We start from the raw sequence: 57240 nt of genomic DNA on the forward strand, positions 1-57240 counted from the left end.
CTCGGTTTCGGCCTCACCGATGATCGCCGTCGTCGGCTTCACCGGCACCAGGTCGATTTGTGTGCTCATATCGCTGAACTCCTAAACCTTCGCTGGTTCCCGCACCCGGGCGTCGAGTAGTGCGTAACAGGCGTCGATGACGATGTTGAGGATGAAAATGCTTACCGCGGTGAGCAATACGGCCGCCTGCAGCACCGCGAAGTCGCGTTGCAGGATCGCGTCGATCATGAGTTTCCCGATGCCGGGCCAGCCGAAGATCGCCTCGACCACCACCGCACCGTTGATCAGGCCCACCGCCAGGTCACCGGCGACGGTGAGCGCGGGCGCGGCCGCGTTGCGCAGTGCATGGTGGCTGACCACCCGCAGATCGCCTGCGCCCTTGCTGCGGGCGAGCCGGATGTAGGGCGCCGAAAGCGCCGAGACCATCGCGCCGCGCACCACTTGGGTGAGCACGCCGAGCGGACGGATCAGCAGCGTCGCGATCGGCAGGATCCACGACAGCACGCCGCCGTCCACACCGGACGTGGGAAGCCAGCCGAGCAGCACCGCGAACAACCACACCCCGGTGATCGCGAACCAGAAGTCGGGAATGGAGGCCGCCGTCATCGACAGCAGGCTGGAGAACCGATCGGCCAGCGAGTTGGGCCGGTAGGCCGCCCAGCAGCCGATGATCACCGCGCCGATGATCGCCAGAAGCATTGTGGTGACGGCCAGTTGCAGGGTGGCGGGAAAGGCGCGCAACGCCATTTCCGATGCCGATTCGCCGGTCCGCAGTGAGGTGCCGAAGTCGAGATGGATGACGCCCTTGAAGTAATCCACCAGCTGCGTGAGCATCGGCTGGTCGAATCCGTTGGCGGTCCGGAAGGCCTCGCGCTGCTCGGGCGTGGCCGACTCGGGCAGGTACAGGTTGGTCGGATCACCGGTGAGCCGGGCCAGCAGGAATACCCCGAGCAGGACGATGATCAACGGGATGGCGCTGGTGTACATCCGGCGCCGGACGAATGGGAACATTACTGGGCCCCTCTCCTGGTCACTGCTTGTCGGTGCGGTCGGCGGCGAATGTCATCTGCGACAACCGCATCTCGTCACCGGTCGCAGAGTCGGGCTGGTAGTCGACGCGCGGAGACTTCGCGAGCACGCCGGTCATATGCGCGATGTAGGCGAACTGGCCGATCTCGTTCGGTTCGTCGGCGAAGATCTTGGCGTAGGCATCTTGGCGCTGCTGCCCGGTCAGCTCGCCGGCCGCCTCGATCTTCTTGTCGAAAGCCGATGTGCCGTAAGCGCTCTGCGCGCCGTCGCTGCGCATGTACTGATCCACGCTGAACGCGGCGTCACCGGCCTGGTTGCCGTGCATGATCAGCGCGATGAAGGGTCCGGCACCGGCGGGAAACGGCTGCAACTGGTACTGCAGCTGAGCCGCGGTGTCCATCATCTCGATCTTGACGTTGAGGCCGATCTTGCTCAGCTCGTTCTGGATCACCTCGACTGTTTCGGTGACACCGGGGAACTGGCTGTTGCGGCCGATCAACCGAATCTGGCGGTCCACCGGAACGCCGTCGGCCCGCGCCTCGTCGACCAGTTGCTTGGCCTTGTCCGGGTCATAGGGCCACAGGGGCAGGTCCTTGTTGTAGCCGACGACGCCCTCGGGGATCAGCTGCGATGCCGGCTCGCCCATCCCGCGGTAGATGGCCTTCACGATTCCGGCCCGGTTGACCGAGTAGTTGATCGCGTGGCGGATACGAATGTCGTCGAGCGGCGCCTCGGTCGCGGTGATGCGCAGCGCCGTCGTCTCGTTGTTGGGGAACGGGACGCCGAGATCGCCTGCGCCGTCCTCCGGGCCCACCGACGTTCCGATGTCGGCCTCGTCGTTGACGACCATGGCCGCGCGCACGCTGCCCTCGCTGCGCCACTTGTATTCGGCGCGCGCGAAATCCGGTTTCTTGCCCCAGTACTTGTCGTTGCGCGCCAGCACCAGGTTCTGCCCGTAGTCCCACCGTTCGATGGCGTAGGGCCCCGTTCCGATCGGCTCGCGCACCTTCTCGGTCATGCTCGTGGTCTTCGGCACGATTTCCACGAACGAAATTCGCAGCGGCAGAATCGGATCGGGCTTCGGTGTGCCGACAACCACCGTCTTGTCGTCCGGCGCGGAGACATCGAGTACGTCATCGCCGAACACGTAGCCGTCGACGTTGCACTGCAGATCGGAGTTGACGGCCCGGTCGATCGAGAACGCGGCGTCGGCGGCCGTGAAGGGCGTGCCGTCGGAGAACGTGACGCCCTGGCGGACATCGAAGGTCCATTGATTCGGCGCGGTTTGATGCCAACCGGTGGCCAGCAGCGGCAGCAGGTCACCGGTCTGCGGGTCACGTTCGATGAGCGGCTCGGTGATGTTGGACCGCACCACCACGCCCGTGGACGTGAGCGAGCTTTCGCACGGCTCGAGCGTCGGCGGCTCCTGGGGCAGCACGATGCGCAGCGTGTTCGGGTCGTAGCCGCCGCGTGCCGTGTTGGCGACGGTGCAACCCGCGGTCAACGAGCACGCAGCGAGCCCGACAGCCGCAGCGACAAGGACTCGCCTCATGGACCCTCCAGGTAGTGATGTCCACGTATGTGGATGCTGGTTGTGACCGCAGACACACGCTATGAATGGCCACCAGCGACCGTCAACCCGGTGAAATCGGCTCGAACGGCCGACTCATGCCGTTGCGTCGGCGCGGTTAGGGCACCTTAACTAGGGCCTTGAGCTGCCTTTTTATCCGTCAGAGCAACGAGCGATGCGGTCCGTGCACTGGTGGACGGACAAATTATGCAGCTTGCGTATCAACCCATGCTATTTCCGTGTTGGACGGGTATTTGCAGGCAGGCTTAGCGTGAGTGCATCCCGACCTAGGAGAACGTGTGCCCACACCCGATTCCACCCGCCGCGTCCTGCAGGTGGGCCCGCTCAAGCCCTCACTGACCGAGACGCTGCGGAGCACCTACGACGCCCTGGTGCTGCCTGACAGGTCTGAGCGTGCCGCATTCCTGGCCGAACACGGGGCGCAGGTCACCGCGGTGGTGACCTCCGGGCGCACCGGCGTGGACGCCGAGCTCATGTCGGCACTGCCGAACCTGGGCGCGGTGGTGAATTTCGGAGTCGGCTATGACACGACTGACGTCGACGCGGCCGCGGCCAGGAACGTGATGGTCAGCAACACCCCGGACGTATTGAGCGATTGCGTGGCCGATACCGCCGTCGGCCTGTTGATCGACGTGCTGCGCCAGCTCTCGGCCGCCGATCGGTACCTGCGCGCCGGACGTTGGCCCGTCGACGGGAATTATCCTCTGACGCACAAGGTTTCGGGTGCGAGCGTCGGCATCATCGGGCTCGGCCGCATCGGCAACGCAATCGCCACCCGCCTCGCCGCATTCGGCTGCTCGATCAGCTATCACAATCGCAACGAACGCACCGACAGCCCCTACGGGTACGTCGCATCGCCCGTCGAACTCGCCCGGCAGGTCGATGTCCTCGTCATCGCGGCGGCCGGCGGCAACGCGACGCGGCGTCTCGTCGATCGGGACGTGCTCGACGCACTCGGTTCGAACGGCTATCTGATCAACATCGCGCGCGGCAGCGTCGTCGACGAGGACGCGCTTGTCGAAGCGCTGGCCGACGGCCGGCTGGCCGGCGCCGGGCTCGACGTGTTCGTCGACGAACCGAACGTGCCCGAGGCGCTGCTGACGATGGACAACGTGGTGCTGCTTCCACACGTCGGCAGCGGCACGGTCGAGACCCGGGCCGCCATGGAAGCACTCACCCTGGCAAACCTCGACAAGTTCCTGCAGTCGGGCGAGCTCGTCACGCCGGTGCCGCTGCCCGCTGCGACCAGAAGCTAGCCGACGAAGTCCTCGACCAGATCGTCGGTGGTCCACTCGCGCTGCGGAAGCACATCGCGCAGCAAGCGCAACAGGGCCGGATTGGTGCTGTCACCACGCCACACCGCGTCGAGTTCCACCGGCCGCTCCCGGAACGCGCCGATCGAGCGGAACACCACGCCCTCGGGGTGCAGCGTCGCGGCCGAGGCGGGCACCAGCGCGATCCCGATGCCCGAGCGCACCAACACCAGCATGGTGTGCACCTGCGTGACGTACTGGACGTAGCGCGGCGTGGCGCCTGCGATCGTGAAGGTGCTGATCAGCAACTCGTTGAAGTAGCGGGCCTGAACGGGCGAATACATGACCATGTCCTGGCCGTCGAGGTCGTTGAGCGTGAGCTGACGGCTGACGTCCACGAGCGGGTGCGATGCCGGTAGGGCGGCGATGAGCTGCTCGTGCAGCAGCGGGCGGGAAACCAGGCCGGGGCGCTTCAACGGCGGCCGGGCCATTCCCAGGTCCAGCTCGCCGGTCATGAGGCCCTCGATCTGAACCGCGGTGACCATCTCCCGCAGATCGAGCTTCACGTCGGGAAGCTGCGCCCGCGCGGCTTCGAGCAGCGGGGGCAGGATCGCGTGCGCCGATGCCGCGGTGAAGCCGATCACCACCGTGCCGAGATCGCCTGCGGGAACTCGTTTTACGTTCAGGGCGGCACCTTCGGCCAGCTGCAGGATGCGGCGCGCGTCGGGCAGGAAGGCCACCCCGGCCGGGGTCAGGGTGACCGATCGGGTGGTCCGGTCGATCAGGTGCACACCCAGTTCGTTCTCCAGCTGCTGAATCTGCCGGCTGAGGGGCGGTTGCGTCATGTGTAACCGTTCCGCGGCGCGGCCGAAGTGCAGTTCTTCGGCGACGGCGATGAAACAGGACAGTCTCGACAGGGAGAACACCGCTGCAGCCTATCCACGACGGCGCCGATAAATGCGCTAACGGCATGAATGGAGGCGGACCGCCGTCGGGCCGGGCATCTGCGCGGGTCGCGACCGGAGAACGCGAGGTGTGAGTTTCCGCCATCGGGGGTAAGAAGGTGTACGGCGTCGAGGTCGATAGAATCGTCGGCGGTGCCATCAGGGCCACGAACACGTCGGAGGTGACGATGACTAGCCAGCCAGACCCGGCCGTTGGAGCCAGCAGCGCTGCAGCGGCGGCCAGCTGTGCAGTCGAAGAACGCCGTATCGGTGAGATCAGCGTGGTATCGGTGGCAGGAACGGTGGACATGCTCACCGCTCCGCAGCTCGAAGACGCCATCGGCTCGGCGGCGAAGAGCTCGCCGACTGCGGTGGTGGTCGATCTGAGTGCCGTGGACTTCCTGGCCTCGGCCGGCATGGGCGTGCTGGTCGCCGCGCATGGCGACCTGAGCCCGGAGGTGAAAGTCGCCGTCGTAGCCGACGGCCCTGCCACCAGCCGACCGCTCAAACTCGTCGGGATCGCAGAAGTCGTCGACTTGTTCGCCACACTCGACGAGGCACTATCTGCCCTGGCGACATAAACCAGGTCGCATTCGGGTAGCCACCAGGTCGTTATGACAGACGCAGGCGAGTCAGCGAACTTCAACAAGGTGGACATCACCGCTGCCCCCGAACGGGCCGCGCAAGTGCGGCACGAGTTTTCGGATTGGCTGCAACGAAACTTCAGCCTCGACCCGGTCAAAACCAGCGATGTGCTGTTGGCCGTCAACGAAGCACTCGCCAACGCGGCGGAGTTCGCGTACGTCGGCGCGCCCGAGCCCGGGGTCATGCATGTGCGAGCCGACTACAACCGCGACGCGGCCACCCTGACCGTCACCGTGACCGACGAGGGTGCCTGGCGGATCAGCGAGAAAACCGAGGATCCGGCCCGCGGCCGCGGCATACCGCTCATGCACGCGCTCACCGATCGAGCCGTCATCGACTCGACATCGGCGGGGACCCAGGTGTCGCTGCAGTGGGAAGGCATCTCGGCGTCACCGGCCGTCGCGGCCGAGGTGCCCGCTCAGAACTGGGGAAGCCGCACCACCTGAACGAAGAACTCGTCGATCTGGCGCACCGCACTCATGAACTGGTCCAGGTCAACCGGTTTGGTGACGTAGGCATTGGCGTGCAGTTTGTAGCTGCGCAGAATGTCTTCTTCCGCCGACGAAGTCGTGAGAACCACGATCGGGATGTGGCACAGATCGGCGTCTGACTTGATCTGCTCGAGCAACTGCCGTCCGTCGTACTTCGGCAGGTTGAGGTCGAGCAGGATCAAGTCTGGCCTCGGCGCATTCTCGAAGGCCCCGCGCCGATACAGGAAATCCAGTCCCTCCTCACCGTCGTGTGCGACGTGGAGGTTGTTCTTGATCTTGTTGTGCTCGAAGGCTTCCCGGGTGATGAGCTCATCCCCGGGATCGTCCTCCACCAGCAGGATGTCGATCGCTCGTGTGTCAGGCTCGGTCATTCCGGTGTTCCTTCCAGTTGAACCGCGGGAACTTCGTTCGGTTCGGTGGTGGGTGTTGCTGGCAGGGTGAAGAAGAATCGCGTGCCGTCCGCATACGACGTGTCGATCCAGATGCTTCCGCCGTGATACTCGACGATCTTCTTGCAGAGCGCGAGGCCGATGCCCGTGCCCCCGTACACGTCGCGGCCGTGCAGCCGTTGGAAGATGATGAACACCTTGTCGACGAATTCTTCGGCAATGCCGATTCCATTGTCAGACACCGAGAATACCCAGTTTTCGGAATTGCTATCGGTCCCCGGCCAATAATCGATGACGATACGGGGCGCGGTGTCTTCGCGTCTGAACTTCACGGCATTGCCGATGAGGTTCTGCCACACCATCGTCAGCAACGTCGGGTCCCCGTCGACGTGCGGGAGCGGCTCCGCCGGCCGTACGACCTCGGTACCCGACTCCTCGATTGCCGTCGACAGGTTGCTCAAGGCACGGTCGAGCACCACGTCGAGGTCGACTTCGGTGTTGGTCGCGTTGAGCCGCCCGACGCGAGAGAACGTGAGCAGATCGTTGATCAGCACCTGCATGCGTTTGGCGCCGTCGACCGCAAATCCGATGTACTCGACACCGCGCTCGTCGAGTTTGTCCCCGTACCGCTTTTCGAGGAGTTGACAGAACGAGGCGACCTTGCGCAACGGCTCCTGCAGATCGTGGGAGGCCACGTAGGCGAACTGTTCGAGTTCGGCGTTGGACCGCCGTAGTTCGGCGGCCTGCTCGTCCAGCGCCTCACTGGCCGATCGCGACGCGTCGAGCTCCTCGACGATCCGCTGCCGCATGTCCTCGACGTCTGCCGCGATGGCGCGAATGTCTTTGGGGCCCTGCGGAACAATGCGCTCACCGAAGTTTCCCTCGGTGATCCTGCGGCACGACGCCGCGAGGGCGCCCAGCGGCCGCGTCACGGCGCCGCGCACGGACACCGCGATCAGCAGCGCCATCGTGAAGAAGCCAGCGACCATCGCGATCAGCACACCGTCCCGCCACCCTCGGATCCGGGTGAGATCGTCGATGCTCGCATTTCTGGCCTCGACGAGGTGGTTGTTCTGGACGTCGAACAACGCACGCAGCCGGTCGAATTCGACTCTCCCGCCCTCGGCCATGTTGTTGTCGATCACGGCGGGCCGACCGGGGGTCACACTCGCGATGAGTGGCTCGGCATACGTCGTTCGCCAGGTCGTGGCGGCCCGCTCGATCGCATCGAGGTCGGCGACCAGGTCGCTGCGACCGGACAGTTGCCTCCGGATTTCCTCTGCCGCAGCCGCTTCCGCTTGCCGTCCCTCGCCATAAGGTCCGAGGAACTGACGGTCGGCGGCGATCGCGTAACCGCGGACTGCGGTTTCCTGATCACGCAGCGCCGCCTGTAATTGATAGGCAGCCACCCGGGCCGGTTGGATGTCGTCGATAAGCTCACTGGTCATCGCGTCGGTGCGGTTCATCAGGAGGCCGCCGGCCACCGCGCCGGACAGGACGACAGCCCCCATGACCGTCAACGCCAGGTTCAGCCAACCTTGGACCGTGAGTTTCATGTCGATGATCGCTCCACGCGGATGACCGCGATGTCGTCGGTGAGCCCGCCATGCGGCTGCGCGCGGGATTCGGCCTGGCGGATCAAATTGTCGACGAATTCCTGGCCGGGCAGGTGCGCCAGGGAACGTGCCATCGCGAGCAGACCATCCTCGCCGAGTCGTTCGTCCCCGTCTCCGGCATGCCCCTCGAACAGTCCGTCGGTGAGCAGCACGAGGCCGTGACCCTCGTCGAGCTGCAATCGGTTCACCGGCCACTCCGTGGCGCCGAGCCCCAGAGCCGAGCCTGCGGGCGGCTCGAGCCAATCCACGGTGTTTCTGCCATGCAGCAGCATGCCGGGATGGCCGGCGCGCACCGCCGTGAAGTGCCCGCTGGCCGGGTCCAAAGCCACGCTCAGCAGGGTCGCGAAGATCCCTCGACCGGGACGCTCGGTCGTCAGGATGCGGTCGAGTTGGTGCATGCGCTCGTTGCCGCGCAGGCCCGCGAAAGTCAGGGCCCGCCAACCGATACGCAATGCCACGCCGACGGCGGCCTCATCCGGGCCGTGACCTGACACATCGCCGATCATCACATGGACGGTGCCGTCGGGGGTCTGAACGACATCGAAAAAGTCCCCGCCGATCAGGGCGTCGCGCCGGCTCGGCAGCGATTGCGTGACGATCTCCACGCCCGGGTTCTCATGGAGCAACGGGGACGGCAACAAACCACGCTCGAGTCGCGCATTCTCCTGTTCGCGCATTCGGCTGGCATGCAAATCGACCGCGGTGAGTTCGGCACGTTTGCGTTCGATGGCGTAAAGGACGGCGCGCCGCAGCATCTCGGGATCGACGCGACCCTTGACGAGGTAGTCCTGCGCACCCGATGCGACCGCCGAGATCCCGAAGTGCTCGTCATTGAGACCGGTGAGCACGATGATCGGGATCGTGGCATCGCGCCGGCCCAACCGGTGCAGGGCATCGATACCGGTCGCGTCGGGCAGATTGAGGTCCAGTAACACGCAATCGGGCCGGTTGTCGGCGACCCTGCGCTCGGCGTCGGAGATCGACTGTGACCAGATGAAGTCGATGTCGGCAGCGGCATCCGCGATCAGCTCTTCCACCAGCAACGCGTCCGCGCGATCGTCCTCGACCAGCAGTAACGACATTCGGTGGGCACCGGGCGTACTTAATACACCGGTGGTCGACGCAGCCAGAAGCTGCGGGTCTATTGGCGCGCGCATGGGAAATCACGTCCTTTACGTAATGCGGTCACCCCGGTCGCGCTGACCCTGCTTTAGTGACAACTTCTCGACAATACCCAGACACCGGCGTCAATTCAGCATCGGGAGCGTCTCACCCCGGGCATGGTGACTGGCCATGGCGCTGAACTTCATGGCCGAACTAAGGCCCTGGACTCGAGTAGATCTCGAAGCCGAAATGCTTGAGCGGTTGCAGCACCGGTGACTCGCCGAGATTGGTCATCGGGTCGGTCACCATCGCTTCGGAGAACGTCGCGAAGGCCACCATCTGCCCGCGGTCGAACGCGAACGCGTACCACTCGAACCCGGCGTTGACGAGATCCACCTGCATCGCGAGTTCAGAGGGGAAGCGCGCGATCGTAATGTTGACGACCTCGCCATCGGGTTGAACCCGGGCCTCACACGCCGCGCCCGCGGTCGCATACGGCAACTCCTCGTACGGGATTCGCAGGTCGTACAGCGGCGGCACACACACCGCCGCAATCCAGTCGCTTGGCCAGTGCGTCACTGTGTTGATCGCTTCGTACCTGTCTCCAGGCGGGAGTGGACTGGCCAGCCGTAGTGTCGCCCGTTCGTACGGTGGCGGAGGCTGAAGTGCGACGATCATCGCGACGACCATGACTATCGCCGTGACCACGGCGTATGACATCAGAAGCAGCCGAACGCGTGCTCTCGACACCTTCTCCGCATTAGGCGGCGGCGATTCTGGAGTCATCGATCCCCCTGCCCGTCTGACGACCATGATGAACCGTCACAGGCGCGGGGGCTAGGGGACTACCAGCGCGGGCTGGCCGCCTCGAATGACGGATCGACGCTGCGCATGTAGCCGGTGTCGTCCCGATCGCGGATGCCGCAGCGCACGTACTGCTCGTGCAGCGCGGCCAGGCTGTCCTCGTCGATCTGCACGCCCAGGCCGGGCGCCGTTGGCACCGGCACCGCTCCGTCGCGGAACACCAGCGCGCCGTCCTTGACGACGTCCTCGGTCTTCCACGGCCAGTGCGTGTCGCACGCGTACGTGAGATTCGGTGTGGCCGCGGCCAAGTGGACCATCGCGGCCAGGCTGATGCCCAGATGCGAGTTCGAGTGCATGGACAGGCCGAGCCCGAACGTGTCGCAGATGCCGGCCAGCAACCGCGACCGCTGCAACCCGCCCCAGTAGTGGTGATCGGACAGCACGACCGACACCGACTTCTTGGCGACCGCGGGCGCGAGCTGGTCGAACGCCACCACGCACATGTTGGTGGCCAGCGGCATCGGCGCCTGCGCGGCAACCTCTGCCATGCCGTCGAGGCCCGGGGTGGGATCTTCGAGATACTCCAAGATCCCGGCGAGACCGGAAGCCACCTTGACCGAGGTCTGCGGCGTCCAGGCCGCGTTCGGGTCGAGGCGCAGCGGATGATCGGGGAACTCGGCACGCAGTGCCTCGATGGCCGCCATCTCCTCCTCGGGCGCGAACACGCCGCCTTTGAGTTTGATTGCGGTGAAGCCGTATTCGTCGACGATCCGGCGGGCCTGCGCGACGATGCCGTCCGGGTTGAGCGCCTCGCCCCAGCCGTCCGGTTCGGCACCGGGATGCGCCGCCCATTTGTAGAACAGGTAGGCACTGAACGGCACCGCCTCGCGCACCGCTCCCCCGAGCAGATCCGACACCGGCCGTCCGGTCGCCTGCCCCTGCACATCCAGGCAGGCCACCTCGAACGGTGAGAACACCTGATCGACGGCGCTGGCCGAGGTGATCATGCCCGCGGTGCCGACCGCGGCGGTGTCACCGTGCAAGCGGTCGGCGATGGCTGCGCGAAGGACGTTGAGCGCGAACACATCCTGGCCGACGATGGCGTCTGCTGCGGCGGTGAGCCGTTCGAGATGGCGCGTGTCGGCGTAGGTCTCGCCGAGGCCGGTCAGCCCGGCATCGGTGTTGAGCTGGATGATCGCGCGCAGCGCATACGGCTGATGGACACCGACGGTGTTGAGCAGCGGCGGGTCGGCGAACGCGACCGGCGTGATCCGCGCCCCGGTGATGCGGATCCGGTTGGCCGCCATCAGTGCACCAGGGCGTCGGCGATCACCGCACGGCCGGCAGCGAGGATCCGCTGCAGTTCGGCGACGTCGTCGGGGCTGGCGTCGACCAGCGGAGCCCGCACCGGCCCGGCAGGCAGTCCTTCCATGGTGACGCCTGCCTTGATCAGCGACACCGCGTAGCCGGGCACCTTGTCGCGCAGGCGCACCAGCGGATGGAAGAACTCGCGCAGCAGCGCGGCGGTCAGCGTCTCGTTGCCGGTCTCCAGAGCCTGGTAGAACGCGAGCGCCAGATCGGGGGCGAACGCGAACGTCGCCGACGAGTACAGCGTGACGCCGATGGCGCGGAACGCCTGCTGTGAGACTTCTGCCGTCGGCAGGCCGTTGAAGAACTGGAACGGCTTGCCGCTCGGCGCGAGCGCATCGGTCACCGCGCGGACGATGCGGGCAACCTGATCGAAATCGCCTGTGCCGTCCTTGAATCCGACGACGTTGGGCAGTTGCGCGACCTCGACCGCCGACGCTTCGTTGAAGCGTGCGTTGTTGCGGTTGTAGACCACGAGCGGTAGGTCGGTGACGGAGCTGACCTCGCGGGTGTAGCCGACCAGCCCGGCTTGGGGCATCTCGACGAGATACGGCGGGAGCAGCAGCAGCCCGTCGGCTCCGGCTTCGGCAGCGACCCGCGCGAACGTCTTCGCCGAGGCGACCGACCCGCCTGCGCCGGCATAGACGGGAACCCGCCCGGCCACCGCCTCGACCGCGGTGCGCACGACGGTGCTCATCTCCGACGGCTCAAGGGCGTGGAATTCGCCGGTGCCACAACCGATGAAGACGCCACCGGGGCCGGCGTCCACACCCTTGGCGACGTGCTGTGCGAGCCGGTCCGCGTCCACCTCACCCGCTGCGGTGAGCGGTGTGACGGGGAAGAACAAGACGCCGTCGAGCATATTTCTACTCCTCAGATTTTCTACGGTGGTCAGTCTTTGGTGAGTTGGCCGTCGATGCGCCGCCACAGCCCGTCCGGGTTGCCGTCCGCAACGGCACTGGGCAACAAGGACTTCGGAGCGTCCTGGTAGCACACCGGCCGCAGGAAACGCTCGATGGCACGCGCGCCCACCGAGGTGGTGCGCGAGTCGGAGGTGGACGGGAACGGCCCGCCGTGGACCATGGCGTGGCCCACCTCGACACCGGTCGGCCAGCCGTTGAACAGGATTCGGCCCGCCTTGAGCTCGAGAACCCCCAGCAGGTGACCGGCCTGGTCATGGTCGGACTCGTCGGCGTGGATCGTCGCGGTCAGCTGCCCTTCCACATTGGCCGCGACCCGCAGCATCTCGGCGGCGTCGGAGCACCGGATGACGACGCCGGAGGCGCCGAACACCTCGGCCTGCAACGCCTCTGAACCCAGGAAGGTCGACGCGTCGCTGGTGAACAGGGCCGCACGGCAGGACACCGCTGGCGCGTCGGCCTCGGATCCGCGCGCGACCAGCACCGCCTCGTTCTCGAGCGCTTCGACGCCCGTGCGGAAGCTGTCGGCGATACCGGGCGTCAGCATTGCGGCCGGTGCGGTCGCAGCGACCGCCTCTCCGGCGGCGGCGACGAACGCGTCGAGATCGGGGCCGTCGACCGCGATCACGAGGCCCGGATTGGTGCAGAACTGTCCGGAGCCCAGCGTCAGGGAGCCGACGAAGGCACGGCCGAGGTCGGCACCGTGACTGGCGAGGGCGCCGGGCAGCAGGAAGACGGGGTTGATGGCGCTCATCTCGGCGTACACGGGGATGGGCTCGCGCCGGCCGGCCGCGGCGGCGATCAGGGCCATGCCGCCGCCACGCGATCCGGTGAACCCGACCGCCTTGATGCGGGGATCGGTCACCAGCGCGGTACCGAGTTCCGGCCCGTATCCGTAGAGCAGGGAGAAGGTGCCTGCAGGCAGGCCCGAGGCCGCGACCGCGTCGGTGATGGCGCGGCCGACCAGTTCGGAGGTGCCGGGGTGGGCGTCGTGCGCCTTGACCACGACCGGGCATCCGGCGGCCAGCGCCGAGGCGGTGTCGCCTCCGGCCACCGAGAAGGCCAGCGGGAAGTTGCTGGCACCGAACACCGCGACGGGGCCGAGCGGCACGCTGCGCTGGCGAATGTCGGGACGCGGCAACGGCGTGCGGTCAGGCAGCGCGGGATCGATGCGCGCCTCGTTCCAGCTGCCCTCGCGCAGCACGCCGGCGAACAACCGCAGCTGGCCCGCGGTGCGCCCGACCTCACCGGTCAGGCGCGGCCGGGGCAGGCCGCTCTCGGCGTGTGCGCGGTCAACCAGGGTGTCGCTGATCGACTCCAGGTTGGCCGCGATGGTCTCCAGGAAACGGGCGCGGGTTTCGATCGGCGCGCTGCGGTATGCGGCAAAGGCCTCGGCGGCAGCGGCGCACGCGGCTTCGACATGCGAGCCGTCGCCGTATGCGTACGCGGGTTCGAGGGCGGCCGCGCTCTGCGGATCGATGCCGCGGATCTCCGTGCCGGTGCCGCGCACCGGCTTGCCCGCGATCAACATCTGCCCGGTCAGGTCTGTCGTCTGCACCATGGATGTCATAGTGGCACCGTACGACCCCGATAAATACATGTCCAAGTCAAGTTTGCGGCTTAATCATGCACTGGTTGTATTAGTCGGATTCACGTCGGCACGCCCCGCCATTCGTTCATGATGTGGCGATGGACGACCTGATCAAAGGCCACTGCGACCCACGTTTCGCCGCGGTCCGCGATGCGCTGGCCGAGGCCGTTTCCGCCGGTGAGGAACTGGGCGCCGCGATCGCACTGGATGTCGACGGTGAATGCGTCATCGACATCTGGGGTGGGCACGCCGATCGGGCCAAGCAACGGGAGTGGACCGAGGACACCATCGTCAACGTCTTCTCCTGTACGAAGACGCTCACCGCCCTGGCGGCACTGATGGTCATCGATCGCGGAGCGCTCGACCCGTACGCGCCTGTAGCCAGATACTGGCCCGAATTCGCCGAGAACGGCAAGCAGGATGTCGAGGTTCGGCATTTGCTGGCGCACACGTCGGGAGTGTCGGGCTGGGATGCGCCGTTCTCGATCGAGGACCTCTACGACTGGCAGAAGGCGACCGCGCAGCTCGCCCGGCAAGCGCCCTGGTGGCCGCCCGGATCAGCGTCGGGCTATCACGCGGTCAACTACGGCCACCTGATCGGCGAGGTGGTGCGCCGGGTGACGGGAAAGTCGTTGAAACAGTTCGTCCGTGAAGAAATCGCCGAGCCTCTCGGTGCCGACATCCAGATCGGGGCGCGTGCCGACGACGACCACCGCATCGCCGAACTGATACCGCCGCCGCCATTGCCGGTGGCGCTGGACGTGTTGCCGGAGGAGCATCCCGCGCGCAAGACGTTCTCCACCCCGATGCCGCCCGACGCCAACGGCGCGGCGGTAGCCGAGACCACCGCATGGCGCCGCGCCGACATCGGCGCGGCCAACGGACACGGCAACGCGAGATCCCTCGCGCAGGCGCTGTCACCGATCTCGTTGGGCGGCAGGCGTGACGGAACCCAAGTACTGACTCAGGACACGATCGATCTCATCTTCGAGGAGCAATCCAACGGCCTCGATCAGGTGCTGATGATTCCGCTGCGGTTCGGTATGGGCTTCGGCCTGCCCGAGCCGGCGAGTGTGCCGGCCATTCCGGACGAGAAGGTCTGCTTCTGGGGCGGCTGGGGCGGCTCGATGGTCGTGATGAATCCGGACCGCCGCGCCACCCTCGCTTACGTGATGAACGGAATGGGCCCGGGCACCGTGGGGACGGAGCGCACGAGCACATATGCCCGGTTGATCTACGAAGCCCTGGCCTGAGAACGCACCTGCAACCGGCGCAACACATCGGCGCCCAACGCGCGCAGATCCGCGCCGGGCGTGGCCGGCAGCAGGGTCACGCCGTCGGCGACACCGGCCGACCCGATGTCGTCGATCAGTCCGGCCAGTCCGTCGACCGTGCCGACGTAGCGCACGGTCGCGTCGGAGCCGGCCAACTCCAGCCCCCGCCGCGCGGACCGGTAATCCCCAGCAACGGCCACCGTGACGTCGAGCACAACCGCGGTGTCCGCCTCTTCGGACCGGAGGCGCGAACGAAGCCGGCGTGCCTGTGCGAGGTCGGGCGCCGAGATCCGGACCGTTGGCTCATGGCCGTCCGTCAGTTCGGTCCAGTTCCCGGCATCCGCCACGAATATCCGCACACCGTCAGGCTATGTGCGAATACCGCACCTGCCCAGAGTTGTGCTCAGGCCGAATCCAAAGGACTATTTCGCGTCCCGCACCCGCGTCTTGTAGAGGCTCGCGACGGTCGTGATCAGCAGCGTCACGATGATCACGCCGAGGCTGGCCAGCGTCGGGATCTCGGGCACGTGCACCGGCTCACCGCCGTTGATGAACGGCAGTTCGTTCTCGTGCAGCGCGTGCAGGATCAGCTTCACGCCGATGAAGGCGAGGATGAACGCGAGCCCTTGCGAGAGGTACACCAGCCGCTTGAGCAGGTCGCCGAGCAGGAAGTACAGCTGGCGCAGACCCATCAGGGCAAACACGTTGGCGGTGAACACCAGGTAGGGCTCCTGGGTCAGGCCGTAGATCGCCGGGATCGAGTCGAGCGCGAACAGCAGGTCGGTGGTGCCCAGCGCCACGATGACCAAGAACATCGGCGTCATCAGCCGCGTGCCGTTCTCGTTGATCCACAACCGCAGACCGTCCCACTTGTCCGTGGTGCGCAGGTGCTTGCGCGCGAACCGCACGACCGCGTTGTCACCGTCGTCGTCGTGATCGGTGTCCTTGACCAGCCCGATCGCGGTGTAGACCAGGAACGCGCCGAAAATGTAGAAAACCCACGAGAACTGGTTGATGGCCACGGCACCAAGCGCGATGAAGATGCCACGGAAGATCAGCGCCAGGATGATGCCGACCAGCAGTGCCTGCTGTTGGTAGACCCGCGGCACTTTGAAGCTGGCCATGATGATCAGGAAGATGAACAGGTTGTCCACCGACAGGCTGTACTCGGTGAGCCATCCGGCAAAGAACTCGAGGCCGAACTGGCTGCCGTGGAAGAACCATACGAACACGCCGAAAGCCACGGCCATGCCGATGTATATCGACAGATACGTCGCGGTCTCTCGAGTGGTGGGCTCGTGTGGCCGCCGTCCGATCACTATCACGTCGAACAGCAGCACGGCGATCGTCACGGTTAACGTGATGATCCATTCGAGCTGGGATACCTGCATCAATTACCTCCGGTCGCCAAACAACGCCGGAGGTCTCTTCCACCGGCTATGGCCGGCCTGCGGCACCGATCGGTTTCATGCAACCGACGTGATGACGACACCGCAGCGAAGGAATACTCCCCTCCGCCGACCAGTGTGCCTGATGGCGAGCACGAACCGAAATCGAGCAGGCACGCCGCGCACCATCGGGCTCCCGCGACGCAGGCTTAGTAGTTTGTACCCGTGACAGCACCGGACGACTCAGATCGCGGGCACGAGATCCCCGCTCAATACGTGCTTTCACCGATGGCGCCACCGCCCCGCACCCTCGTGGACATCCTCTACGAGACGGCGCGCAGTTTCCCGGACGCGCCCGCGCTCGACGACGGCACCGTGCAACTGACCTACGCCGAGTTGATCGCCGACGTCGAAGACAGCGTCGCGTGGCTGGCCGCGCGCGGCATCGGACGCGGCGACCGGATCGGCATCCGGATGCCGTCGGGCAGTTACGCGCTCTACGTCGCGATCCTGTCCGCGTTGGCGACCGGGGCGGCTTACGTGCCGGTGGACGCCGACGATCCCGACGAGCGCGCCGAGCTCGTGTTCCGGGAAGCGAATGTGGTCGGCGTCATCACCGAGGCGGGCCTGATCCGCGGGCCCGGCTCCTCGCGGGGCTGGCGGGCCGCCGCACCGCTTGGCCGCGACGACGCCTGGATCATCTTCACCTCGGGGTCGACGGGGACACCGAAGGGTGTCGCGGTGACCCACCGCAGCGCGGCCGCATTCGTCGACGCCGAAGCGCGAATGTTCTTGCAGGACAGTCCGATCGGCCCCGGCGACCGGGTGCTGGCCGGCCTTTCGGTCGCGTTCGACGCGTCGTGCGAGGAGATGTGGCTGGCCTGGCGCCACGGCGCCTGCCTGGTGCCCGCGCCCCGGTCGCTGGTGCGCAGCGGCATGGACCTCGGCCCGTGGCTGGTCAGCCGCGACATCACGGTGGTGTCAACGGTGCCGACGCTGGCCGCGCTGTGGCCTGCGGAAGCACTCGAGGCGGTCCGGCTGCTGATCTTCGGCGGCGAGGCCTGCCCGCCCGAACTCGCGCAGCGGCTCGCCGTCGACGGGCGCGAGGTGTGGAACACCTACGGGCCGACCGAGGCGACCGTCGTCGCGTGCGCGGCCAGGCTGGACGGGCAGGGGCCCGTCAGCATCGGGCTGCCGCTCGCCGGCTGGGACCTGGCCGTCGTCGACAAGGAGAGCCGTCCCGTCGCCATCGGCGAGGTCGGCGAGCTCGTGATCGGCGGCGTGGGCCTGGCGCGCTACCTCGACGCGGACAAGGACGCCGAGAAGTACGCCCCGATGCCCACGCTGGGCTGGAGCCGCGCCTACCGCAGTGGTGACCTCGTCCGGCTCGAGGCCGACGGCCTTTACTTCCAGGGCCGCGCCGACGACCAGGTCAAGGTCGGTGGCCGCCGCATCGAGTTGGGCGAGGTCGACAACGCGCTCGTACACCTGCCCGGTGTGAGCGGCGGTGCGGCCGCAGTTCGCAAGACCGCGAGCGGCACCCCGCTGCTGGTCGGCTACATCGCGAGCACCGACCCGTCGTTCGACCTGGCGGCGGCGCGGGCCGCGCTGTCCGAGTCGCTGCCGGCCGCGCTCGTACCCCGGCTGGTGCTGCTGGAGGAACTGCCCACGCGCACGTCGGGCAAGGTCGATCGCAACGCGCTGCCCTGGCCCCCGCCCGGCGAGACCGAGCAAGACGCCCCCGAACTCGGCGGCACCCTCGGCTGGCTCGCCGGATTGTGGCGCGACGTACTCGGCACGCCCGTCGACGGGCCGGAGGCCGACTTCATCGCACTCGGCGGCGGCTCGCTGTCGGCGGCACAACTCGTCGCCGCATTGCGTCAGAAGTATCCGCAGGTCACCGTGGCCGATCTCTACGACCATCCACGGCTGGGTTCGCTGGCCGGCTACCTCGACGAGCTCAAGCCGCCGCCTCAGGTGGAGACCCGCGAGGTCAAGCCGACGCCGTGGCTCACCCAGGCCGCCCAGGTCGCGCTGTCTCTGCCGCTTGCCACCCTGACGGGTGTGCAGTGGGTGATCTGGCTGGCGCTGCTCAACAACGTGGCCGCCTGGCTCGGCGTGCTGCCGTGGGCTCACCCCGTCAACTGGTGGTGGCTGCTGGGCGGCTTCCTTATCTTCATCACCCCGCTTGGCCGGATGGGCATCGCGGTGCTGTTCGCCAGGATGCTGCTGAGCGGCCTGCAACCCGGCACGTATCGCCGCGGCGGCCCGGTGCACCTGCGGGTGTGGTTCGCCGAACGACTGGCCGACGCCAGCGGCGCAGAGAACCTGGCCGGTGCGCCGTGGATGGTGTACTACGCCCGCGCCCTGGGCAATACCGTCGGCAAAGGCGTCGACCTGCATTCGGCACCACCCGTGACCGGCATGCTCAAGATCGGCCATCGCTCGTCGGTCGAGCCCGAGGTGGATCTCACCGGGCACTGGATCGACGGCGACCTGTTCCACGTCGGCCCCGTGTCGATCGGCAACGACGCCACGATCGGTGCGCGCACCACACTGTTGCCCGGGGCCATCGTCGGCAAGAACGCCGACGTCGCGCCCGGTTCAGCGGTCGTGGGGAAGGTCAAGAACGGCCAGTACTGGAAGGGCTCGCCCGCGGTGAAGTCCGGCAAGGCGCGCCATCCATGGCCCGACCACCGGCCGCGGCGCGCGCCGTTGTGGGTCGCGATCTACGGCCTGACCTCGATCTTGCTCGGCAGCCTGCCGCTGGTCGGATTGGCGGCCGGCCTGGCGGTGATCGGATGGGGTGTTCACGACACCGCGTCGGCCGCCGACGCGATCGTGCCCGCGCTGGCGTGGACGCCTGTTGCGGCGATAGCGGCGCTGGTGGTTTATGCCGGGCTGACGGTGATCGGCGTGCGGGTGCTGTCGTTCGGTCTGTCCGAGGGCTATCACCCGGTGCGCAGCCGCGTCGGATGGCAGTTGTGGGCCACCGAACGCCTGATGGACGCCGCACGCAACTACCTGTTCCCGATTTACGCCAGCCTGCTCACACCGTGGTGGCTGCGCCTGCTCGGGGCGAAAGTCGGTAAGGGCACCGAGATTTCGACGGCACTGTTCACGCCGAAGTTCACCGAGGTGCAGGACGGCGCGTTCCTGGCCGACGACACCATGGTGGCGTCGTACGAGTTGGGCGGCGGCTGGATCCACGTCGCGAAGGCGACCATCGGCAAGCGCGCGTTCCTCGGCAACTCGGGCATCACCCAGCCCGGCCGCAAGGTTCCCGACGACGGCCTGGTCGCCGTGCTGTCGGCGACACCGCACAAGGCCAAGGCCGGGTCGTCCTGGCTGGGCAGCCCGCCGGTGCGGTTGCGCCGCAACGCCACCGCCGCCGACGCCCTGCGCACGTTCCACCCTTCCACGCGGCTCAAGGTCCTGCGGTCGGCCGTGGAAACCTGCCGGCTGATCCCGGTGATCGTGACGTTCGGGATCGGTATCGCGGTGCTCGGCGCAATCCAGGCGCTGGCCCTCCGGTTCGGTTATCTGTGGACGGCCTTGGCCAGCGGCGTGGTTCTCTTGGCCGCGGGCGCGGTCGCCGGGACCATCGCCGTGATCGCGAAATGGTTGGTGATCGGGCGGATTCGCGCGGTCGAGCACCCGCTGTGGTCGTCGTTCGTGTGGCGCAACGAGGTCTCGGACACGTTCGTCGAGACCGTCGCCGCGCCGTGGTTCGCGCGCGCCGCGAGCGGCACCCCGGTGATGAACCTGTGGCTGCGGGGGCTGGGCGCATCGATCGGCCGCGGAGTATGGTGCGAAACCTACTGGCTGCCGGAGGCAGATCTGGTGACACTCGGCACCGGCGCCACCGTCAACCGCGGCTGCGTGGTGCAGACCCACCTGTTCCACGACCGCATCATGCGGATGGACAGCGTTGTGCTGGAGGAAGGTTCGACATTGGGACCGCATTGCGTCGCGCTACCCGCAGCTCGGCTGGGCGCCGGGGCGACCGTCGGTCCGGGCTCGCTGGTGATGCGCGGCGACGAGGTACCGCCGTCGACCCGCTGGCAGGGTAACCCGATCGCGCCGTGGAACATGTTCGGCAAGAAGCGCGCGGCAGACGGTAGGAGAAAGAAGACGACAGAAGAAACCGCCGCGTGACGAGATCGAAGAAGGCCGCCAAGAAAGCATTCCGGGCTCCCGTCATCGACCCGTATCTGCCTGGCAACGGCAATTTCGGCTACCGGGTGTCCCGGTATGAACTCGACCTCGAGTACAAGGTGGCCATCAACCGGCTGGCCGGATCGGCAACCATCACGGCGGTGACGCTGGCCGCGCTGCGCACGTTCACGCTGGATCTGTCCGACGCGCTGACCGTTTCGAAGGTCTCGGTGAACGGCCGCAGGCCCGCGCAGTTCCGATGTTCGGGCGGCAAGCTGTCGATCGCGCTGTCCACCGCACTGCCTGCGGGGGCTGCCATGACCATCGTCGTGCGCTACAGCGGTGTTCCGCGCCCTATCCGATCTCATTGGGGAGAGGTCGGTTTCGAGGAACTGTCGAACGGCGCCCTGGTGGCCGGACAGCCCAACGGCGCGGCGTCGTGGTTTCCCTGCGACGACCATCCCAGCTCCAAAGCCAGCTACCGCATCCAGATCAGCACCGACAGTCCCTACCTCGCACTTGCCAACGGCGAGCTCGTATCCCGCAAGGTGCGGGCGGGCCACACCGTGTGGACCTACGAGCAACCCGAGCCGACGTCGACCTATCTCATCACCTTGCAGATCGGCATGTACGAGATGCACCGGATGACCAAATCGCCGGTGCCGATGCACGGCGCGGTGCCGCCCAGGTTGCGCCGCGACTTCGACCACGACTTCGGCCGGCAACCGCAGATGATGAAACTTTTCGTCAAGCTTTTCGGCCCGTATCCGCTGTCCAACGGGTACACCGTGGTGGTGACGGACGATGATCTCGAGATACCCCTTGAAGCCCAGGGCATCTCGATCTTCGGCGCCAACCACTGCGACGGGCACCGCAGCGCCGAGCGGCTGATCGCCCACGAACTCGCCCACCAGTGGTTCGGCAACTCCGTGACCGCGCGGCGCTGGCGCGACATCTGGTTGCACGAGGGTTTCGCCTGTTACGCCGAATGGCTGTGGTCGGAGAACAGCGGCGGCCCCAGCGCGGCCGACTGGGCACGCCGCTACCACGAAGGGCTGCGTGACCTGCCGCAGAATCTGGTGCTGGCCGATCCGGGGCCGCGCGACATGTTCGACGACCGCGTCTACAAGCGCGGCGCGCTGACCCTGCATGTGCTGCGCACGAGCATCGGCGACAAGAGTTTCTTTGCGCTGCTGAAGGATTGGACCACGCGCTACCGGCACAGCACGGCGTTCACCGACGATTTCACCGGCCTGGCCGCTGGCTACACCCGTGAGTCGCTGCAGCCACTGTGGCAGGCGTGGCTGTACTCGAAAGCGCTGCCGCCGCTGTGACCGACGGCGGCGGCCCGCCTGCGCCATTCGACCCTCTTCGCGCAAGCGGCTCATCGCGAGGACCGGTCACCCGCAGCAGCGTCGCCCGCGTCGGCGTCGCGACCGCCATCACCGCGATCTGCGGCTACGCGGTGCTGTACCTGGCGGCCCGCAACCTGGAACCGGAAGGCTTCTCGGTGTTCGGCGTCTTCTGGGGTGCGTTCGGGCTGGTCACCGGCGCCGCCAACGGGCTGCTGCAGGAAGCCACCCGCGAGGTTCGGTCGGCTCGACATGTCGATCTCACCACCTCACCACGGACGCATCCCATGCGCGTGGCCGCGATGGTCGGCGTCGTCGCGGCTCTGGTTATCGCGGGCTCTTCGCCGCTGTGGGGCGCGCACGTGTTCGCCGAGTCGCAAACGCTGAGCGTCGCGCTGCTCAGCATCGGGCTGGCCGGGTTCTGTCTGCACGCCACGCTTCTCGGCATGCTCGCAGGCGTCAACCGGTGGACCGAGTACGGAGCACTCATGGTCACCGACGCCGCGATCCGCGTGGCCGTCGCGGCGGCCACGTTCGTGCTGGGCTGGGGTCTGGTCGGGTTCCTGTGGGCGACGGTGGCCGGTGCCGCGTCGTGGCTCATCATGCTGATCGCGTCACGGGCCGCACGGATGGCGGCACAGCTCGTCACCGCGGGTGGCGCCGCGGTGTTCCTGCGGGGTGCCGCACACTCGATCGCGGCCGCTGGTGCGAGCGCCATCTTGGTCATGGGGTTTCCCGTGCTGTTGAAGGCCACCTCGGCCGACCTCGGCGCGGCCGGCGGTGTGATCATCCTGGCCGTGACGCTCACCCGCGCTCCCCTGCTGGTGCCGTTGACCGCGATGCAGGGCAACCTGATCGCGCACTTCGTCGACCAGCGCAGCGCCCGGCTGCGGGCGCTGCTGGGGCCCGCAGCGGTGGTCGCCGCGCTTGGCGCTGTCGGTGTGGTGGCCGCCGGCCTGGTCGGCCCATGGTTGCTGAGAGTGGGGTTCGGCGACGAGTACCGGGCCGACGGCGCCCTGCTGGCCTGGCTCACCGCAGCCGCCGTGGCCATCGCGATGCTCACCTTGACGGGTGCCGCCGCGGTCGCGGCCGCCCTGCACCGGGCATACGCACTCGGCTGGGTCATCGCGACCGTCATCGCGGTGGGGCTGTTGCTGTTACCGCTGGACCTGGAGACACGCACGGTGGTGGCGCTGATGTGCGGGCCGTTGGTCGGCATCGCCGTACACCTGGGGGCACTTGCCAGATTGTCCCAGGAATAGGGGTGTACGTTATGGGCCATCGACACGCGTTACCACGACGTTTGGATCGTCATCCCCGCCTACAACGAGGCGGGGATCATCGGCGACGTCATCGCTGACGTTCGCTCGATCTTCGCCAACGTCGTATGCGTCGACGACGGCAGCCACGATGCCACCGCCGACCGCGCGCTGAGCGCCGGCGCCTACGTCGTGACACATCCGGTCAATCTCGGGCAGGGCGCCGCGATCCAGACCGGGGTCGCCTACGCCAGGAGCCGGCCCGGCGCCCAGGTATTTGCCACATTCGACGCCGACGGGCAGCACCAGGTCAAAGATCTCGTGCGGATGATCGACCGGCTCGGCGCGGACGACGTCGATCTGGTGGTCGGCACCCGGTTCGCCGGTGTGGTCGCCCACATCCCGCCGCTCAAGCGAATCATCCTGCGCACCGCGGCGTTTTTGAGCCCGCAGAGTCGCAAGCTCGGCCTGACCGATGCCCACAACGGCCTGCGGGTATTCAACCGTAAGGTCGCCGACGAACTCGACCTCACCATGAACGGCATGAGCCATGCCGGGGAGTTCATCTCCCTGGCATACGAAAACCGTTGGCGGGTGGCCGAAGAGCCCGTGGAGATCCTCTACACCAACTATTCGAAGTCGAAGGGGCAGCCGCTGCTCAACGGGGTCAACATCGTCTTCGACGGGCTGTTGCGCAGGAGGCTGACGCGATGAACTGGATCCAGGCGCTTTTGATCGTCTCGGTGCTGGTGTTGCTGGCATATCTGTTGCGGTCGCGCACCAGCGCACGCACCAAGGCGTGGGTGAAAGTCGGTTACGTGCTGTTCGTCGTCGCCGGGATCTATGCGATCCTGCGGCCCGACGACACCACCGTTCTCGCGAATTGGCTTGGCGTGGACCGTGGTACGGATCTCATGGAGTACGTGCTGATCATCGCGTTCGCCTTCACGACCCTGAGCACCTACGTGCGGTTCAAGGACATCGAGCTGCGTTACGCGCAGCTGGCCCGCGCGGTGGCGTTGCAGAACGTCCGGGTGCCCGGCGAGGAGCAGCCGCGCTAACGGCTGAGCAACGCCGTCAGCAACGCGATGCGCGGACCTTCCAGTTCGGGTTGCGGCAACACCGACCGCACGATCGCCGCACCGTCGAACGTGTTGATCAGGATGGCGACCGCCGCGGTGAACGCGTCCTCGGGGAACTGCTCGGAACCCGGTACGGTCCTGGCGGTTTCGTAGATACTGGTCGCGTACTCGCCGAGCATGTCGCGCAGGGAGGCCTTGAGCTTCTCGTCGGTGCGCGCCGCCACCATCAGTTCATACATCACGGTGTTGGTGTCATTGCCGGTGACATCGCGCAGGATCGTCAGCACCGCCTCGAGTGCGGGCTGCTCGGCGGGTATCTCGGTGACCCGCTTGGTGAACAGCTCGAGCTGACGGCGCATCACCTCGCGACCGGTGGCCGCCATGAAGTCGCCCATCGTGGGGAAATGCCGGAACAGCGCACCGTCGGAGACCCTCGCGCGCTTGGCGATGACGGCTGCCGAGGCTTTCGCGTACCCGACATCGATGATCGTGTCGATGCTCGCGTCGAGCAAGCGCGCGACAGTCTCCTCCCGACGCTGCTGTTGCGTTCTGGCCATGTCAGACAGGCGTTTTCACGCGCGTGTCGGAGCCCGCACGCAGGTACCGACCCGACTTCACGGTCTCACCGTAGCCGTCGCGGAACTCACCGTTGCGGAATACCACCGCGCCGTTCACGGCCGTCGCGACGATGGCCTCGTCGTTGCGGTTGACCATCCGGCTCAGGCCGCCGTAGAACGGCACGGTCTCTTCGTGATACGCGTCCACGTCGTCGTTGAGGCCCTTCGGGTCGATCACCACGAAGTCGGCCCGGTCACCTTCGCGCAGGGTGCCGGCGTCGACGCCGAACCAGTCGGCGACCTCGGCCGTCAACCGGTGCACGGCGCGTTCGGTGGTGAGGAACGGCCGCCCGGCCAGCTGCGCGTCGCGGACCCGCTTGAGCAGCCGCAGCGCATAGTTGTAGAACGCCATGTTCCGAAGGTGCGCACCGGCATCCGAGAATCCCATGTGCACCGACGGTTCCTTGGCGAGCTTGTCGAGCTGCCTCGGCCGGTGGTTGGCGACGATCGTGGTCCAGCGGACGTTGCGCTCGCCGTTGTCGACGAGCACGTCGAGGAAGGCGTCGAGCGGGTGGATGCCGCGCTCGTCGGCGATCTGGCCGAAGCTCTTGCCGATCAGTGTCGTGTCGGGGCACTCGACGATCGTCGCGTCGTGGAAGTCGCGGTGCCACAACGTCGGTCCGAGCTTGCGGCGGTCGAACGAGCGGCGGAACCGGCGGCGGTACTCGGGGTCGGCCAGCAGCTTGTTGCGCTCGAGTTGATCGCGCAGGTGCAGTGCGGCCGTCCCGGCACCGAACTCCTCGAACACCGGCAGATCGATGCCGTCCGAGTACAGGACGAACGGAACCGGCAGATGCTGAAAACGCACTTTGGCGTTGAGGATCCGGTTGAGCAGGCGCGTGCCCGGCCCGAGCACATGCACCGCGCCCGGCGAGGACTTGGCGTCGGCCGACACGAGCAGGCTCATCTTCACCCCGCGGCGGCGGCCGAACCATCCGCTGCTCTCCAAGAAGAAGTTCAGTGCCTCTTGCGCTTTGGCGACGTTGGGTGCGCTCTGCAGCATGCGGCCGCGCTTGCGCAGGACTTTGATGAGCCGCCTGCGTTCGCGCCAGGTGGCGAACGTCGACGGCAGGGCTCGCGAGCGGAAGCGGTCGCCGTCGAGTTTGTCGATCGCGGCGTCCATCCCCGACATGCCGAGCATTCCGGCGTCGAGGGCTTCGTCGAGTTTCTGGGCCATTGCCTCGAGTTCGGCGTCGGTCGGCGTCACACCCCGCGTCGTCGCGCGGTCCAGACCGAGCACCGAGGCCCGCAAGTCTGAATGTCCGAGCAACGACGCGATGTTGGGCCCGAGCGGCAACTCGTCGATGGTCTTCACATATTCGGCAGGGTTCGACCAGGTCTTGTGTTGCTGCAGGGCACCGAGCACGTACTGACGTGGCACCGCTTCGACGCGGCTGAACAGGTCGGCGGCGTCCTCGGTGTCGGCGTAGACCGTCGACAGCGAGCACATGCCCAGCAACACCGTCGTGACACCGTGCCGCACAGATTCGCGCAGGCCCGGGTCGAGCAGGATCTCGGCGTCGTAGTGCGTGTGTACGTCGATGAAGCCGGGGATCACCCACTTGCCCGAGGCGTCGAGCACCTCCGGGCACCCGGTCTCATCCAGGGGCTTCGCCGACACCGCGGCGACGACGCCGTCGCGAATGCCCAGCGTGCGGACCTGCGGCGGCTTGCCAGTCCCGTCGAACCAGAGCCCGTTACGGACGATGACGTCATAGGACATGGCGAACCTCCCTGTTCGGTTGCCGCCACGCTAGCGCAGAAAGTGAGTACTCACAATCTTTTCTATCGAGGGTTGTTGCGGAAGAAATCAACCGTCTTCTCGACACCGCCGGCCAGCTCGACAGCCGGCTCCCAGCCCAGCACGGTGCGGGCACGACTGATGTCGAGCTTCGATCGCCGCAGGTCGCCCAGCCGCGGCGGGTAGAACTCCGGCTCGTCCGCAGCGCCGACCGCCTTGGCAATGGCCGAATGCAATTGACGCACCGAGGTTTCCACGCCGGTGCCGACGTTGAAGCGCTGTCCCCCGCCTTCGGTTCCGGAGGCTTTCACGAACGCATCCACGACGTCGTCGACGTACACGTAGTCGCGGGTGTCGCTGCCGTCGCCGAAGATCTTCGTGGGCCGCCCGGCCAGCAGCGCCTGCGCGAAGATCGCGACGACGCCGGCCTCACCGTGCGGATCCTGGCGCGGGCCGTAGACGTTGGCCGGCGCGATGTGCGAGCAGTCGAGGTTGTAAAGGTTGCGGAACATGTTGAGGTACACCTCGCCTGCGACCTTGCTCGCCGCGTACGGCGAAGCCGGATCGGTGGGGACGTCCTCGCTGGTCGGATAGGCCGGCGGGGTGCCGTAGACCGAGCCGCCCGACGACGTGTGCACCACCTTGCGGACACCGGTCTGGCGGGCCGCCTCGGCCAGCCGCACCGTGCCGACCACGTTGACCGTGGCGTCGAGCTGCGGATCGTCCACCGAGCGCTTCACCGAGATCTGAGCGGCCAGGTGAAACACCACCTCGGGCTTGATCTCGGCGAGCAGTCCGATCAGATCGGCATCGACGATGTCGGCCTTGACGAACTCGAAGTTCTTGTCGTTGTCGGCGTCGCTGAGGTTGTCGACGCGGCCCGTGCTGAGGTCGTCGAGTCCGACGACGCTGTGCCCGTCGGCCAGCAGCCGATCCACCAGGGCCGATCCGATGAAGCCTGCGGCTCCTGTCACCAGTGTTCGCACGGGCACACCATACCGACGGCGGCTGTGGCGCACCTTTGTCCGTACAGTCGGCAAGAGTGAACTGGGTTGCCCGTACCGCCGCTGCGCTGATCGCGCTGCAACTGGTGGTCCGGGCAGTGCTGGCCTTCGGTGGCTATTTCTACTGGGACGACCTCATCCTGATCGGCCGGGCCGGAACCCAGAGTCTGTTCTCGCCGTCATTCCTGTTCGACGATCACGACGGCCACGTCATGCCCGCGGCGTTCCTGGTGTCCGGTGCGATCACCCGGCTGGCGCCGTTCTCGTGGGTCTGGGCGGCGCTGAGCCTGATCGTGCTCCAACTGCTGGTCTCGCTGGCGCTGCTGCGGGTGCTGTGGGTGATCCTCGGCTGGCGCCCGGTGCTGCTGGTGCCGCTCACGTTCGCGTTGTTCACGCCGTTGGGGGTCCCCGGGTTCGCGTGGTGGGCGGCCGCGCTGAATTCACTGCCCATGCTGGCCGCGCTGGCCTGGGTGTGTGGCGAGGCTGTGCTGCTCGTGCGCACCGGACGTCCGCGTCATGCGGTTTTCGGTGTGCTGGTGTACTTCGGCGGGTTGTTGTTCTTCGAGAAGGCCGCGGTGATCCCGTTCGTCGCGTTCGCGGTCGTGGCGCTGTTGGGTTATGTCACGTCGACGTTCGGCCTCGCCGACGTGTGGCGGCGCGGCCTGCGATTGTGGGTCGCGTGTCTTGCGCTGACAGTCGCATGGATCGGGGTGTACCTCGTCGTCGTCGACCAGAAGCGCTGGAGTTTCGACGTCGCCATGACGTGGGATCTGTTGAGCCGGTCGGTGACCCACGGCATCGTGCCCGGGTTGGTCGGTGGGCCGTGGTCGTGGCAGCGGTGGGCGCCTGCCTCGCCGTGGGCGACGCCGCCGGTTGCCGTGATGGTGCTGGGGTGGGTGTGTCTGGCCGTCGCAGTCGCGGTGGTGCTCGTCCGCAAGTCGCGGATCTGGCCCGTGCTCGCGGTGGCCGCCGGCTACGCGATCGCCTGCCAGATACCTATCTATCTCATGCGTTCGTCGCGGTTCACCGCGCTCGAGCTCGCGCAGACGCTGCGCTATCTGCCCGATCTGGTGATGGTGCTGGCGATTTTGATGGCCGTCGGGTTCTGCGCGCCGAATCGGTCCGCGCGGTTCTCGGCGTCGCGTAGGCGGACTTTCGCGGCAGTCGGCGTGGCCGTGTTGTTCGTGGCCAGCAGCCTCTATTCGACGGCGACGTTCCTGCGGGTGTGGCGCGACAGCCCAGTTCCGTCCTACTTGAACAATGCGCGCGCGAGCCTGGCCGCGACGTCCGACGCACCGCTGCTGGATCAGGAAGTCGATCCGTTGATCCTGCAGCGCGTGGCCTGGCCGGAGAACCTGGCCAGCCACATGTTCGCCCTCGCTCACCCGCGTCCCGAATTTGCCTCGGCCACAACCGATTTACGAATGTTCGACCGGACCGGCACGCTGGTCGACGCGAAGGTGACGTGGGTACGCACCATTGTCGAGGGGCCGGAGCCGCGGTGCGGGTTCCTCGTGCAACCCGACGCCCCCGTCGTCATGCCGCTCGACGGGCCACTGCTGCCTGCGGACTGGACCGCCGAGATCAACTACCTCGCCAACAGCGACGGGTCGCTGACGATGTCGCTGCCCGAGGGGCCCGAGACCAAGGTGCCCGTGCGCCCCGGGCTGAACCGCGTGTTCGTGCGGCTGCCCGGCGCCGGCCAGGAGATCTCCGTGCGGGCGAACACCTCGGCACTGTCGGTGTGTATATCCCCAGGGCCCGTCGGATTCCTGGCACCGAGGTAGCCAGGTGTCGGTGATACTTGGTTGGTGAGCCTGTTGGACGCGTTTCATACGACGTGGTCCCAGGCGCGTGAAACGTTCGGTCAGGGCGCTCCCGACGACGGGTCGCGTTTCGACGGCAGTTCGCGGCTGCAGCAGATGAAGGCCAGCGTCGAGGCGGCCGCGCCCGACGGCCGCTGGCAAGGGACCGCATCGGAGTCGTATGCGGCGGCCAACAAGGAGCACGCCGCGGTTTACGGCAAGCTCGCCGATTTGGACCGACGGATGGCCGCCGAGGTCAAGAGTGCCGCCGATGTCGTCACGGCCGGGCGCGAGCAGCTTGACCGGACCCGCGGCTGGGTGGTCAGTATGGCGTCGTCGGTGCCCAATACCGAGGCCGGTCAGCGGATGCTGGTCCCGATCGTCAACAAGGGCATCGGTGAGGTGAACGGCATCGTCGAGAAGTCCACGGCGTCGATGACGGAGATCCGCGGGCGCGTCGAAGGGCTCAAAGGCGAGTACGACGCGCTGCGCACGCAGCGGTTCGCGGGTATCGGCGACATCAAGACCGACCGGCCCGACCTGACCATGCCGGTGCCCGAGGACCCGAAGAAGTTCCGTGAGTTCTGGGAGAAGCTGACCCCGGCCGAGCGGGACAAGCTCTACGAACGCGACCACCGGATCGGCAACCACCCGGGAATGCCGTTCGGGGACAACGACAAGAACCGTGGCCGCGACTACTACAACCGCAAGTACCTGAGCGAACTGCGCACGCTCAAGCAGGCCGAGGTGGACCGGACGCAGGCCCGCGTCGACGAACTCATGCGCAAGGTGTACATGGGCGACAAGAGTTCTCGGACCGGCGAGGAGTTGGCGAACGCAGCCGCGGCGCTGCGCGAGTCACGGCACGAACTCGACGGCTACAACGCCGTTCAGGCGACCCTCGACAAAGGCGGGCCGCAACGCTATCTCGGCTACATCGACGATCAGGGGCATGCGTCGGTGTCGATCAACAACCCCGACAACGCTTCTCGGTCGGCCATATTCGTCCCCGGCACCGGGCAGGATATGGCAGCCTTCAACGGCAGCGATGAAAAGTCACTTCGGATGTATCAAGCCGCCCTGCAGGCCGATCCTGCCCTCGCGCCGGGTGATGTCGCGGTGACCACCTGGATGGGCTACGACCGCCCGATGGATCTCGTCGAAGCGGCGAACCCGGAGATGGCCCGCAACGGCGGATCGGCACTCGACACCTTCCTCGACGGACTGCACGCATCGCACAACGGACCGCCCGCGATCGACACCGTGATCGGCCACAGCTACGGGTCCACGCTGGTGGGCGGGGCCGCGACCAACGGAAATCATCTGGCCGCCGACAACGTGATCGCCGTCGGCAGCCCTGGCATGCTCACCGAGAACGCCGGCGGGCTCAACCTCGAACAGGGGGCCAACGTCTACTCCATGACCGCACGCAACGACATCATCGGTTTCGCGACCGATCTGACCCTCGGCGCCGATCCGTACGACACCGAGTTCGGCGCGACCCGGCTGTGGACCGATCCCGGTCCGATGTGGGGCCCGTTCCCCTCGGTGCCCGCGCACAGTAGCTACTGGGATATCGGCAACCCTGGCCTGGCCAACATGGGGGCGATCATCGCCGGGATGCCGCCCGAGCAGATCGTCACGCCGGACGGCCGGGTGGTCGAACCGTGAGGTTTCTTCTGATCGGGCTCTGCCTGTTTCTCGCCGCATGCTCCGGAGGTGAAGCGATGCAACCGAAAGACGTTGTGCCCGAATCACAACAACAAGCCCAGGACACTGTCGTCGGATTGCTCAAGAAAACCCTGAGTGCATTGCCGGCCGGAACGGTCCTGGATGCGACCCGCTACGGCGTTGCCGGCTCCAACAGCTTCTGCGACGACAACGACACCAAACCCACCGCGCCCAAACACTTTCAGACCATCGGTGAGCTCAAGCTGCCGTTGGGCACTGACCCGGGCGCGATCATCGGGAAAGTCGGCGAGACCTGGCGCAGCTGGGGCTGGCGCGTCGAGGAACGCGACGGCTTTCACAAACCCAACCAATTCGGCTACGGGCCCGACGGATACCGCCTCCAGATCATCGTCGCCGCACGCGAAGGTTACCCACCCACACTCCAGGCCAGCACACCTTGCTTCCCTGGAACCATTGCCCGCGACGACGTCGACTTCCCGATGCAACTGCAGGCATAGCCGCCGATTAGTGTCTCTGCCGTAGCTTGACGTCGGCGATACTGAGGTTAGCTGTCCTGGCGAGGGGGTTTCCGTGAGTGCGCTTGATGGGTTCTATTCGACGTGGAACAAGGCCCGCGAGACCTTCGGGCAAGGAACTCCCGACGACGGATCCCAGTTCGACGGCAGCTCACGGCTCATGGAGATGAAAGCAAGCGTCGACGCCGCCGCACCCGATGACCGCTGGCAAGGCTCCGGATCTCAGGCCTACGCCGCGGCCAACAAAGAGCACGCGTCGGTCTACGAGAAGCTCGCCGAGCTCGACAAGAAGATGGCCGGCGAGGTCAAGAAGGCCGCCGATGTAGTGACTGTCGGACGGACCAATCTCGATACGTCCAAGGGCTGGGTCGAGAGCATGGTCAACTCACTGCCCACCGGCCTGTCGGCCACCGATCGCGAAAACAAACTGATCCCCATCGCGAGAGAGGGCATCACCAAGGTCGACAACATCGTCACGTCCGCCACCACCGACATGACGACCATCAAAGGCAACGTCGACAAACTCAAGAGTGAGTACGAGACCGTCCAGAAGACGATGCGGTTTGGGCCGGATAGTGACAAAGAGGGCGACAAGGAAGCAGATGCCCTTGGTTCCAAGGAAGGCGAGGACGAGGAAAAGGACGTCCACGAGCAGGCAGAGCAAGACGTGCAGGATGCGCTCGGAGGAGACAAAGAGGCCGCAGGCCGCGTCGAACAAGTGCTCGACCAAATAACACCCGGCCAAAAGCTGGACGAGAAGCAGGGTGCGTATTTGAGTCAGATGCAAGCTCAGCAGAAAGGTATGACGTTAGAGCGCCTCAAAGAAGTCGAAGGACTCCTTGGCGATCACGGCGACATCCTTGTCGATTCATGGCAATTGATGAGCAATAAAGATGTTGAATTCCCGACCACCGAAACCACCCCCGAAAAGCTCGATGATCCCAATAACGTCTCAAACGGCGGACTTGATAAGCTTCCCGATAGCGTAAAGAACGTGCTCGAATCCTCTGGAGCAAAGTTCACCGGCGAGGCGCAAACTATCGCCAATATGGTTAGCAATGGTGACGAGCGCCTTCAGAAAGGCACGGAACTAGATCGCGCTCTGATAGGGAAGGCCGATGCAATCATGGATACCGGCGTTTGGGAAGCCGATAAGCGAAGTCTCGGAGACGAGAAAATGGGTTACGATCCATTCTTCGATCCGGCGGTATCGGATATTTTCTCCGCCGTCGGCAGGGACCACGAAATTGTTTATGACCATCTCGCGAGTGAGGAAGGCCAAGATTTCCTTCATGACATTAACCATCATGCATGGGGAGATAAGGGGGAATCAGCGGGGTCACTTTTCGAGTGGACTAAGAATGCGTCTGGCCCAGAGGCCGAGTTGGCGGCTGACACCGCTAACATCTATGGCCGATACATTGGTGAGCATGGCAACGAACTACTCGACCTGCCAGGAGAGAAATCGCTCGGCGACGTAAATCCGCAACTCGTACAAGCCTACGGTGCGGGACTGCAGCCGTACCAGGAGGAAATGGTCGGCGAGAATTACGATCCAAATAAGGGCTTCCAGCCAATCGATAATCTCGAAGGCAACATGGACAATACAAAACGTCTATTTGCTGTTATCGATTCCGATCCAACTGCGGCAGAAGCCTTCAACAAATCAGCGTACAGGCATGCGCTTGATTTCCAGGATTCATTTGCCGAGTTAGCCAGCCGCGACCCAAATCTCATAACCACAGACGAGAGGCTTGATGACCTTCAGTCGTCCGCGAGATTGTTAGGCGCAATCAACGGGGGTGCGCAGCTGGAAACGACTGCCCACATCGACAATACACGCGAAGCAGCTTTTCAAGCCGCAAAAGACTCCTACGAATTTCGCAAGAACGTCCTGGAAACGGTCCTAGGTAATGTCCCACATGGCGGACGAGTGTCCCCGCTCGCAGATGACTTTCTGCTTGGCCCTGAGCCAACCATCGACGATATTAAGGTTGACGAAGCAGGTCTGTATACCAACACCGGAATCAGCGCGACCGAAACGCAGGTGCAACGCGTGGTAGCAAATGCCCAGTATGAATTCGCTTCGAGGTTAGCCCCTGCGTGGGATCCGCATTTCGCGCCTCAATTTCTAAATGACGACGGCAAACTAAAGGGGCCGACCGAAATCGATTCCTCCCAGCGCACTTTGTATAACGCGCAGCTTCTTAGCTACACGTCGAAGTTCGGCACCGTCGACTCCTTCATTGGAACGTTCAGAGACGACTTCATGCGCATAAATGGCCTCGACCCTAAAAATTAGGTGCTCAATCTCATGAGACTGAAGTTCGTGACAATGTTGACGGCGGCGATGGTCGCCGCGATCTGCTGTGCTTGTTCGACTAAAGCGCCAGATTTACCCTCCGACATGGGGCCCGCCGCAATAGCTGACCTCATCGCAGGGCCGGAAGGCACCAGATTTCTCGAGGACATCACTGCGTTCGAGTGGTCAGACGAGGGCAGGCAGGCGGGCGATCTAGTCGCATGGGTGGCAAGAGACGCGCGCTCGACCGATCCAAAGTCTGCTGAGCGCGCCGGCCGAACCGCCTATGTCATCGCACAGTTTCTCGCCGATGGCGACACCGCCGTAAAGAGCGCCGGAGAACGAAATCCAACCTTACTTGCCTCCTATGCTGATGCGCTGGTTCCCTACCAAGGCGCGATGATCGGCGATCCCTCCGGCACCTCTGGCTTCACGCCTCTTGATGATCTCAGTGGCAATCTTCCAAGAACATCGTCACTTTTCTCTGTATTCCAAAGAACCGCGGCCGGAAACAACATCTTCGTCGAAGAAGCGAAACGCCGAGCGATCTCCTATGAACAAGAATTTGCGAAGGTGGCCGCCGCTAATTCAACAGAAATTGCCGCAAACGTACAACCGGAACAACTTCTTTGGGCCGCTCGCCTTTTGGGCCTGCTATCTAGAGGAAACCAGCTTGCGCATAATGACCATGACGACATTGCACCTGGTGCGACTACGCAGTTACGTTACGAGGTTGCATCTCGAATGATACGAGGAAGCAACCCTCGCATTAGCCCCGAATTTTTCGCTGTTGATGGTTCATTAATTCCCCCTGGCAATTTGCACGGCGGGCCACTGAATTTGTACAGTGCTCAGCTCATCGGTTATCTCTCGACATACCCCCAGATCGAAGACGCGATTCGGAAGTTCGATCAGGAATTCGCTGCGATCGCTAAGCCATGATGCGCTTAGCAGAATGGGAGCTTGACCGCCTGAAGTTGACAGTTAAGCTACACTGCCACTAGCGGTTGATCACCGAATTGAAGTTAAAAGACGTTAACGGGTTGACCGTTGTCGATCTCTCGTCATATGGGCTTGGCGCCGGCATGCATGATGGCAAGTGTGGTCGGACGGCCGCGAGATGTATCTACAACGGTGCGAAGACACCCGGCGGGTTCCGGAAATTGGGGCCGATGCGTGGACCCAACTGCGTAAGTTCAATCTGCTCCTCAATAATGACGAGGAGTGTTTGGATGACAATGATCAGGCATTCGGTGAGGGCGTTGATCACACTCCTATGCACAGCGCTGGCGACAGCCGCTTGTGTGATGAGCCCAAGCAACCTCCAACTCCACCTGCGGGTTGGCCCGGCGAACTGCCTGATTTCTCGTTCACTTGGACTGCTGAGCCGGGCGTAGATCTCCCGACCGATGGCGCAGCGATTGCCACACGTGCGTATGTTGAGTCATATTTCCTCGCGGTGATCACCGAGAATGCCGATTACCTGTACCCAGGCTTCGATGAGGCGGTAGCACCCGACCAACCAGGCGGGGCGTCGGGCACGCGGGAATTACGTCCGAGGGTTGGCGACTCCGAGCCCGACATCTATGTCGGCACTGTGCGGCATCATATTCTGAATATCACCCGATCCGATCTCGCGGTAACGCTAACCGGATGTGCCTTCACGTATGGTTCTGCAATTAGGGGGCCCCGACGGTATGTACAGTGCAATCGTCGGAGATGCGCTTGCTCCCGGCCCCGGGATTTACCCTATGCGGATCGGCTTGAAAGCCCCGCAGGAGACGCAGCCCGGGCTGCCACCCCAGAAAGGGCCGTCAAAAGCCCCGCTCAACAACGTCTTCGCCGGCTGGACGGTCACTAGTCAGGAGGGCGGTTACCTCTCGACCTCGCGGTGGGCGGATTACGAGCGTGACCGCGCGACGTGTATCGACAAAGCTGGCGGAACTCCCGCAAGCAAGCGCATTCATACGCACGTTCCGTCGCCTGCGAACGAGTTCCCCACGTCACCACCAAGCCCAGGCTGGCCCGCGGCCCCAACCCAGTAGCCATGCCAAGCTGGCAGGCATGACAGATGTCCGTGAGGTAGGTCTTCAGGTCTTTCGTGAGCTGCTGCCAGAGGCGGTGCCGGAAAACGTCGAGGGGGATGGCTCATTCGGTGATGAGTTGTTGGGTATCGGGATCGACAACATCTTCGGCCGGTTGTGGAGTCGTGATGGCCTGAGCCGTCGTGATCGCAGCCTCGTCACGATGGGCATCCTGATCGCCTTGCGGGCCACCGATGAGTTCGAGGCGCACGTCATGATCGCCCGCAACAACGGCCTCACCGAGGATGAGATCGCCGAGGTCGTCTATCACGCCAGCGGCTATGCCGGGTTCCCAAACGCGATGGCGGCGATGAAGGTGGCCAAACGGGTACTAGAAGAACCGTGAGCCCTGTAACCCACCACCGGATCACCGTCGACGGCGTCGACACCTTCTACCGCGCAGCCGGACCCGTCGACGCCCCGGTCCTGCTCCTCCCCCACGGTTATCCTGCCTCGTCGTACGTGTACCGCAATCTGATGGCGAGGCTCGACAGATGGCGAACGATCGCCCCGGATCTTCCCGGATTCGGTTACAGCGCAACGCCTTCCGCGGACAACTTCGGCTACACGTTCGCCGCCTACAGCGAATTCCTGCAGAGATTCGTCGATGCCATGGGCCTGGACCGCTATGTGATCTGGTTGCACGACTACGGTTCTCAGTTCGGCTTCCAGCTCGCCATCGCCAAACCGGAGCGCGTCGCCGGCCTGATCATCCAGAACGGCGACATCTACGAGGACGCCTTCGGCCCGAAATACGACTTCCTCAAAGAGTCGTGGAACAACCCTGGGCCGGACGCCCGGCGCAGGATCGCCCAGCACGTCACGCTGCACGGCTTCGAGACCGAGTTCCGCGGTGAACTACCCGAGGACGTGGCCGACCGCATCAGCCCCGACCTGTGGACCCTGCACTGGTCGCTGATGTCGACGCCGGAGCGCATCGCGAACTTGATTCGACTCCTCGAAGACCAGCCCAACACGCTGCAGTGGTTCCCTGCCGAGCAGGCCTTTCTCCGCGAGCACCAGCCGCCGGCGTTGATCGTGTGGGGCCCACATGACGGCTACATGCCGGAGAAATCGGCCAGGGCTTACGAGCGTGACCTGCCCGACGCGCCGATCCACCTACTCGGAGGTGGCCATTGGCTGCTGGAGACCCATCTCGATGAGGTGGTTCCGCTCGTCGAGGACTTCTTGACGCAGGTTTACGGCGATTGACGCCCCCACTGTCACGGCAGAGTGGCTGTGGATGCGGGAAGCCACTCTGGCGCGACAATCGCGCCGCGGACGTCACAAGCGAGAAATTATGGAGCCACCTGGGGGAATCGAACCCCCGACCTATTCATTACGAGTGAATCGCTCTGCCGACTGAGCTAAGGTGGCGTGCTCGGCGAACCGGGCGGGACGAGTCTACGGCAGAGGCCCGGCACCGCCAAAGTCAGTTCCGCAGCGCCTGCCCCACCGTGGCCACCATCGCGTCGACCGCGAACTTCGGCTTGACGTTGACGGCAAGGGCTTCGCGGCATTCCAGCACCGCTTCGATGCAGCACAGCAGCTTGTCGGGTGACGCGTGGGCGGCCAGGGCCGCGACCTTTTCGGCCATGTCGGGATGGTTGGCCGTGACCGCCGAGGCGCCCGAGGACACCAACAACGCATCCCGGAAGTAGGTCGCCAGATCGATCAGCGCCCGGTCCAGCGCATCGCGTGACGCGCGGGTCTGCCGGGATTTCTGGCGCTTCTCCAACTCCTTGAGCGCGCCGGCCGCCCCGCGCAGCGTCGCGGCAGTGCCCTTACCCGTGCCACCGGCGCCGAGCGCGGTCTTGAGCTCCTCGGTCTCGGTCTCGTTGCGCCCCGCGGTCAATGCGAGGGCCTCCGCCTCGGCGACCGCGACCATCTCTTCAGCGGCCGCATACGCCCGTGACGGCGTCGCGGCATCCCGGGCGAGCCCGAGGGCCCGTTTGCGGCGCTCACGGGCCTCAGGATCGGTCGCGAGGCGTCGTGCCCGGCCGACATGACCCCCGCTGACCGACGCCGCCCAGCGCGCGTCCTCCTCGGGAAGGCCGTCCCCGGAGATCAGCACGTCGGCGATGGCGTCGACCGATGGCGTCGTCAGCGCCACATGCCGGCACCGCGACCGCAGTGTGATCGCGATGTCCTCGGGATCCACCGACGGCGCGCACAGCAGGAAGACGGTCGACGGCGGCGGCTCCTCGACAACCTTGAGCAGTGCGTTCGCCGCGCCCTCGGTGAGCCGGTCGGCGTCCTCGATCACCACGATCTGCCAGCGCCCGGTCCCGGGCCGCCGCGACGCGATCTGGACGATCTCGCGCATCTCCTTGACCGCGATGGACAGCCCCTCGGGCACGATGCGCCGCACATCGGCGTGCGTGCCTGCCATCGTCGTCGTGCACGCACGGCACTGCCCGCATCCCGGCACCCCGTCTGACGTGCACTGCAGCGCCGCCGCGAAGCACAGCGCCGCCACCGAGCGGCCTGAGCCGGGCGGACCGGTGATCAGCCACGCATGTGTCATCGTCCCGGTCGCCGTACCGTTGTGGGCAGAGTCACCACGAGCGGCCGCAGCCGCGGCCACCAGCTCCTGTTCGACCGCGTGCTGGCCCACCAGACGCGAAAAGACACCGCTCATCACCGCCAACAGTAGTGGTCAAGCCGACACAACCTCCTGACAGCGGCGCTGAACGTCCGCCCGGCCCGATACGGTAAACGGGTGACCACGCAGCCCATACCCATCGCGCGAATCGGTTCATTCGCGCGATGGGTGGCGCGTACCCCGTGGCCGGTGTTCACCCTGGGCATGCTGCAGGCCGACATCATCGGCGCCCTGTTCGTGCTGGGCTTCCTGCGCTTCGGCCTGCCGCCGGAGGATCGCATCCAGCTGCAGGACCTTCCCGCCTACAACCTGGCGATCTTCCTGGGCTACTTGTTCGTGTCGTTCATCATCGGCGCGTACCTGAGCTTGCGGCTGCTCATCCCGGTCATCCGGTGGCAACGTCGCGACACCCTGCTCGCCAAGGGCGACCCCGGCATCACGGCCCTGGCCCGCGCCCGCGCGCTCAAGATGCCGTTCTATCGCACGCTCATCAGTGTCACGAACTGGTGCCTTGGGTCGATCGTGTTCATCGTGGCCAGTTGGCCGGTGGCCAGCCAGTCCGCGCCCGTCGTGGCCGTCGCCACCGCATTGGGTGCGACCGCGACCGCGATCATCGGTTATCTGCAGTCCGAACGCGTCCTGCGACCGGTCGCGGTGGCCGCACTGCGTGGCGGGGTCCCGGAGAATTTCCGCGCGCCGGGCGTGATCCTGCGCCAGGTGCTGACGTGGGTGCTCTCGACGGGCGTGCCGATTCTCGCGATCGTGCTGGCCCTGGTCGCGAGCAAGTTCTCGATCCTGACCGCCCCGGCCGACCGGCTCACCACACCGATCCTGCTGCTGGCCATCGCCGCGCTGGTGATCGGGCTGTCCGGCACGGTGCTGGTGGCCATGTCGATCGCCGATCCGCTGCGCCAGCTGCGCTGGGCACTGGGCGAGGTGCAGCGCGGCAACTACAACGCGCACATGCAGATATACGACGCCAGCGAGCTCGGCCTGCTGCAGGCCGGGTTCAACGACATGGTGCGCGATCTGGCCGAACGGCAGCGGCTGCGCGACCTGTTCGGCCGCTACGTCGGCGAGGACGTGGCCCGGCGTGCCCTGGAACGCGGCACCGAGCTGGGCGGCCAGGAACGCGACGTCGCGGTGCTGTTCGTCGACCTCGTCGGCTCCACGCATCTGGCGTCGACGATTCCGGCCGCCGATGTGGTGAATCTGCTCAACGAGTTCTTCCGCGTCATCGTCGACACCGTCAACAAGCACGGCGGGTTCGTCAACAAGTTCCAGGGTGACGCGGCGCTGGCCATCTTCGGTGCCCCCATCGAGCATCCCGACGCCTCGGGCGGGGCGCTGGCCGCCTCGCGTGAACTGCACGACGAGCTGGTCAAGGTGCTTGGCACCGATACCGAGTTCGGCATCGGCGTCTCAGCAGGCCGCGCGATCGCCGGTCACATCGGCGCCAAGGCCCGATTCGAGTACACGGTGATCGGCGACCCGGTCAACGAGGCCGCGCGCCTCACCGAGCTCGCCAAGCTGGAGGAGGGCCACGTGCTGGCCTCGGCGATCGCCGTGAGCGGCGCACTCGACGCCGAGGCGCTGTGCTGGGACGTCGGTGAGATCGTCGAGCTGCGCGGCCGCACCGTGCCCACGCAACTCGCCCGGCCGGTCAACCTGGTGCTGCCGCGCGACCTCGCAGGCGACATCAGCCAGAGCGACCTGACCGGCTAAGCCTTCTTGGCGGCCTTTTTCGCAGGCGCTTTCTTGGCAGGCGCCTTCTTGGCGGCCTTCTTCGCGGCTTTCTTCACCGGCCCGCGGGCACGGCGATCGGCCAGCAGCTCCGACGCCCGCTCGTCGGTGATGGACAGCACGTCGTCGCCCTTGCGCAGGCTCGCGTTGGTCTCACCGTCGGTCACGTACGGACCGAAGCGGCCGTCCTTGATCACCATGGGCTTGCCCGACGCCGGGTCGGTACCCAGCTCGCGCAGCGGCGGTGCCGCAGCTGCTTGGCGACCACGACGCTTGGGCTCGGCGTAGATCTTCAACGCCTCGTCGAGCGTGATGGAGAAGATCTGGTCCTCGGTCGCCAACGAACGAGAATCCGTGCCGCGCTTGAGGTATGGGCCATAGCGGCCGTTCTGCGCGGTGATCTCCTCGTTGTTGGACGGGTCGACACCGACCACCCGCGGCAACGACAGCAGCTTGAGCGCGTCGTCGAGCGTCACCGTCTCGATGTCCATCGAGCGGAACAGTGAACCCGTACGCGGCTTGGGGCCCGTCGGTTTCTTGCCCTTCTTGGCCGGGGTGCCCGCCTCCGGATCCTCCGGCGGCTCGGGCAGCACCTCGGTGACGTACGGCCCGAACCGGCCGTCCTTGGCGACGATTTCGTGTCCGGTCTCGGGGTCGACGCCCAGCGAGCGGCCCTCTTGCGGTGTGGCGAAGAGCTTTTCGGCGAGCTCGAGCGTCAGCTCGTCCGGCGTCAGCTCGTCTTTGAGGTTGGCACGCTGCGGTTTCAATGCGCCGTCCGGAGCCTCAGGATCAATGATCATGCGCTCCAGGTACGGACCGTTGCGGCCCACCCGCACCACGATCGCCCGACCCTCGGAATCGTCAAACAGCTTGATCGAGTTGACTTCTCGTGCGTCGATGCCTTCGAGGTTGCCGCCGACCAGCTTCTTGAGACCGCCGGCGCGCGCGATCGAACCCTCGACGCCGTGGTCGCCGCCGAAGTAGAAGTTGTTGAGCCAGTTGGTCCGTCGCTCCTGGCCGTTGGCGATCTCGTCGAGCTCGTCCTCCATGGCGGCGGTGAAGTCGTAGTCGACGAGGCGGCCGAAGTGCTGTTCCAGCAGGCCGACGACGGCGAACGCCACCCAGGACGGCACGAGGGCGCTGCCCTTCTTCTGCACGTAGCCGCGGTCCTGGATGGTCTTGATGATCGAGCTGTAGGTCGACGGCCGGCCGATGCCCAGCTCTTCGAGGGCCTTGATGAGCGAGGCCTCGGTGTAGCGCGCGGGCGGGCTGGTCTGGTGCCCGTCGGCGGTGAGATCGGCGGCGTCGACGCGCTGGCCCTGTGTGAGGTTGGGCAGGCGGCTCTCGGCGTCGTCCGACTCGCCGCCGGCCAGCTCGTCGATGCTCTCGACGTAGGCCTTGAGGAAGCCCGGGAACGTGATGGTGCGGCCGGACGCGTTGAAGACGACCTGCTCGCCGCCGGCCGCAGTACCCGCGATGCGCAGCGACAGCGTCGTGCCGCGGGCGTCGGCCATCTGCGAGGCCACGGTGCGCTGCCAGATCAGCTCGTAGAGCCGGAACTCGTCGGTGTCGAGCTGCGCGTGCAGCTGGCCCGGTGTCTGGAACACGTCGCCGGCGGGCCGGATGGCCTCGTGCGCCTCCTGGGCGTTCTTGACCTTGCGGGTGTACTGGCGCGGCGTGGGGTGCACGTACTCGTCGCCGTAGAGCTGGCGGGCCTGGTTGCGCGCGGCGTTGATGGCCGACTCCGACAGGGTGGTCGAGTCGGTACGCATGTAGGTGATGTAGCCGTTCTCGTACAGCCGCTGCGCGATGCTCATCGTGCGCTCCGAGGAGAACCGCAGCTTGCGGGCGGCCTCCTGCTGCAGCGTCGACGTCATGAACGGCGCATAGGGCCGACGGGTGTAGGGCTTCTGCTCGACGGAGCTGACGGCCAACTGAGCACCGCGCAGACCCGTCGCGAGCGCGCCCGCGCTGGCCTCGTCGAGCACCAGCACCTCGTCGGGCTTCTTCACCTGGCCCAGCGAGTCGAAATCGCGGCCCGTGGCGACCCGGCGGCCGTCGACGGTGTTGAGCTTCGCGGTGAACCTGGGAGGAGAGGCGTCGGCGTCCGAGACGCTGGCGTCCAGTTCGGCGGTGACATCCCAGTAGCCGGCCGTGCGGAACGCCATGCGCTCGCGCTCCCGCTGCACGATGATGCGCGTGGCCACCGACTGCACGCGGCCCGCCGAGAGCTTCGGGGCCACCTTCTTCCACAGGACCGGGCTGACCTCGTAGCCGTACAGGCGGTCGAGGATGCGGCGGGTCTCCTGCGCGTCGACGAGGTCGTTGTCGAGGTCACGCGGGTTTTCGGCGGCATTTCGGATCGCGGGCTCGGTGATCTCGTGGAACACCATCCGCTTGACCGGGATGCGCGGCTTGAGCGTTTCCAGCAGGTGCCAGGCGATGGCCTCACCCTCGCGGTCACCGTCCGTCGCGAGATAGAGCTCGTCGACGTCCTTGAGCAGGCCTTTGAGCTCGGTGACGGTACCCTTCTTGTCCGGGCTGACGATGTAGAGCGGTTCGAAATCCGCGTCGACGTTGACCCCGAGGCGGGCCCACGGTTCGGATTTGTACTTCGCGGGCACGTCCGCCGCGGCCCGCGGCAGGTCACGAATGTGGCCGCGGGAGGACTCGACGATGTAATTGGAGCCGAGGTAGCTGGCTATTTTGCGCGCCTTGGTCGGCGACTCGACAATTACGAGTCGCCGGACGTTACTTGTTCCCCTACCGCCACCGCGGTCCTGGTCGCCGCCAGCCAACTGTGCCTACGCTCCACTTCTTTAGCTGCCCCGCCTTGCGAGACAACTGCCAATTTCGCATTCCGCGAGATCCTACGCAAACTGGCTCTCCGCTCACGCACTATTAAATACGTGGCCAATGCGCTAACGCCGCGGCGTCCCCCGGCGGTTCCCCCACGTTCTCGACCAGGCGCGATAGGCGCCGTCGACCACTGATCCGCAACGCGGGCCGCGAGCCGCGGGTGCCGATCAACGTCGGTGCGATACCCACCCGCATCATGGCCGACGCCAGGGCCGCGTGCGTGTCGGGGGCATGCGGATCCAGCCCGAGCAGATAGCGGTCGTCGGCCTCGGGCGTCCCGGCCGCCAGCGTCCAGGCGCGCAGCTCGCGCGAGCCCGGCAGCCAGTTCGGTGGGACGGTCTTGACCGCGCCGCGCGTCCAGTCCCGCGCGATCGGCACCAGCTGGGGATCGAGCGCGGTACGCACCAACGGCGTGTTCTCGTCGGTGCGGGCGATCTCGGGCTCCAGGCCGGCCCCCGCGATCATCTCGGCCAACCCCTGGGCACGCCAGAGCTCGTCGACAACCACCGAAATCCGCGCCGCCTGTTCGGCCGAGCTACCCACCAGAACGATCTGGCCGGGGCCAGCCAGCATCCCGGTCAGGTCGGGCACCGCGGGCGGCACCGACTCGGCCGAGAAGAACGACAGCTGGCTCACGAATCGACACTAGGCCAGCCGAGGCCCCAAAAACGAGAACACCCCCGCGGTGTCCGGTGCGGGACTCTCGCGGAGGTGTCTGCGTTGAGTTTTTGTTTGGCTCAGATGGCCCGAACACCCGTGGCCTGCGGCCCCTTGGGGCTCTGGCCGACCTCGAACTCAACCTTCTGGTTCTCCTCCAGGGTGCGGAAGCCGCTGCCCTGGATTTCCGTGTAGTGGACAAACACGTCCGCCGACCCATCTTCGGGCGCGATGAAGCCGAAGCCCTTCTCCGCGTTGAACCACTTCACAGTTCCCTGTGGCATTTCTTGATCTTTCCTTCTCTTCTTACCGGGTGCGGTCCACCGACTTCCGGCGTACCGGGCCCGTTCCGACCGCCATACCTTCGTGGAGTCGTCGGAACTTGACCCGACCTACAACCCTCGCAGGAACCGCGATCGCAACGACGATCCTGCGAGTGCGAGTACAAACACAGAAGCTGCGACCGTCGTTAGTCAATCATGTTCAGGGCTGCCGCGACAGTCTCGACTTGCAGCGTGTGGTGAACAATTCGTTTACAAACCCGAGCAGGCCCCGCCGGGGTGGATGACAGGAGGTCACGACGTGTCGGATCGGGGGCTGGATTTCGGCCGTGAGCTGCTCGCTTGCGCGGTCGAGGGCACGCCTGCCGACGAAGATCCGCTACGCCATGTCGCGGATTTACCTCCGCGTCAGGGCAAACCCCTGTCGTGGCCCGAGTGGGCCGACCCAGATGTGGTGCGCGCGTTGCATGATCGTGGCATCACCGCGCCCTGGTCGCACCAGCTCGCGGCAGCCCAACTCGCGCACGACGGCCGCCATGTCGTGATATCGACGGGCACCGCGTCGGGCAAGTCGCTGGCCTATCAACTGCCGATCCTGTCCGCCCTGGCCGCCGATCCACGGGCCCGCGTGCTGTATCTGTCGCCGACCAAGGCGCTCGGCCACGACCAATTGCGCACCGCGCAGGCGCTGACCGAAAGCGTCACCGCGCTACGGGATGTCGCGCCCGCACCCTACGACGGCGACAGCGCGCAAGAAGTACGGCGTTTTGCCCGCGAGCGTTCGCGGTGGATTTTCTCCAACCCCGACATGATTCATTTGTCGATGCTGCGTAACCACGCCCGCTGGGCGGTGTTCCTGCGCAACCTGAAATTCATCGTGGTCGATGAATGCCATTACTACCGGGGCATATTCGGCTCCAACGTGGCCATGGTGTTGCGCCGGTTGATGCGGTTGTGCGAAAGATACGCGGCGAACGACACCGACCCTTCAACGCCCACGGTGGTTTTCGCGAGCGCCACCACGGCCTCGCCCGCCGAGACCGCCGCCGAGCTGATCGGCCAGACCGTCGTCGAGGTGACCGAGGATGGCTCACCGCAGGGCGCCCGCACGATCGCCCTGTGGGAACCGGCCCTGCTGGCCGATCTCACCGGCGAGAACGGCGCCCCGGTGCGGCGTTCGGCCGGTGCGGAGGCCGCGCGGGTGATGGCCGACCTGATGACCGAGGGCGCGCGCACGCTGACGTTCGTGCGGTCGCGGCGCGGCGCGGAACTCACCGCGCTGAGCACGCGCGCCCGGCTGACCGAAACCGCACCCGATCTGGCCGAGCGGGTGGCCTCCTATCGTGCCGGATACCTCGCCGAGGACCGGCGCGAACTCGAACACCAACTGGCCGACGGCCGCCTGCGCGGCCTGGCCACCACGAACGCGCTCGAGCTGGGCATCGATATCGCCGGCCTCGACGCCGTCGTCATGGCGGGCTTCCCCGGCACCGTCACCTCGTTCTGGCAGCAGGCCGGACGGTCCGGACGACGCGGCCAGGGCGCGTTGATCGTGCTGATCGCGCGCGACGACCCACTCGACACCTATCTCGTGCACCATCCGGCCGCGCTGCTGGACAAGCCGATCGAACGCGTCGTGATCGACCCCACCAACCCGCACGTCCTCGGCCCCCAAATACTCTGCGCTGCCGCCGAACTCCCTCTCACCGAGGCCGAAGTGCGGCTGTGGAACGCCGAATCGGTGGCACAGTCCCTCGTCGACGACGGGCTGCTGCGCAAACGATCGAGCGGGTACTTCCCCGCCCCCGGCGTCGATCCGCATCCCGCCGTCGACATCCGCGGCTCGATCGGCGGCCAGATCGCGATTCTCGAGGCCGACACGGGACGCATGCTCGGCAGCACGGGCGCCGGCCAGGCCGCCTCGTCGGTGCACCCCGGCGCGGTGTATCTGCACCAGGGCGAGAGCTATTTGGTGGATTCGCTGAGCTTCGAAGACGGTGTGGCATTCGTCCACGCGGCCGACCCGGGCTACACCACGTTCGCCCGCGAACTCACCGACATCGCGGTCACCGGTCCCGGCGAGCGGATGACGTTCGGCGCGGTCACCGTTGGCCTGGTACCGGTTTCGGTGACCAACACCGTCGTCGGCTATCTGCGCCGGGCACTGGACGGCGAGGTGATCGACTTCGTCGAACTCGACATGCCGACGCAAACTCTCGACACCATGGCCGTCATGTGCACCATCACGCCAGAAGCACTGCAGGACAACGGTATCGACCCGTTGGCGGTTCCCGGATCGTTGCACGCAGCCGAACACGCCGCGATCGGCCTGCTGCCGCTGGTGGCCAGTTGTGACCGCGGCGACATCGGCGGGGTGTCGACGGCCATCGGCCCCGTCGACGGTTTGCCGGCCATTTTCGTCTACGACGGCTACCCCGGTGGCGCCGGATTCGCCGACCGTGGCTTCCGACGCCTCGAAACGTGGTGGGGCGCGACGGCTGCCGCGATCGAGGCGTGCGAGTGCCCGCACGGTTGCCCCTCGTGCGTCCAATCGCCGAAATGCGGCAACGGCAACGACCCACTCGACAAGTCGGGCGCGGTGCGGGTACTCCGCCTGGTGCTCGGCGCGCTGAGCGAATCCCAGCGCGACCCCCGACCGCGTTGACGACCGACCCCTCGACGGCCGACTACGCGGATCGACAAGAACTTCGGGCACGCCGAGCACACAGGCGTTGCGATGAACGGTCGGACAACGCGATCCGTTCCCAATCCCGGAGGCCGGGTGCAGTGGCAAATTACGTGAACTCACTCATGTTTGCAACTCCTCGCCTCGCCGCGCGGCTTCGCGAGCGCGCGGGAACCGGCAATATGGTGCGGATTTCGTCGTCTCAACGAGTGCAAACGACGACCTTACCGCCGGGTAAAATACTGCGCATGACCCACGACTGGCTGCTCGTGGAGACACTGGGCAGCGAGCCTGCTGTGGTCGCACGGGGCTCCCAAACGAAGAATCTCGTTCCGATCAGCGTATTTTTACGCCGAAATCCGAACCTCATGGCCATCCAGACCGCGATTGGCGAAACCGTACGGGCAGGTCAGGGTCTGTCCAGCATCACCCCGAAGAACGACCGCGTAATCCGCACCGAAGTGGTGCAGATGACCGACGGCCGCATCCACGGCGTGCATGTGTGGATCGGCCCACTCCACGTCGAACCGCCGGAACGCCCGATCCCCGGCCCGCTCAAATGGGACCTCTCGACCGGCATCGCGACCGACACTGCGGAATCCATACGCAACAGCGGGCTGAACCCGGAAACCGAGACCACCGAAGGGCGCGCGTTCGCCGATGATCTGCCGACGCGCGACCTCAACCCCAGCGAGGCCAAGGTGCTGTCGATGACGATCAAACCTCAGCCCGGCAACACCATCTGCACCACGTGGGACGTCACCGACTTCCGGGGCGAACCCATCACGGTGGGGTTCGTGGCGCGCGTCGCGCTCGAACCGCAAGCCGACGGCCACGACCGGCTGATCTGCCGCGCGATGAACTGGCGCAGTGACCGCGAGGCACCCGCTGTGCCGGTGGACTACCTCGCGCAGCGGATCCTCGACGGCCTCGCCCAGCCCGGCGTGCATCGCGCGCTCGTCGATCTCAACAACTGGAAGTTGCTGAAGTGGCTCGACGAGCCGGCGCCGTTCTTCGACTGGCGCAGCCGCGAAGGCGGGCCCGCCCGCATCCATCCGGCCGATGCCCGCCACATGGCCACGATGACAACGGAATTCGCGACCGGCGCCACCACCAAGGTGCTGCGGATGCGGACGACCGATGGCGGCTGGCGCCCCGTACACATGACGATCAACCGGATCGAGCTGGAGCCCGGCACCTACGCGGGACTCCTCGCGCTACGGCTGCCCTCCGACAGCGAGATCGCCGGCGCCGACCTCGACGAGGTGGACTAGGTTTCGACCGGCCCCGCGCGGGTCACGGCACGAGCCGAGCCCGCGCCGAAGCGGCCAAGGGTGACCATGACCTCTACATCGAGCACCACATCGAGCCCGTCGAGCCGGCACGCGGTGACCGTGGTGCGCATCGCCGATGCGATCTCGGCGGCCCTCCCGCATGCCATCTCCGGACCGCCTACGACGGCGCCTGCCGCGGCCAGAGCCGCGAGATCTGCCGCGGCTTGGGCGCGATGACGCGCGATCACGGCGGCCCCCAGATACGCCGCGCCCGTCATGAAGGCCAGCAAGATCGCGATCAGGCCGACGGCCAGCAGGCTGGCCGATCCGCGGTCATCGCACGCCCGGCTCGACGGCGGCGGCCGCCTCGGCCGAGATGGTGAGCCCCGGCAGTGCGGCACGGGCACTGACCTGGGCCAGAACCAGCCCGCCGTCGCGCCGCAGGTCGACCGCGGCACCACGCGGCGCGATGCGGCGCGCGATGTCGGCCGCCGCGCGGTCGTCGCCGCGGGCGGCCAGACGGGCAGCTTCGCGTGCCGCGTCAACGCACCGAACCTGCATCGACACCGTACTGAGGCCGCCAACGCACAACACCATGACAACCACCAACGCCGCGACCGCGAAGGCTGCCTCGACCGTGACCGCACCTCGGTCATCTAGACGTTGGTGTTCAGCGCTCGGGTGATGATGTTGCTCAGCGCGCTGACGATCGAATCCCCGGTGACCACCGTGTACAGGATGGCCCCGAACGCCGCGGCGGCGATGGTGCCGATGGCGTATGCGAATGTTGGGCTTTCAGTCCCAATCGCGTAGCGTACTGCTGTGACATCGAACACGCAACCTCGGGCCTTGATCGTCACCCGCCTCTCACGGGTCACCGAGGCCACGACCAGCCCGGAGAGGCAGTTGGCGGCGTGCAAGGAACTCTGCGCCCGCCGCGGATATCAAGTCGTCGGCGTCGCCGAGGACATGGACATCAGTGCTGGCAAGATCACGCCGTTCGACCGACCGCAGCTCGGTTCGTGGCTGAAGCGTCCCGGCGAGTTCGACGTGATCGTGGTGTTCCGTGTGGACCGCATCGTGCGGCGCCTGTTTGATCTGGCCGACCTAATCAAGTGGTGTCAGGAACACCGTGTGGCCCTCGTCAGCACCTCCGAGGCATTTCTTGATCTCACCGCACCGTTTGGCGACATCATCGCGCTACTCGTCGCCAAGGTCGCCGAGATGGAATTGGTCGCGATCAGCGAGCGCAACCGATCAGCTGCCCAACACAACCTCCGAGCCGGGAAGTATCGAGGCGGCCCAGCGCCGTGGGGCTACATGCCTGTCCACACCGACGAGGGATGGAAACTCGTCCAAGACCCCGAGCAAGTCGTCATCATCCACGAGGTGGTCGAGCGCGTGTTGGGTGGCGAACCTCTGCGCAGTGTTGCCCATGATCTGACCGACCGAGGCGTGCTGACTCCCCGCGACCGATTCGCGCAACTGCGGGGCCGCGAGGCCAAGGGATACACCTGGCACCCCGGAGGCCTGAAACGCGCCTTGACGTCTCCGACGCTGCTCGGGCGCATCGCTGTCAGTGACACATCACTAGGCGCTCAGGGCCGACCTGAGGCCTCCCTAGTCGTGTCCGACGACGGCACTCCGTTCGTACGCACCGAACCGATCATCGCCCGCGACAAGTTCGACCGTGTGGGCGTCGAGCTAGCCGGACGCGAAAACCGCAAGGAGCCGACGAAGCGCACCACCTCGCTACTCCTCGGAATCATCCACTGCGGCGTGTGCGGCAAGCCCGCGTATAAGCTCAAGGGAGGCGAGGGCCGCAAGCCCCGCTACCGCTGCGCGTCAGCGCAGTACAAGAACCCGTGCTCTAACCGCTCGATCCCGCTCGAATACGCCGAGGATGAGGTTGAGTCAAAGATCATGCACGCCTTCGGCTTTCATCCGCGCATGACGCGCGTGTGGTCACCCGGTAGCGATTCCTCGTCAGACCTCGCTGAAGTCAACGCCGTGCTCGCCGACCTCACGGATCAGCTTGGTACACCGGCCTTTCGACGTGGCACGCCGCAACGTGCCCGGCTCGACGCGAAGATCGACGCCTTGGCCGCACGACAAGCCGAACTATCAAGCAAGCCAACGCAACCCGCTGGTTGGACGTATGAGCCGACTGATGAACTCGTCATCGAGTGGTGGGCGACCGCGACCAACGAAGAGCGCAATGTCTGGTTGCGACAGCTGGACATTCGCGTCGAGTGGCGATCACACAGCGAGGGCGCCCGCACCGTGGTCGATGACTTCAAGATGTCGGGTGGCGTCGACGCTCTCGGACGCTTCCTCGAGGACGGCGAGTGGACGGTGCGCGTCGAAGATGACGACGAGAACGAATGAACGAAAGTCTTACCGCCAGTAGGGGTTAGGTTCGCGGTCGAAGTCTCTTACGTTGGCTTCATGACAACGAACACCCACCCCATCACCGCGTACGCGTTCCTCGCAAGCGACCAGGACGAGTCCGACCCGGACCCCATCATTGACGACGCGTTCCCGTCGCTCGCCGACATCACGACCGCCTTGACCAACGTGCTGGGCGTGCCTGTGCAGTCGTCGTATCTCTACATGGACGACGACATGAACGCCACCGTGTGGGCCATCAACGGCCCCGACAACACCCGCATTGCATCCCTGTACGTCGAACTGCCCAACTGAAAGGAATCACGAAAATGACCGCACCCACCAACCTCACCTCGAAGGACGTTGCGACCGCCCTCGGCATCGACCCGAAGGCGCTGCGCGTGTTCCTCCGCACGGGCAAGGCCGACGGCATGTTCACCCGCGACGGCAAGTCCTACGTGTTCACGAAGGCCGACGTTGCGAAGCTCAAGAAGGCTTACACCGCGTTCGTCGCCGAACGTGCCGCATCGAAGAAGGCGAAGGCCGACGACACGAACGAGCCCGAAGCCAAAACCGCGTAATCCGCCGCGCTAATCGCCGGGGCGACTGCCGTCGCGAGGTTTAGTGACTGCCTTGCGTTCGGAATGTCGTCCCGGCGTTTTGCAGCAGTCGCCGTACCCGCGTGATGCTGTATCCGGTCTCGTCCACGATCTCTCGAATGCTTTTCCCGGACTCGTAGAGAATCCGCATCTCCTTACCGACACGTTCCCTCGTGGCGGGATCGAGTCGCACGTGCTTCGTCACAGCGGGGACCTCGATAGCGCCACCGCCATAGCCCTTGTGGACGCGGCCACGGGGTACCACGTCCTCGCCCGCCTCATCACCCCATCCGCTCCACCCTGGTTGCGGGTGCCGCGAGAACAGTTCGAGGTACGGGCCGGGTGAGCATGCCTCGATGAATGCGTATTGCTCATCCGGCTTACGCGAATGCTCGCGCTTACGGGTCTCGATCATGTTCACCTGGCTGCGTGCGTGTGGCAGCGTCCGCATGCTTCCCCGTACGCCGAACAGAATGATCTCCGTGACGTTCCGGAAATAAAAGCCCACACCACGGCCATCGGGGCCGCCGTCTTTACGCCGCTTCGCCCAGATCACATTCGACACGTAGCGATAGCCCCAGGCCTGCATGACGCGTATGCCGTCAGGGAGCAGTGCGTTTGGAACCCATAGATAGAGGTGAGCATCGCGTGCTGCGACCTGTGAAACGGGAATATCGCAGATCGCGTCAACGTCCAGCGTCGAGTAACGGTCAAGACGGCGATGCTCGGGAGCGACCTTGCCAGTCCGGTTTGTGAATCGCCACGGCGGATCAGCGAGGATTGTTTTCCAGCCCCCCTCGACGATGGGCAGTGGCGGCGGCTCGTTCGCCTCGCGAAGCGGTACGGCTCGAAGCGGCTTGATGTCGTCCATGGGGTCCGTCAGCGTCACTATCAGGTGCCTCTCTTTCGAACGAACAAAGTAGATCTTTCGAACAAAGTAGATCTGTCGGAGACTGTAAAGGAAACGCGGAATAAATGGGGGACGTGCTACTTGCCCGCGTGTCCTTCCCATGTGTTTCGAGTGATCGCAACGACCAGCACGGGGCACCCACCGCTGTCCCCGCGAGTCATCCGATCACGAACTTTCTCGATGTTGGTCGTTGTGGTGGTGCCAAGGCGTCTCGCAGCGTCGGCGTTCTTCAGGTCCTCCAGGGCGAGGTTGCGAATGCCGGCGTGGTCACGCGTGATGATCACTGCCACGTCAATCAGGCCGACCTCATACAACGACCGATACGCGCTGAGATCCCGGTCCAGATTGCCGTCCTTCGCGTTCCACTCAACATCCAGAGCGACGCGGCCCTTCATATTGTCGACTTCAAAGCCGGGGTTGCGGACCGACGATTCCAAGTACTTGTCTTCGTAGTCCCGCTTCGCCGCTGACAGCTTTCGCTCGCCCAGCAACCGCCATTCCGTAGTGATCCTGACAGCACTCCACCCCAGTTTCTCGAACGCGCTATCTAGCCGTATTGGAATCTGTCCCCGGTTCCCTCCGGGCGTCAGTATGTCGCTGCTGTAGAGAGTGAAGTCGGTAAGCACGTCGATGATCTCGGCGAACAGTTCAGGGTTGCTCGCCATGAGGACAGCGGCCGCGTTGCGAGTCTCCACGAACTGGTACCGACCACGCACTTCGGCCGGGACTACCTTTTCGTAAGACGTCGTGAGATCCACCCGAGGAAAAGTACCAGCGAGGTGTGGCCCACTCGACGGGAACGACGACAAGCACGTGGGGGAGTCGTCCGGTGCGATCATGCGCCGAGTGATGACGACGTACGAGACAGCTGCGGCCCTGGGCGTCACCGAGCGCACGATCTACCGCGTGATCAAGAAGACGGGAATGCGGTGGTACTTGCCACGCCAGCACCGAGGCGGGCCGTACCTGTTCGCGCCTGAGCAAGTCGTCGCACTCGCCGAGCACCTGAAGACACGCAATCGCGGGTACCTGAGGTCGGTCCTAACGCCCGCAACACGCGCCGACAACGAATGACGCCTGCGGCGACACGCGAGACGCGTACGGGTCAGCTCAGGCGTCAGACGATGCCTCGTCGTCCCGTGCGGCGCGAATCTCATCAAGGCCCGGAATCGAAGTGAGGCGGCGGACGTTGCCGGTCACGCCCACACGGCCGTTGATCCGATCAGCACGTCGCTTGGCTTCCTCGGCCTCGTCGGCTGTCACGAACATGATCCGCAGCCGAGCCCGATCAGCAGGAGTCACACCGAACTTCGCGAGCCGATTGCGAAGCTCACCGGCAATTCTCACGCTGCCCAAGCCCAGCCAGAACTGAGCGTGAAGGACTGCGGTGTCGAGCAGGTATGACCAGTCGTGGTCGGTGAATCCCTTCGCGAGCGGGGACCCCTCCCACTGCGCCCACCATTCATGGGTACGGGCCGGGAACTTGATCTTTCTTCCCTCGTAGCGGAAATACTCGGGAAGGTCTGGCTGCTCGACGTTCGGAATCTCGACCAGCTTGAACGGGACGCGCTCGGGATTGCCGCGTGCCCGAGTCTCGGGGTCTTTAGGGAGTGGTCCAGGCATTGAGATGAACCTCCAAATCTGGGTTGTCGAATGTGATGGGTTGGGCGGCCGAGGCGCTGGTGCGCTCGTGAGGTCCATTGCCGAAGTGCTGCGGTGGCCCTGCGTCATCAGGCGCAGTGCTGACGGAGAACATGCCGCCCTTGCTCCGGGCCACACGGTGAAGGTCAACGACCTCGTACGGCATCAGGGTGTAACCGCGCTTGGGGCGGTTGTCGAGCTGTAGGGCCTGCGAGTACGGGCCTGCGCTCTGAGTGCGACCAGTAATCGCGCCTGACTGCGCCTCATGCCATCGAAGAATGATGGCCCGCAGAATGGCTTTGATTGCGTCTGCCTTTTCCGGCTTGCCCTCCGGCGGCCAGCTGTCCTCGGCGATGATTGGTACGACTCCTGTTGCCTTGCCCCAGGCATCTTCGACGTAATCCTGGACAGTGTCCGCGTCCACACCAGGAAGCCGCCGCGCAATTTCGGCTTTACCTTCGCCTGCAAATGGGTTCTGCATTTGTATGCACCTCCGTGCGAATATCGTTGCACACAACCAAATTTCGAGGCAATAGCGCCGGTTTCAATGCGTTAAAGGCCAAGCCTTTCGAAGTCTCCGGAACTCGTCGCGAGTCCGAGCGTCAAAGCCTCTCCGGTGGCCAAAGGCAGTGCCGGGGGTGTCCCCCGCACGGGTAGTTCTCGCACGTACACACACAAACTCACACCGGGTCGTATCGGTCCTTGCGGCCAGGATGATTGCGGCGCGCACGTTCCTTCTTGTCCGCCTCGCGTGCGAGTGCGCGTTCATGCGCCTGCCTCGACGTGCGTCGTGCGTGACACTCAGGGCACAGCGATACGAGGTTGTCGTCATCGTCAGTGCCACCAAGGTATTGGGGCACAACGTGATCGACCTCGGATGCCGCGCCAGTGCATCCCACTTCCTTCGCCTGGCACGTGTGGTCATCACGCGTGAGGATGCGTGCACGTACGCGTGCCCACTCGTGTCGCGTGCTGTCGACCGTGCCACCGATGTGCTTGCTATTACGCTTGGGCCTGCGTGGTCTATGTCGTGTTACACCCATTCGATTATTCCGATCTGTGAGTATCCGGTGCTACATCTCATGTCGCTACCAAGAAGGGCCAACGCAGGGGGAAGAAACGTTGACCCTTCGAGGTCGGCGCACTGGTGCCACTCAGTGCTGCACGAGGGTGCAGCTATTCAGTTGTTAGTCCTCGGGGAGAGTGAGGACCTGCACGGCCTGCGGGTCGAGGAGGCCCACACCGAACCGGAACGTGGCGCGCAGAGCGACGTTGTCCGAGTCGAAGTAGAACTCGTCCGAGCGAGCAACCATCACATCGCCATAGGCCGACAGGATCTGGCCCTTGTCGATTACCGCGATCTTGTTGTCAGGCATCGCCGAAGTGATCAGAGCGGGCAACCCGAGCACCGTCTTCGGCCCGGATTCTGTTCCCGCTCCCAGCAGGTTTTCGTTGCTCCCCGTGCCCTTGCGCAGCTTGCGCACGTAGGCGTAGGAGTTCGGCGACGCGAGCACATGAGTGGCCACACCACCGGGCAGGCTCGTGACGAGCGTTTCCGCGTCGATCAGCGCATCGAGGTTGGTCCCGACCGGGCCGGCATCCTGCGCATGGGCCAACAGGCCTGCGGGCGGATACGTCGCCGGTGCGACCGGAGCAGCCGTCTGGAGCATCGCCTTATCGGCCTTGGCGATCAGCGCCCGCTTCTGGCCCTGCAGAATCGTGGTCAGCGCCTCGGGCTGCGCGATCTGCTCGCGCGAGACCTTGATGAGATGCGCGATCTTGCCCGTGTGCAGAACCAGTTCCGCGAGTTCCGGATCAGCCTCGTCGATGTTCTGGCCCTCCGGCACAAACCCGATGTCGTCCGGGTCGATGCGAATGGCCGGTACGCGAACGGCAGGACTGTCGCCCTCGACAAAGCCAGCCTTCGAGGTGATCTGGAGAATCAGCGCCTCGGGGATGACCTGTTCGGGCTTGACTCCGAGTACGTCGAGGCCCCAGGCCTTCGGCGAACCCGTGGTAGTTACGGTAGTCATTTTCTTGTGAGTTCCTTTTGGATGAGAGCACGGTTCATCGCCGCGCTTTGATGTCTGCTGGAATTCCCATCGCCAAGCGCCTATTCAGGAGGCGGGTCAATCAGCGCAGTGGCCAGGTGTGCGCTCATGGGACTATTCGGTTGTTCCGTAAACCCGTCGGCTTCACCGTTTCACGTCCGGTGAGAGACCCGTGTTTCAAATCCCGTCGGATTTCCGAATCTTGCCGCGCCCGGAATGCGTGCTGGCGACGTTACGCGCCGAAAATTTATCAGGCAATGGTTGAGTCGCACCGCGCTGTACGCGCCATAGCGGCGTCTATATTTCGCGCCGGTGTAATCCCCGACAACGCAATTCGACGGCGCCCTGCGACGCACTGAGGTACTAGTACAGGTCCTCGTCAGTGTCATCGTCATGCGCCGTGCCGACGAAACCGGCTTCATACGCGCCCGTGACCACACGCTCCATGCCGAGTAGGCCTTCGACGTTCGGGTCTTCGATCGGCCGCGTCTCGTGCGTCACGATGGTGTGAGACTGCGCGGTGAGCTTCCTGTATCGCTCGTACTCGGCGCACGGAAAGCGCTCGGGGTGTTCGATGCCGTGCTCTTCGCAGATGGTCATTTTGGTACCTTTCTGATTGTCCTCGCCACCTCGATTTGTAATCGCGTTTGTAATCAATGTGTGCACATTACAACGTTACAAAGTTACAAAAGTACAAACAGGTGGCGAGTGAGTAGCTGTTTTAATTTTGTAGATCTAAAAATGAAAACACGTATACGCTGCGGTGACGTCGAAAAGGCACTCCCTTCGATTTGTAACTTTGTAACTTTGTAACGGCTGATTGTGCACACGACATGTACAAACATCACCCTGCCAAAGACCACAACCCGATCCGGCCACCGTGTTTACGAGGCCCTGCGTCGCCAGCGTCGGTGATCTTCGCCCAGGCCTTGTCGAAGGTCGGCGGACTGAATGCGTCGTCACCGCGTTCGCGCTTGCAGGCGGCGATCACGTCAGCTCGCGAGGTCGGCCCCTCAGCCTTGAGGAAGTCGCGCAGCCAGGCCTCGCACGTGATGCGCGGCTGTGCAGGTTTGCGCTCGTTGGCGACGCGAGTACGCAGCGCTTCCTCGGGCGTGTAGTCGGCCTCGCCCAACCACTCGATGGTGGCGATCTCGACCTGCTTGCCCTCAATCACCATGGGCACGCTGACGGGCCTGAACATCAACGGTGTGCGATCACCGGTCATGTTGCCCTTTTGGACGCCCACGATGCGCCTGGCGTCCCTTGGCTTGCCCTTGTCGTCGTCCGGGTGCAGCACCAGCGCGATGAACGACCGAGCGATCTGCGACCATGCGCGGTTGCCGCCCAATAGCTTCGACGGGTCCGACGACTCCAGCTTGGTGAAGTGCTTGATCGCCAACAGCGTGACGCCATCGGTGTGGCACAGGTCGTCGATGAGTGGCTCGAGCACCTCGCGGAGCACTTCCTCTTTCTCGACATTCTTAGCGCCCATGTGGCTCGTCATTGGGTCGAACAGCACCAGCGCGGC

53 protein-coding genes, 1 tRNA gene and 1 pseudogene (2 of these 55 cut by a window edge) are annotated in these 57240 nt (G+C 65.4%); 23 read left to right on the forward strand and 32 right to left on the reverse strand.

The genetic code is table 11. The features are described 5' to 3' along the window. The 3 genes in view from ACRCUN_RS24200 to ACRCUN_RS24210 are tightly spaced (at most 19 nt apart) and all read right to left on the reverse strand, a layout consistent with a single transcriptional unit that may run on beyond the window. Positions 1-69: the 5' portion of an ABC transporter permease gene (locus ACRCUN_RS24200; RefSeq protein ID WP_462144153.1), read on the reverse strand. Its footprint begins 924 nt before the window's first position; the window shows 69 of its 993 coding nt (coding positions 1-69); the start codon lies at positions 67-69; its stop codon lies off the left edge, out of view. 12 nt (positions 70-81) lie between these two features. Continuing rightward, positions 82-1011: an ABC transporter permease gene (locus tag ACRCUN_RS24205; RefSeq protein ID WP_462144154.1), complete on the reverse strand. Its 930-nt coding sequence runs from the start codon at positions 1009-1011 to the stop codon at positions 82-84. A gap of 19 nt (positions 1012-1030) precedes the next feature. Continuing rightward, positions 1031-2581 (reverse strand): ABC transporter substrate-binding protein, encoded by a 1551-nt coding sequence (locus ACRCUN_RS24210; RefSeq protein WP_462144155.1) that lies wholly within the window; start codon positions 2579-2581, stop codon positions 1031-1033. Positions 2582-2898: 317 nt separating this feature from the next. On the opposite strand from ACRCUN_RS24210, the gene ACRCUN_RS24215 reads away from it, so the two are divergent. Next, complete coding sequence (locus tag ACRCUN_RS24215; RefSeq protein WP_462144156.1) at positions 2899-3876, forward strand: 2-hydroxyacid dehydrogenase; 978 nt, start codon at positions 2899-2901, stop codon at positions 3874-3876. Here ACRCUN_RS24215 and ACRCUN_RS24220 read toward each other — a convergent pair. Next, complete coding sequence (locus ACRCUN_RS24220; RefSeq protein WP_462144157.1) at positions 3873-4799, reverse strand: LysR family transcriptional regulator; 927 nt, start codon at positions 4797-4799, stop codon at positions 3873-3875. The two genes, ACRCUN_RS24215 and ACRCUN_RS24220, sit on opposite strands and share 4 nt — an antisense overlap. A 206-nt stretch (positions 4800-5005) precedes the next feature. On the opposite strand from ACRCUN_RS24220, the gene ACRCUN_RS24225 reads away from it, so the two are divergent. Both ACRCUN_RS24225 and ACRCUN_RS24230 read left to right on the forward strand, forming a co-directional pair. Next, positions 5006-5398, forward strand: coding sequence for an STAS domain-containing protein (locus ACRCUN_RS24225; RefSeq protein WP_462144158.1), 393 nt, complete (start codon positions 5006-5008; stop codon positions 5396-5398). A gap of 33 nt (positions 5399-5431) precedes the next feature. Further along, positions 5432-5908 carry an ATP-binding protein gene (locus tag ACRCUN_RS24230; RefSeq protein ID WP_462144159.1) on the forward strand — a complete coding sequence of 159 codons (477 nt, stop codon included), beginning with the start codon at positions 5432-5434 and terminating at the stop codon, positions 5906-5908. Here ACRCUN_RS24230 and ACRCUN_RS24235 read toward each other — a convergent pair. The 7 genes from ACRCUN_RS24235 to ACRCUN_RS24265 all read right to left on the reverse strand — a co-directional run bounded on the left by ACRCUN_RS24235 (position 5881) and on the right by ACRCUN_RS24265 (position 13724). After that, positions 5881-6324 carry a response regulator gene (locus ACRCUN_RS24235; RefSeq protein ID WP_462144160.1) on the reverse strand — a complete coding sequence of 148 codons (444 nt, stop codon included), beginning with the start codon at positions 6322-6324 and terminating at the stop codon, positions 5881-5883. The genes ACRCUN_RS24230 and ACRCUN_RS24235 overlap by 28 nt on opposite strands. After that, positions 6321-7898 carry a sensor histidine kinase gene (locus ACRCUN_RS24240; protein WP_462144161.1) on the reverse strand — a complete coding sequence of 526 codons (1578 nt, stop codon included), beginning with the start codon at positions 7896-7898 and terminating at the stop codon, positions 6321-6323. The genes ACRCUN_RS24235 and ACRCUN_RS24240 overlap by 4 nt, the downstream gene beginning before the upstream one ends. After that, positions 7895-9115, reverse strand: a complete 1221-nt coding sequence (locus ACRCUN_RS24245; RefSeq protein ID WP_462144162.1) for a PP2C family protein-serine/threonine phosphatase — start codon at positions 9113-9115, stop codon at positions 7895-7897. Before ACRCUN_RS24245 ends, ACRCUN_RS24240 begins: the two co-directional genes overlap by 4 nt. 160 nt (positions 9116-9275) lie before the next feature. Beyond that, positions 9276-9782 (reverse strand): hypothetical protein, encoded by a 507-nt coding sequence (locus ACRCUN_RS24250; RefSeq protein WP_462144163.1) that lies wholly within the window; start codon positions 9780-9782, stop codon positions 9276-9278. Between the two features lie 125 nt (positions 9783-9907). Continuing rightward, the gene (locus ACRCUN_RS24255; RefSeq protein ID WP_462144164.1) at positions 9908-11173 is read right to left on the reverse strand and encodes a glucarate dehydratase family protein; all 1266 of its coding nucleotides are present in this window, start codon (positions 11171-11173) and stop codon (positions 9908-9910) included. After that, on the reverse strand, positions 11173-12096 hold the full coding sequence (locus ACRCUN_RS24260; RefSeq protein ID WP_462144165.1) for a 5-dehydro-4-deoxyglucarate dehydratase: 924 nt from the start codon (positions 12094-12096) through the stop codon (positions 11173-11175). The genes ACRCUN_RS24255 and ACRCUN_RS24260 overlap by 1 nt, the downstream gene beginning before the upstream one ends. Positions 12097-12125: 29 nt before the next feature. Then, complete coding sequence (locus tag ACRCUN_RS24265) at positions 12126-13724, reverse strand: aldehyde dehydrogenase (NADP(+)) (protein WP_462144166.1); 1599 nt, start codon at positions 13722-13724, stop codon at positions 12126-12128. A gap of 119 nt (positions 13725-13843) precedes the next feature. Here ACRCUN_RS24265 and ACRCUN_RS24270 point away from each other — a divergent pair, with 119 nt between their 5' ends. After that, positions 13844-14998 (forward strand): serine hydrolase domain-containing protein, encoded by a 1155-nt coding sequence (locus ACRCUN_RS24270; protein WP_462144167.1) that lies wholly within the window; start codon positions 13844-13846, stop codon positions 14996-14998. Here ACRCUN_RS24270 and ACRCUN_RS24275 read toward each other — a convergent pair. Further along, the gene (locus ACRCUN_RS24275; RefSeq protein WP_462144168.1) at positions 14980-15378 is read right to left on the reverse strand and encodes a hypothetical protein; all 399 of its coding nucleotides are present in this window, start codon (positions 15376-15378) and stop codon (positions 14980-14982) included. The genes ACRCUN_RS24270 and ACRCUN_RS24275 overlap by 19 nt on opposite strands. Before the next feature lie 63 nt (positions 15379-15441). Next, on the reverse strand, positions 15442-16410 hold the full coding sequence (locus ACRCUN_RS24280) for a TerC family protein (protein WP_462144169.1): 969 nt from the start codon (positions 16408-16410) through the stop codon (positions 15442-15444). 285 nt (positions 16411-16695) lie between these two features. Between ACRCUN_RS24280 and ACRCUN_RS24285 the strand changes: the two genes are divergently transcribed. Genes ACRCUN_RS24285 through ACRCUN_RS24305 form a run of 5 tightly spaced genes read left to right on the forward strand, consistent with a single transcriptional unit; the run spans position 16696 to position 24237 of the window. Continuing rightward, positions 16696-20565, forward strand: coding sequence for a Pls/PosA family non-ribosomal peptide synthetase (locus ACRCUN_RS24285; protein ID WP_462144217.1), 3870 nt, complete (start codon positions 16696-16698; stop codon positions 20563-20565). After that, positions 20562-21899 carry a M1 family metallopeptidase gene (locus tag ACRCUN_RS24290; RefSeq protein WP_462144170.1) on the forward strand — a complete coding sequence of 446 codons (1338 nt, stop codon included), beginning with the start codon at positions 20562-20564 and terminating at the stop codon, positions 21897-21899. Before ACRCUN_RS24285 ends, ACRCUN_RS24290 begins: the two co-directional genes overlap by 4 nt. After that, a complete protein-coding gene (locus ACRCUN_RS24295) occupies positions 21896-23179 on the forward strand; it encodes a hypothetical protein (protein ID WP_462144218.1) in 1284 nt (427 codons plus the stop codon). Before ACRCUN_RS24290 ends, ACRCUN_RS24295 begins: the two co-directional genes overlap by 4 nt. Before the next feature lie 18 nt (positions 23180-23197). After that, positions 23198-23890 (forward strand): polyprenyl-phospho-N-acetylgalactosaminyl synthase PpgS, encoded by a 693-nt coding sequence (locus ACRCUN_RS24300; protein ID WP_462144219.1) that lies wholly within the window; start codon positions 23198-23200, stop codon positions 23888-23890. Continuing rightward, positions 23887-24237 carry a DUF2304 domain-containing protein gene (locus tag ACRCUN_RS24305; protein WP_462144171.1) on the forward strand — a complete coding sequence of 117 codons (351 nt, stop codon included), beginning with the start codon at positions 23887-23889 and terminating at the stop codon, positions 24235-24237. Before ACRCUN_RS24300 ends, ACRCUN_RS24305 begins: the two co-directional genes overlap by 4 nt. Here the strand turns inward: ACRCUN_RS24305 and ACRCUN_RS24310 are convergent. The 3 genes and pseudogenes from ACRCUN_RS24310 to ACRCUN_RS24320 form a co-directional block, all read right to left on the reverse strand. Beyond that, on the reverse strand, positions 24234-24815 hold the full coding sequence (locus ACRCUN_RS24310) for a TetR/AcrR family transcriptional regulator (RefSeq protein WP_462144172.1): 582 nt from the start codon (positions 24813-24815) through the stop codon (positions 24234-24236). The two genes, ACRCUN_RS24305 and ACRCUN_RS24310, sit on opposite strands and share 4 nt — an antisense overlap. A 1-nt stretch (position 24816) precedes the next feature. Then, positions 24817-26686 (reverse strand): annotated as a pseudogene (locus ACRCUN_RS24315) (N-acyl-D-amino-acid deacylase family protein). After that, a complete protein-coding gene (locus ACRCUN_RS24320; protein WP_462144173.1) occupies positions 26661-27602 on the reverse strand; it encodes a GDP-mannose 4,6-dehydratase in 942 nt (313 codons plus the stop codon). The pseudogene ACRCUN_RS24315 and the gene ACRCUN_RS24320 overlap by 26 nt, the downstream one beginning before the upstream one ends. Before the next feature lie 56 nt (positions 27603-27658). Here ACRCUN_RS24320 and ACRCUN_RS24325 point away from each other — a divergent pair, with 56 nt between their 5' ends. The 7 genes from ACRCUN_RS24325 to ACRCUN_RS24355 all read left to right on the forward strand — a co-directional run bounded on the left by ACRCUN_RS24325 (position 27659) and on the right by ACRCUN_RS24355 (position 37230). Then, positions 27659-29407 (forward strand): hypothetical protein, encoded by a 1749-nt coding sequence (locus ACRCUN_RS24325; protein ID WP_462144174.1) that lies wholly within the window; start codon positions 27659-27661, stop codon positions 29405-29407. Between the two features lie 24 nt (positions 29408-29431). Continuing rightward, the gene (locus ACRCUN_RS24330) at positions 29432-31096 is read left to right on the forward strand and encodes an alpha/beta hydrolase (RefSeq protein WP_462144175.1); all 1665 of its coding nucleotides are present in this window, start codon (positions 29432-29434) and stop codon (positions 31094-31096) included. Between the two features lie 56 nt (positions 31097-31152). Then, positions 31153-31614 carry a hypothetical protein gene (locus tag ACRCUN_RS24335; protein WP_462144176.1) on the forward strand — a complete coding sequence of 154 codons (462 nt, stop codon included), beginning with the start codon at positions 31153-31155 and terminating at the stop codon, positions 31612-31614. Between the two features lie 73 nt (positions 31615-31687). After that, complete coding sequence (locus ACRCUN_RS24340; RefSeq protein WP_462144177.1) at positions 31688-33934, forward strand: TPR repeat domain-containing protein; 2247 nt, start codon at positions 31688-31690, stop codon at positions 33932-33934. A gap of 12 nt (positions 33935-33946) precedes the next feature. After that, positions 33947-34876 carry a hypothetical protein gene (locus ACRCUN_RS24345; RefSeq protein WP_462144178.1) on the forward strand — a complete coding sequence of 310 codons (930 nt, stop codon included), beginning with the start codon at positions 33947-33949 and terminating at the stop codon, positions 34874-34876. A gap of 1122 nt (positions 34877-35998) precedes the next feature. Then, on the forward strand, positions 35999-36364 hold the full coding sequence (locus ACRCUN_RS24350) for a carboxymuconolactone decarboxylase family protein (protein WP_462144179.1): 366 nt from the start codon (positions 35999-36001) through the stop codon (positions 36362-36364). Further along, positions 36361-37230: an alpha/beta fold hydrolase gene (locus tag ACRCUN_RS24355; protein WP_462144180.1), complete on the forward strand. Its 870-nt coding sequence runs from the start codon at positions 36361-36363 to the stop codon at positions 37228-37230. Before ACRCUN_RS24350 ends, ACRCUN_RS24355 begins: the two co-directional genes overlap by 4 nt. An 89-nt stretch (positions 37231-37319) precedes the next feature. Here the strand turns inward: ACRCUN_RS24355 and ACRCUN_RS24360 are convergent. Both ACRCUN_RS24360 and ACRCUN_RS24365 read right to left on the reverse strand, forming a co-directional pair. Beyond that, positions 37320-37395: transfer RNA gene (locus tag ACRCUN_RS24360), tRNA-Thr, on the reverse strand. A 55-nt stretch (positions 37396-37450) separates the two neighbouring features. Next, positions 37451-38659: a DNA polymerase III subunit delta' gene (locus ACRCUN_RS24365; RefSeq protein WP_462144181.1), complete on the reverse strand. Its 1209-nt coding sequence runs from the start codon at positions 38657-38659 to the stop codon at positions 37451-37453. Between the two features lie 36 nt (positions 38660-38695). On the opposite strand from ACRCUN_RS24365, the gene ACRCUN_RS24370 reads away from it, so the two are divergent. Next, entirely contained in the window at positions 38696-40348 is a 1653-nt protein-coding gene (locus ACRCUN_RS24370) for an adenylate/guanylate cyclase domain-containing protein (protein ID WP_462144220.1), read from the forward strand. On the opposite strand, the gene topA is transcribed toward ACRCUN_RS24370, so the two are convergent. The 3 genes from topA to ACRCUN_RS24385 all read right to left on the reverse strand — a co-directional run bounded on the left by topA (position 40345) and on the right by ACRCUN_RS24385 (position 44166). Then, a complete protein-coding gene (gene topA / locus ACRCUN_RS24375) occupies positions 40345-43164 on the reverse strand; it encodes a type I DNA topoisomerase (RefSeq protein ID WP_462144182.1) in 2820 nt (939 codons plus the stop codon). The two genes, ACRCUN_RS24370 and topA, sit on opposite strands and share 4 nt — an antisense overlap. A 103-nt stretch (positions 43165-43267) precedes the next feature. Then, positions 43268-43861: a hypothetical protein gene (locus tag ACRCUN_RS24380; RefSeq protein WP_462144183.1), complete on the reverse strand. Its 594-nt coding sequence runs from the start codon at positions 43859-43861 to the stop codon at positions 43268-43270. Between the two features lie 101 nt (positions 43862-43962). Then, entirely contained in the window at positions 43963-44166 is a 204-nt protein-coding gene (locus tag ACRCUN_RS24385; RefSeq protein WP_003882601.1) for a cold-shock protein, read from the reverse strand. Positions 44167-44479: 313 nt separating this feature from the next. Here ACRCUN_RS24385 and ACRCUN_RS24390 point away from each other — a divergent pair, with 313 nt between their 5' ends. Both ACRCUN_RS24390 and ACRCUN_RS24395 read left to right on the forward strand, forming a co-directional pair. Then, positions 44480-46828: a DNA 3'-5' helicase SftH gene (locus ACRCUN_RS24390; RefSeq protein WP_462144221.1), complete on the forward strand. Its 2349-nt coding sequence runs from the start codon at positions 44480-44482 to the stop codon at positions 46826-46828. Positions 46829-47097: 269 nt separating this feature from the next. Continuing rightward, on the forward strand, positions 47098-48123 hold the full coding sequence (locus tag ACRCUN_RS24395) for a PAS domain-containing protein (protein WP_462144184.1): 1026 nt from the start codon (positions 47098-47100) through the stop codon (positions 48121-48123). On the opposite strand, the gene ACRCUN_RS24400 is transcribed toward ACRCUN_RS24395, so the two are convergent. Genes ACRCUN_RS24400 through ACRCUN_RS24410 form a run of 3 tightly spaced genes read right to left on the reverse strand, consistent with a single transcriptional unit; the run spans position 48120 to position 48959 of the window. Beyond that, a complete protein-coding gene (locus tag ACRCUN_RS24400) occupies positions 48120-48401 on the reverse strand; it encodes an Rv3654c family TadE-like protein (protein WP_462144222.1) in 282 nt (93 codons plus the stop codon). The genes ACRCUN_RS24395 and ACRCUN_RS24400 overlap by 4 nt on opposite strands. A 55-nt stretch (positions 48402-48456) precedes the next feature. After that, the gene (locus ACRCUN_RS24405) at positions 48457-48720 is read right to left on the reverse strand and encodes a TadE family type IV pilus minor pilin (RefSeq protein WP_462144185.1); all 264 of its coding nucleotides are present in this window, start codon (positions 48718-48720) and stop codon (positions 48457-48459) included. Positions 48721-48779: 59 nt separating this feature from the next. After that, entirely contained in the window at positions 48780-48959 is a 180-nt protein-coding gene (locus tag ACRCUN_RS24410; protein WP_462144186.1) for a DUF4244 domain-containing protein, read from the reverse strand. Between ACRCUN_RS24410 and ACRCUN_RS24415 the strand changes: the two genes are divergently transcribed. The 3 genes from ACRCUN_RS24415 to ACRCUN_RS24425 are packed head-to-tail and all read left to right on the forward strand — an operon-like array spanning position 48946 to position 51092. Then, complete coding sequence (locus ACRCUN_RS24415) at positions 48946-50511, forward strand: recombinase family protein (protein WP_462144187.1); 1566 nt, start codon at positions 48946-48948, stop codon at positions 50509-50511. The genes ACRCUN_RS24410 and ACRCUN_RS24415 overlap by 14 nt on opposite strands. Before the next feature lie 60 nt (positions 50512-50571). Beyond that, a complete protein-coding gene (locus tag ACRCUN_RS24420; protein ID WP_462144188.1) occupies positions 50572-50826 on the forward strand; it encodes a hypothetical protein in 255 nt (84 codons plus the stop codon). A 14-nt stretch (positions 50827-50840) separates the two neighbouring features. Then, on the forward strand, positions 50841-51092 hold the full coding sequence (locus ACRCUN_RS24425; protein WP_462144189.1) for a MerR family transcriptional regulator: 252 nt from the start codon (positions 50841-50843) through the stop codon (positions 51090-51092). Positions 51093-51132: 40 nt separating this feature from the next. Here the strand turns inward: ACRCUN_RS24425 and ACRCUN_RS24430 are convergent, their stop codons facing one another. Both ACRCUN_RS24430 and ACRCUN_RS24435 read right to left on the reverse strand, forming a co-directional pair. Beyond that, entirely contained in the window at positions 51133-51981 is an 849-nt protein-coding gene (locus ACRCUN_RS24430; RefSeq protein ID WP_462144190.1) for an MT-A70 family methyltransferase, read from the reverse strand. A gap of 116 nt (positions 51982-52097) precedes the next feature. Then, positions 52098-52778, reverse strand: coding sequence for a BglII/BstYI family type II restriction endonuclease (locus tag ACRCUN_RS24435; protein ID WP_462144191.1), 681 nt, complete (start codon positions 52776-52778; stop codon positions 52098-52100). A gap of 55 nt (positions 52779-52833) precedes the next feature. Here ACRCUN_RS24435 and ACRCUN_RS24440 point away from each other — a divergent pair, with 55 nt between their 5' ends. Further along, positions 52834-53094 (forward strand): hypothetical protein, encoded by a 261-nt coding sequence (locus tag ACRCUN_RS24440; RefSeq protein WP_462144192.1) that lies wholly within the window; start codon positions 52834-52836, stop codon positions 53092-53094. Between the two features lie 36 nt (positions 53095-53130). On the opposite strand, the gene ACRCUN_RS24445 is transcribed toward ACRCUN_RS24440, so the two are convergent. From ACRCUN_RS24445 to ACRCUN_RS24470, 6 genes are all read right to left on the reverse strand, one after another. Next, on the reverse strand, positions 53131-53643 hold the full coding sequence (locus tag ACRCUN_RS24445) for a phage terminase small subunit (RefSeq protein WP_462144193.1): 513 nt from the start codon (positions 53641-53643) through the stop codon (positions 53131-53133). Next, positions 53624-54142, reverse strand: coding sequence for a hypothetical protein (locus tag ACRCUN_RS24450; protein WP_462144194.1), 519 nt, complete (start codon positions 54140-54142; stop codon positions 53624-53626). The genes ACRCUN_RS24445 and ACRCUN_RS24450 overlap by 20 nt, the downstream gene beginning before the upstream one ends. Before the next feature lie 199 nt (positions 54143-54341). Further along, positions 54342-54704, reverse strand: coding sequence for an HNH endonuclease (locus tag ACRCUN_RS24455; RefSeq protein ID WP_462144195.1), 363 nt, complete (start codon positions 54702-54704; stop codon positions 54342-54344). Positions 54705-54848: 144 nt separating this feature from the next. Then, a complete protein-coding gene (locus ACRCUN_RS24460; RefSeq protein ID WP_462144196.1) occupies positions 54849-55694 on the reverse strand; it encodes a phage major capsid protein in 846 nt (281 codons plus the stop codon). Positions 55695-56075: 381 nt separating this feature from the next. Further along, positions 56076-56312, reverse strand: a complete 237-nt coding sequence (locus tag ACRCUN_RS24465) for a hypothetical protein (RefSeq protein WP_462144197.1) — start codon at positions 56310-56312, stop codon at positions 56076-56078. Between the two features lie 244 nt (positions 56313-56556). After that, positions 56557-57240 carry the 3' portion of an AAA family ATPase gene (locus ACRCUN_RS24470; RefSeq protein WP_462144198.1) on the reverse strand. 666 nt of this gene lie beyond the right edge of the window, so only the last 684 of its 1350 coding nucleotides appear in the window; the start codon falls outside the window, past its right edge — the gene reads right to left on this strand; the stop codon is at positions 56557-56559.

Source organism: Mycobacterium venezuelense (assembly GCF_054919535.1).

What these genes read in the sequence shown, in the direction of transcription:
- ACRCUN_RS24205 (WP_462144154.1), bottom strand. Translation starts at nt 1,011, where the DNA reads ATGTTCCCATTCGTCCGGCGCCGGATGTACACCAGCGCCATCCCGTTG.
- ACRCUN_RS24210 (WP_462144155.1), bottom strand. Translation starts at nt 2,581, where the DNA reads ATGAGGCGAGTCCTTGTCGCTGCGGCTGTCGGGCTCGCTGCGTGCTCG.
- ACRCUN_RS24225 (WP_462144158.1), top strand. Translation starts at nt 5,006, where the DNA reads ATGACTAGCCAGCCAGACCCGGCCGTTGGAGCCAGCAGCGCTGCAGCG.
- ACRCUN_RS24230 (WP_462144159.1), top strand. Translation starts at nt 5,432, where the DNA reads ATGACAGACGCAGGCGAGTCAGCGAACTTCAACAAGGTGGACATCACC.
- ACRCUN_RS24235 (WP_462144160.1), bottom strand. Translation starts at nt 6,324, where the DNA reads ATGACCGAGCCTGACACACGAGCGATCGACATCCTGCTGGTGGAGGAC.
- ACRCUN_RS24240 (WP_462144161.1), bottom strand. Translation starts at nt 7,898, where the DNA reads ATGAAACTCACGGTCCAAGGTTGGCTGAACCTGGCGTTGACGGTCATG.
- ACRCUN_RS24245 (WP_462144162.1), bottom strand. Translation starts at nt 9,115, where the DNA reads ATGCGCGCGCCAATAGACCCGCAGCTTCTGGCTGCGTCGACCACCGGT.
- ACRCUN_RS24250 (WP_462144163.1), bottom strand. Translation starts at nt 9,782, where the DNA reads ATGTCATACGCCGTGGTCACGGCGATAGTCATGGTCGTCGCGATGATC.
- ACRCUN_RS24255 (WP_462144164.1), bottom strand. Translation starts at nt 11,173, where the DNA reads ATGGCGGCCAACCGGATCCGCATCACCGGGGCGCGGATCACGCCGGTC.
- ACRCUN_RS24260 (WP_462144165.1), bottom strand. Translation starts at nt 12,096, where the DNA reads ATGCTCGACGGCGTCTTGTTCTTCCCCGTCACACCGCTCACCGCAGCG.
- ACRCUN_RS24265 (WP_462144166.1), bottom strand. Translation starts at nt 13,724, where the DNA reads ATGACATCCATGGTGCAGACGACAGACCTGACCGGGCAGATGTTGATC.
- ACRCUN_RS24270 (WP_462144167.1), top strand. Translation starts at nt 13,844, where the DNA reads ATGGACGACCTGATCAAAGGCCACTGCGACCCACGTTTCGCCGCGGTC.
- ACRCUN_RS24280 (WP_462144169.1), bottom strand. Translation starts at nt 16,410, where the DNA reads ATGCAGGTATCCCAGCTCGAATGGATCATCACGTTAACCGTGACGATC.
- ACRCUN_RS24285 (WP_462144217.1), top strand. Translation starts at nt 16,696, where the DNA reads ATGGCGCCACCGCCCCGCACCCTCGTGGACATCCTCTACGAGACGGCG.
- ACRCUN_RS24305 (WP_462144171.1), top strand. Translation starts at nt 23,887, where the DNA reads ATGAACTGGATCCAGGCGCTTTTGATCGTCTCGGTGCTGGTGTTGCTG.
- ACRCUN_RS24310 (WP_462144172.1), bottom strand. Translation starts at nt 24,815, where the DNA reads ATGGCCAGAACGCAACAGCAGCGTCGGGAGGAGACTGTCGCGCGCTTG.
- ACRCUN_RS24335 (WP_462144176.1), top strand. Translation starts at nt 31,153, where the DNA reads ATGCAACCGAAAGACGTTGTGCCCGAATCACAACAACAAGCCCAGGAC.
- ACRCUN_RS24345 (WP_462144178.1), top strand. Translation starts at nt 33,947, where the DNA reads ATGAGACTGAAGTTCGTGACAATGTTGACGGCGGCGATGGTCGCCGCG.
- ACRCUN_RS24350 (WP_462144179.1), top strand. Translation starts at nt 35,999, where the DNA reads ATGACAGATGTCCGTGAGGTAGGTCTTCAGGTCTTTCGTGAGCTGCTG.
- ACRCUN_RS24365 (WP_462144181.1), bottom strand. Translation starts at nt 38,659, where the DNA reads ATGAGCGGTGTCTTTTCGCGTCTGGTGGGCCAGCACGCGGTCGAACAG.
- ACRCUN_RS24385 (WP_003882601.1), bottom strand. Translation starts at nt 44,166, where the DNA reads ATGCCACAGGGAACTGTGAAGTGGTTCAACGCGGAGAAGGGCTTCGGC.
- ACRCUN_RS24395 (WP_462144184.1), top strand. Translation starts at nt 47,098, where the DNA reads ATGACCCACGACTGGCTGCTCGTGGAGACACTGGGCAGCGAGCCTGCT.
- ACRCUN_RS24400 (WP_462144222.1), bottom strand. Translation starts at nt 48,401, where the DNA reads ATGACGGGCGCGGCGTATCTGGGGGCCGCCGTGATCGCGCGTCATCGC.
- ACRCUN_RS24405 (WP_462144185.1), bottom strand. Translation starts at nt 48,720, where the DNA reads ATGGTGTTGTGCGTTGGCGGCCTCAGTACGGTGTCGATGCAGGTTCGG.
- ACRCUN_RS24420 (WP_462144188.1), top strand. Translation starts at nt 50,572, where the DNA reads ATGACAACGAACACCCACCCCATCACCGCGTACGCGTTCCTCGCAAGC.
- ACRCUN_RS24425 (WP_462144189.1), top strand. Translation starts at nt 50,841, where the DNA reads ATGACCGCACCCACCAACCTCACCTCGAAGGACGTTGCGACCGCCCTC.
- ACRCUN_RS24430 (WP_462144190.1), bottom strand. Translation starts at nt 51,981, where the DNA reads ATGGACGACATCAAGCCGCTTCGAGCCGTACCGCTTCGCGAGGCGAAC.
- ACRCUN_RS24445 (WP_462144193.1), bottom strand. Translation starts at nt 53,643, where the DNA reads ATGCCTGGACCACTCCCTAAAGACCCCGAGACTCGGGCACGCGGCAAT.
- ACRCUN_RS24450 (WP_462144194.1), bottom strand. Translation starts at nt 54,142, where the DNA reads ATGCAGAACCCATTTGCAGGCGAAGGTAAAGCCGAAATTGCGCGGCGG.
- ACRCUN_RS24455 (WP_462144195.1), bottom strand. Translation starts at nt 54,704, where the DNA reads ATGGGTGTAACACGACATAGACCACGCAGGCCCAAGCGTAATAGCAAG.
- ACRCUN_RS24460 (WP_462144196.1), bottom strand. Translation starts at nt 55,694, where the DNA reads ATGACTACCGTAACTACCACGGGTTCGCCGAAGGCCTGGGGCCTCGAC.
- ACRCUN_RS24465 (WP_462144197.1), bottom strand. Translation starts at nt 56,312, where the DNA reads ATGACCATCTGCGAAGAGCACGGCATCGAACACCCCGAGCGCTTTCCG.